The sequence below is a fragment of the Streptomyces sp. NBC_00775 genome, from assembly GCF_036347135.1.
GTDB lineage: Bacteria > Actinomycetota > Actinomycetes > Streptomycetales > Streptomycetaceae > Streptomyces > Streptomyces lutosisoli.
The window spans coordinates 111,499-167,873 of record NZ_CP108938.1 but is presented as its reverse complement, the minus strand read 5'-3'; the positions used below and the strand labels follow the sequence as shown (position 1 = coordinate 167,873).

52 protein-coding genes and 7 pseudogenes (2 of these 59 only partly in view) are annotated in these 56,375 nt (G+C 67.6%); 28 read left to right on the top strand and 31 right to left on the bottom strand.

Annotated elements, in window-relative coordinates; translation table 11 throughout:
• Positions 1-713, top strand: partial view of an NADP-dependent oxidoreductase gene (locus OIC96_RS00790; protein ID WP_330309816.1) — the 3' portion only. The gene continues 283 nt to the left of window position 1, outside the view; only the last 713 of its 996 coding nucleotides appear in the window; its start codon lies beyond the left edge, outside the window; it ends in the stop codon at positions 711-713.
• Positions 714-761: 48 nt separating this feature from the next.
• Positions 762-1,364: a TetR/AcrR family transcriptional regulator gene (locus OIC96_RS00785; RefSeq protein WP_330309817.1), complete on the top strand. Its 603-nt coding sequence runs from the start codon at positions 762-764 to the stop codon at positions 1,362-1,364.
• Positions 1,365-2,211: 847 nt separating this feature from the next.
• Here the strand turns inward: OIC96_RS00785 and OIC96_RS00780 are convergent.
• The 5 genes and pseudogenes from OIC96_RS00780 to OIC96_RS00760 form a co-directional block, all read right to left on the bottom strand.
• Positions 2,212-2,931, bottom strand: a pseudogene (locus tag OIC96_RS00780) (transposase); the annotation flags it as partial.
• 775 nt (positions 2,932-3,706) lie between these two features.
• The gene (locus tag OIC96_RS00775) at positions 3,707-4,171 is read right to left on the bottom strand and encodes an SLATT domain-containing protein (protein WP_330309818.1); all 465 of its coding nucleotides are present in this window, start codon (positions 4,169-4,171) and stop codon (positions 3,707-3,709) included.
• A gap of 6 nt (positions 4,172-4,177) precedes the next feature.
• A complete protein-coding gene (locus OIC96_RS00770) occupies positions 4,178-4,867 on the bottom strand; it encodes a hypothetical protein (protein ID WP_330309819.1) in 690 nt (229 codons plus the stop codon).
• Positions 4,864-5,304 (bottom strand): hypothetical protein, encoded by a 441-nt coding sequence (locus OIC96_RS00765; protein ID WP_330462114.1) that lies wholly within the window; start codon positions 5,302-5,304, stop codon positions 4,864-4,866. Before OIC96_RS00765 ends, OIC96_RS00770 begins: the two co-directional genes overlap by 4 nt.
• 530 nt (positions 5,305-5,834) lie before the next feature.
• Positions 5,835-6,413, bottom strand: coding sequence for a TetR/AcrR family transcriptional regulator (locus OIC96_RS00760; protein WP_330309821.1), 579 nt, complete (start codon positions 6,411-6,413; stop codon positions 5,835-5,837).
• A 91-nt stretch (positions 6,414-6,504) separates the two neighbouring features.
• Here OIC96_RS00760 and OIC96_RS00755 point away from each other — a divergent pair, with 91 nt between their 5' ends.
• The 5 genes from OIC96_RS00755 (at position 6,505) to OIC96_RS00735 (ending at position 8,973) form a co-directional block, all read left to right on the top strand.
• Entirely contained in the window at positions 6,505-6,951 is a 447-nt protein-coding gene (locus OIC96_RS00755; RefSeq protein ID WP_330309822.1) for a DUF1772 domain-containing protein, read from the top strand.
• A gap of 56 nt (positions 6,952-7,007) precedes the next feature.
• On the top strand, positions 7,008-7,364 hold the full coding sequence (locus tag OIC96_RS00750; RefSeq protein WP_330309823.1) for an antibiotic biosynthesis monooxygenase family protein: 357 nt from the start codon (positions 7,008-7,010) through the stop codon (positions 7,362-7,364).
• Positions 7,365-7,457: 93 nt separating this feature from the next.
• A complete protein-coding gene (locus OIC96_RS00745) occupies positions 7,458-7,658 on the top strand; it encodes a hypothetical protein (protein ID WP_330309824.1) in 201 nt (66 codons plus the stop codon).
• 62 nt (positions 7,659-7,720) lie between these two features.
• A complete protein-coding gene (locus tag OIC96_RS00740; RefSeq protein ID WP_330309825.1) occupies positions 7,721-8,146 on the top strand; it encodes a DUF4267 domain-containing protein in 426 nt (141 codons plus the stop codon).
• Between the two features lie 239 nt (positions 8,147-8,385).
• Complete coding sequence (locus tag OIC96_RS00735; protein WP_330309826.1) at positions 8,386-8,973, top strand: hypothetical protein; 588 nt, start codon at positions 8,386-8,388, stop codon at positions 8,971-8,973.
• Positions 8,974-9,716: 743 nt separating this feature from the next.
• Here OIC96_RS00735 and OIC96_RS00730 read toward each other — a convergent pair.
• The 6 genes from OIC96_RS00730 to OIC96_RS00710 all read right to left on the bottom strand — a co-directional run bounded on the left by OIC96_RS00730 (position 9,717) and on the right by OIC96_RS00710 (position 15,698).
• Positions 9,717-10,415, bottom strand: a complete 699-nt coding sequence (locus OIC96_RS00730) for an SDR family oxidoreductase (RefSeq protein WP_330309827.1) — start codon at positions 10,413-10,415, stop codon at positions 9,717-9,719.
• 279 nt (positions 10,416-10,694) lie between these two features.
• On the bottom strand, positions 10,695-11,675 hold the full coding sequence (locus OIC96_RS00725; RefSeq protein WP_330309828.1) for an aldo/keto reductase: 981 nt from the start codon (positions 11,673-11,675) through the stop codon (positions 10,695-10,697).
• 841 nt (positions 11,676-12,516) lie between these two features.
• Positions 12,517-12,750 (bottom strand): transposase, encoded by a 234-nt coding sequence (locus OIC96_RS49730; protein ID WP_406501204.1) that lies wholly within the window; start codon positions 12,748-12,750, stop codon positions 12,517-12,519.
• Between the two features lie 143 nt (positions 12,751-12,893).
• Positions 12,894-13,235: a helix-turn-helix domain-containing protein gene (locus tag OIC96_RS49725; RefSeq protein ID WP_406501203.1), complete on the bottom strand. Its 342-nt coding sequence runs from the start codon at positions 13,233-13,235 to the stop codon at positions 12,894-12,896.
• A gap of 102 nt (positions 13,236-13,337) precedes the next feature.
• Positions 13,338-14,603, bottom strand: coding sequence for an IS110 family transposase (locus tag OIC96_RS00715; RefSeq protein ID WP_330309829.1), 1,266 nt, complete (start codon positions 14,601-14,603; stop codon positions 13,338-13,340).
• Positions 14,604-15,062: 459 nt separating this feature from the next.
• Complete coding sequence (locus tag OIC96_RS00710; RefSeq protein ID WP_330309830.1) at positions 15,063-15,698, bottom strand: transposase family protein; 636 nt, start codon at positions 15,696-15,698, stop codon at positions 15,063-15,065.
• Positions 15,699-16,002: 304 nt separating this feature from the next.
• On the opposite strand from OIC96_RS00710, the gene OIC96_RS49720 reads away from it, so the two are divergent.
• Together OIC96_RS49720 and OIC96_RS00700 are read left to right on the top strand one after the other, a co-directional pair.
• Positions 16,003-16,212, top strand: coding sequence for a hypothetical protein (locus OIC96_RS49720; RefSeq protein WP_406501202.1), 210 nt, complete (start codon positions 16,003-16,005; stop codon positions 16,210-16,212).
• A gap of 103 nt (positions 16,213-16,315) precedes the next feature.
• Positions 16,316-16,705 (top strand): VOC family protein, encoded by a 390-nt coding sequence (locus OIC96_RS00700; protein ID WP_330309831.1) that lies wholly within the window; start codon positions 16,316-16,318, stop codon positions 16,703-16,705.
• 895 nt (positions 16,706-17,600) lie between these two features.
• Here OIC96_RS00700 and OIC96_RS00695 read toward each other — a convergent pair.
• The 4 genes and pseudogenes from OIC96_RS00695 to OIC96_RS00680 all read right to left on the bottom strand — a co-directional run.
• Positions 17,601-18,572: pseudogene (locus OIC96_RS00695) on the bottom strand (AAA family ATPase); the annotation flags it as partial.
• Positions 18,569-20,623, bottom strand: coding sequence for a Mu transposase C-terminal domain-containing protein (locus OIC96_RS00690; protein ID WP_330309832.1), 2,055 nt, complete (start codon positions 20,621-20,623; stop codon positions 18,569-18,571). The gene OIC96_RS00690 and the pseudogene OIC96_RS00695, both read right to left, overlap by 4 nt.
• The gene (locus tag OIC96_RS00685) at positions 20,620-21,372 is read right to left on the bottom strand and encodes a TnsA-like heteromeric transposase endonuclease subunit (RefSeq protein WP_330309833.1); all 753 of its coding nucleotides are present in this window, start codon (positions 21,370-21,372) and stop codon (positions 20,620-20,622) included. Before OIC96_RS00685 ends, OIC96_RS00690 begins: the two co-directional genes overlap by 4 nt.
• Positions 21,373-21,844: 472 nt before the next feature.
• A complete protein-coding gene (locus OIC96_RS00680; protein ID WP_330309834.1) occupies positions 21,845-23,254 on the bottom strand; it encodes an alpha/beta fold hydrolase in 1,410 nt (469 codons plus the stop codon).
• 418 nt (positions 23,255-23,672) lie between these two features.
• On the opposite strand from OIC96_RS00680, the gene OIC96_RS00675 reads away from it, so the two are divergent.
• The 3 genes and pseudogenes from OIC96_RS00675 to OIC96_RS00665 all read left to right on the top strand — a co-directional run bounded on the left by OIC96_RS00675 (position 23,673) and on the right by OIC96_RS00665 (position 25,767).
• Complete coding sequence (locus OIC96_RS00675; RefSeq protein ID WP_330309835.1) at positions 23,673-24,104, top strand: hypothetical protein; 432 nt, start codon at positions 23,673-23,675, stop codon at positions 24,102-24,104.
• A 45-nt stretch (positions 24,105-24,149) separates the two neighbouring features.
• A pseudogene (locus OIC96_RS00670) lies at positions 24,150-24,918 on the top strand (transposase).
• A 13-nt stretch (positions 24,919-24,931) separates the two neighbouring features.
• A protein-coding gene (locus OIC96_RS00665; RefSeq protein WP_406501201.1) for an IS5 family transposase occupies positions 24,932-25,767 on the top strand; the annotation gives its coding sequence in 2 pieces (ribosomal slippage) (positions 24,932-25,313 and positions 25,313-25,767; 837 coding nt in all).
• A 15-nt stretch (positions 25,768-25,782) separates the two neighbouring features.
• Here OIC96_RS00665 and OIC96_RS00660 read toward each other — a convergent pair.
• Positions 25,783-26,352, bottom strand: a complete 570-nt coding sequence (locus OIC96_RS00660) for an SMI1/KNR4 family protein (RefSeq protein ID WP_330309837.1) — start codon at positions 26,350-26,352, stop codon at positions 25,783-25,785.
• 367 nt (positions 26,353-26,719) lie between these two features.
• Here OIC96_RS00660 and OIC96_RS00655 point away from each other — a divergent pair, with 367 nt between their 5' ends.
• Positions 26,720-27,589: an IS5 family transposase gene (locus OIC96_RS00655; protein WP_330309838.1), complete on the top strand. Its 870-nt coding sequence runs from the start codon at positions 26,720-26,722 to the stop codon at positions 27,587-27,589.
• Between the two features lie 22 nt (positions 27,590-27,611).
• On the opposite strand, the gene OIC96_RS00650 is transcribed toward OIC96_RS00655, so the two are convergent.
• Complete coding sequence (locus OIC96_RS00650; RefSeq protein WP_330309839.1) at positions 27,612-28,478, bottom strand: hypothetical protein; 867 nt, start codon at positions 28,476-28,478, stop codon at positions 27,612-27,614.
• A gap of 119 nt (positions 28,479-28,597) precedes the next feature.
• On the opposite strand from OIC96_RS00650, the gene OIC96_RS00645 reads away from it, so the two are divergent.
• Positions 28,598-28,813: a hypothetical protein gene (locus OIC96_RS00645; protein WP_330309840.1), complete on the top strand. Its 216-nt coding sequence runs from the start codon at positions 28,598-28,600 to the stop codon at positions 28,811-28,813.
• 76 nt (positions 28,814-28,889) lie between these two features.
• Positions 28,890-29,267, top strand: a pseudogene (locus tag OIC96_RS00640) (nuclear transport factor 2 family protein); the annotation flags it as partial.
• 186 nt (positions 29,268-29,453) lie between these two features.
• Here the strand turns inward: OIC96_RS00640 and tnpA are convergent.
• Positions 29,454-29,869 (bottom strand): annotated as a pseudogene (tnpA, locus tag OIC96_RS49715) (IS200/IS605 family transposase).
• 25 nt (positions 29,870-29,894) lie between these two features.
• Here tnpA and OIC96_RS00625 point away from each other — a divergent pair.
• On the top strand, positions 29,895-31,118 hold the full coding sequence (locus OIC96_RS00625; protein WP_330309843.1) for an RNA-guided endonuclease InsQ/TnpB family protein: 1,224 nt from the start codon (positions 29,895-29,897) through the stop codon (positions 31,116-31,118).
• A gap of 258 nt (positions 31,119-31,376) precedes the next feature.
• On the opposite strand, the gene OIC96_RS00620 is transcribed toward OIC96_RS00625, so the two are convergent.
• Genes OIC96_RS00620 through OIC96_RS00600 form a run of 5 tightly spaced genes read right to left on the bottom strand, consistent with a single transcriptional unit; the run spans position 31,377 to position 36,904 of the window.
• On the bottom strand, positions 31,377-32,480 hold the full coding sequence (locus OIC96_RS00620) for a histidinol-phosphate transaminase (RefSeq protein WP_330309844.1): 1,104 nt from the start codon (positions 32,478-32,480) through the stop codon (positions 31,377-31,379).
• Between the two features lie 3 nt (positions 32,481-32,483).
• Positions 32,484-33,503 (bottom strand): 3-oxoacyl-ACP synthase III family protein, encoded by a 1,020-nt coding sequence (locus OIC96_RS00615; protein WP_330309845.1) that lies wholly within the window; start codon positions 33,501-33,503, stop codon positions 32,484-32,486.
• Complete coding sequence (locus OIC96_RS00610; RefSeq protein WP_330309846.1) at positions 33,500-34,153, bottom strand: SRPBCC family protein; 654 nt, start codon at positions 34,151-34,153, stop codon at positions 33,500-33,502. The genes OIC96_RS00615 and OIC96_RS00610 overlap by 4 nt, the downstream gene beginning before the upstream one ends.
• Positions 34,125-35,891: a thiamine pyrophosphate-binding protein gene (locus OIC96_RS00605; protein ID WP_330309847.1), complete on the bottom strand. Its 1,767-nt coding sequence runs from the start codon at positions 35,889-35,891 to the stop codon at positions 34,125-34,127. Before OIC96_RS00605 ends, OIC96_RS00610 begins: the two co-directional genes overlap by 29 nt.
• Positions 35,888-36,904, bottom strand: a complete 1,017-nt coding sequence (locus OIC96_RS00600) for a GlxA family transcriptional regulator (RefSeq protein ID WP_406502226.1) — start codon at positions 36,902-36,904, stop codon at positions 35,888-35,890. Before OIC96_RS00600 ends, OIC96_RS00605 begins: the two co-directional genes overlap by 4 nt.
• A 690-nt stretch (positions 36,905-37,594) precedes the next feature.
• Between OIC96_RS00600 and OIC96_RS00595 the strand changes: the two genes are divergently transcribed.
• Positions 37,595-37,783, top strand: coding sequence for a hypothetical protein (locus tag OIC96_RS00595; RefSeq protein WP_330309849.1), 189 nt, complete (start codon positions 37,595-37,597; stop codon positions 37,781-37,783).
• Between the two features lie 226 nt (positions 37,784-38,009).
• Here OIC96_RS00595 and OIC96_RS00590 read toward each other — a convergent pair whose 3' ends face one another.
• Positions 38,010-38,714, bottom strand: coding sequence for a hypothetical protein (locus tag OIC96_RS00590; RefSeq protein WP_330309850.1), 705 nt, complete (start codon positions 38,712-38,714; stop codon positions 38,010-38,012).
• Positions 38,715-39,231: 517 nt separating this feature from the next.
• Positions 39,232-39,849, bottom strand: coding sequence for a virginiamycin B lyase family protein (locus OIC96_RS00585; RefSeq protein ID WP_330309851.1), 618 nt, complete (start codon positions 39,847-39,849; stop codon positions 39,232-39,234).
• 336 nt (positions 39,850-40,185) lie between these two features.
• Here OIC96_RS00585 and OIC96_RS00580 point away from each other — a divergent pair, with 336 nt between their 5' ends.
• Positions 40,186-41,175 carry a hypothetical protein gene (locus tag OIC96_RS00580; protein WP_330309852.1) on the top strand — a complete coding sequence of 330 codons (990 nt, stop codon included), beginning with the start codon at positions 40,186-40,188 and terminating at the stop codon, positions 41,173-41,175.
• Positions 41,176-41,491: 316 nt separating this feature from the next.
• Here OIC96_RS00580 and OIC96_RS00575 read toward each other — a convergent pair whose 3' ends face one another.
• Positions 41,492-42,490 (bottom strand): C40 family peptidase, encoded by a 999-nt coding sequence (locus OIC96_RS00575; RefSeq protein WP_330309853.1) that lies wholly within the window; start codon positions 42,488-42,490, stop codon positions 41,492-41,494.
• 804 nt (positions 42,491-43,294) lie between these two features.
• On the opposite strand from OIC96_RS00575, the gene OIC96_RS00570 reads away from it, so the two are divergent.
• On the top strand, positions 43,295-43,918 hold the full coding sequence (locus OIC96_RS00570; RefSeq protein ID WP_330309854.1) for an SMI1/KNR4 family protein: 624 nt from the start codon (positions 43,295-43,297) through the stop codon (positions 43,916-43,918).
• A gap of 455 nt (positions 43,919-44,373) precedes the next feature.
• Here the strand turns inward: OIC96_RS00570 and OIC96_RS00565 are convergent, their stop codons facing one another.
• Both OIC96_RS00565 and OIC96_RS00560 read right to left on the bottom strand, forming a co-directional pair.
• Positions 44,374-45,684, bottom strand: coding sequence for a carotenoid oxygenase family protein (locus tag OIC96_RS00565; RefSeq protein WP_330309855.1), 1,311 nt, complete (start codon positions 45,682-45,684; stop codon positions 44,374-44,376).
• On the bottom strand, positions 45,681-46,235 hold the full coding sequence (locus tag OIC96_RS00560; RefSeq protein ID WP_330309856.1) for a hypothetical protein: 555 nt from the start codon (positions 46,233-46,235) through the stop codon (positions 45,681-45,683). Before OIC96_RS00560 ends, OIC96_RS00565 begins: the two co-directional genes overlap by 4 nt.
• Positions 46,236-46,326: 91 nt before the next feature.
• Here OIC96_RS00560 and OIC96_RS00555 point away from each other — a divergent pair, with 91 nt between their 5' ends.
• The 3 genes from OIC96_RS00555 to OIC96_RS00545 all read left to right on the top strand — a co-directional run bounded on the left by OIC96_RS00555 (position 46,327) and on the right by OIC96_RS00545 (position 49,371).
• Positions 46,327-46,839 (top strand): PadR family transcriptional regulator, encoded by a 513-nt coding sequence (locus tag OIC96_RS00555; protein ID WP_330301790.1) that lies wholly within the window; start codon positions 46,327-46,329, stop codon positions 46,837-46,839.
• A gap of 647 nt (positions 46,840-47,486) precedes the next feature.
• Positions 47,487-48,716, top strand: coding sequence for a sensor histidine kinase (locus OIC96_RS00550; RefSeq protein ID WP_330309857.1), 1,230 nt, complete (start codon positions 47,487-47,489; stop codon positions 48,714-48,716).
• Entirely contained in the window at positions 48,688-49,371 is a 684-nt protein-coding gene (locus tag OIC96_RS00545) for a response regulator transcription factor (protein ID WP_330310421.1), read from the top strand. Before OIC96_RS00550 ends, OIC96_RS00545 begins: the two co-directional genes overlap by 29 nt.
• 579 nt (positions 49,372-49,950) lie before the next feature.
• On the opposite strand, the gene OIC96_RS00540 is transcribed toward OIC96_RS00545, so the two are convergent.
• On the bottom strand, positions 49,951-50,133 hold the full coding sequence (locus OIC96_RS00540; protein WP_327434809.1) for a hypothetical protein: 183 nt from the start codon (positions 50,131-50,133) through the stop codon (positions 49,951-49,953).
• A complete protein-coding gene (locus OIC96_RS00535; RefSeq protein WP_330309858.1) occupies positions 50,130-50,309 on the bottom strand; it encodes a transposase in 180 nt (59 codons plus the stop codon). The genes OIC96_RS00540 and OIC96_RS00535 overlap by 4 nt, the downstream gene beginning before the upstream one ends.
• 51 nt (positions 50,310-50,360) lie before the next feature.
• Between OIC96_RS00535 and OIC96_RS00530 the strand changes: the two are divergent.
• The 3 genes and pseudogenes from OIC96_RS00530 to OIC96_RS00520 all read left to right on the top strand — a co-directional run.
• Positions 50,361-50,504: pseudogene (locus OIC96_RS00530) on the top strand (DDE-type integrase/transposase/recombinase); the annotation flags it as partial.
• A 124-nt stretch (positions 50,505-50,628) separates the two neighbouring features.
• The gene (locus OIC96_RS00525; RefSeq protein ID WP_443058527.1) at positions 50,629-51,990 is read left to right on the top strand and encodes an IS30 family transposase; all 1,362 of its coding nucleotides are present in this window, start codon (positions 50,629-50,631) and stop codon (positions 51,988-51,990) included.
• 4 nt (positions 51,991-51,994) lie between these two features.
• Positions 51,995-52,288 (top strand): annotated as a pseudogene (locus OIC96_RS00520) (integrase core domain-containing protein); the annotation flags it as partial.
• A gap of 47 nt (positions 52,289-52,335) precedes the next feature.
• Here the strand turns inward: OIC96_RS00520 and OIC96_RS00515 are convergent.
• On the bottom strand, positions 52,336-52,665 hold the full coding sequence (locus OIC96_RS00515; protein WP_330309860.1) for a hypothetical protein: 330 nt from the start codon (positions 52,663-52,665) through the stop codon (positions 52,336-52,338).
• A 248-nt stretch (positions 52,666-52,913) separates the two neighbouring features.
• On the opposite strand from OIC96_RS00515, the gene OIC96_RS00510 reads away from it, so the two are divergent.
• The 3 genes from OIC96_RS00510 to OIC96_RS00500 all read left to right on the top strand — a co-directional run.
• On the top strand, positions 52,914-53,294 hold the full coding sequence (locus tag OIC96_RS00510) for an effector-associated constant component EACC1 (RefSeq protein WP_330309861.1): 381 nt from the start codon (positions 52,914-52,916) through the stop codon (positions 53,292-53,294).
• 3 nt (positions 53,295-53,297) lie between these two features.
• The gene (locus OIC96_RS00505) at positions 53,298-55,739 is read left to right on the top strand and encodes a caspase family protein (RefSeq protein ID WP_330309862.1); all 2,442 of its coding nucleotides are present in this window, start codon (positions 53,298-53,300) and stop codon (positions 55,737-55,739) included.
• A 323-nt stretch (positions 55,740-56,062) separates the two neighbouring features.
• Positions 56,063-56,375, top strand: partial view of a hypothetical protein gene (locus tag OIC96_RS00500; RefSeq protein WP_330309863.1) — the 5' portion only. Its footprint extends 101 nt past the window's final position; 313 of the gene's 414 nt are visible here — the first part of the coding sequence; the start codon lies at positions 56,063-56,065; its stop codon lies off the right edge, out of view.

Sequence of the window (56,375 nt, the reverse complement as noted above, 5' to 3'; positions counted from 1 at the left end):
GCACGTTCGCCGAGCGCATCGCCGTCGCGGAGGGCGACCTGGCGCTCAAGCCCGCCTCGATCAGCATGAATGAGGCCGGCTCGCTGCCGCTGGTGGCGCTCACGGCGTGGCAGGCGCTGGTGGAGCGCGGGAAGGTGCGGCCCGGGCAGAAGGTTCTCATCCACGCCGGCGCCGGCGGGGTCGGTTCGATCGCGATCCAGCTCGCCGCGCACCTCGGTGCGCACGTCGCCACGACCGCCAGCGCTTCCAACGCGGACTTCGTGCGCGCGCTCGGCGCGGACACGGTGATCGATTACCGCACCCAGGACTTCGAGCAGCTCCTGACCGGCTACGACCTGGTGTTGGACAGCCTCGGTGGGGAGACTCTCGAGAAGTCCCTGCGGGTGCTCAAGCCCGGCGGCAAAGCCATCGAGATCGCTGGTCCCCCGGAGCCCACTTTCGCGCGCGAGGCCGGCCTCAACCCGCTGCTGCGCCTGGGGGTCGCCGCCCTGAGCCGCAAGATCCGCAAGCAGGCGAAGAAGCTCGGCGTGACGTACGAGTTCATGCTCATGCGCGCAAGCGGCGACCAGCTCCGCCAGATCACCACCCTCATCGACGAGGGCGTGGTGCGTCCGGTCGTGGGAAAGGTGGTCGGCTTCGATCAGACCCCGCAGGCGCTGCAGGCCCTGTCCCAGGGTGGCATCCGCGGCAAGGCCGTCATCGGCAGCAGCTGACCCGCCGCAACCGCGACGGGCGACACAGAACGCACGAGGACACCACCCATGTCTGTCGCCTCCCAGTCGGTCGGACGGCGCGAGCGGAACAAGCAGGAAGAACTCGACCGCATCGTCGCTGCCACCAGTGAACTGTTCGCCGAACACGGCGTCGATGAGGTCACGACCCAGCAGATCGCCGACAAGGCCGACATCGGCACCGGGACCCTGTTCCTTTATGCCAAGACCAAGGGCGAACTCCTCCTCCTTGTCCAGAACGCCAAGTACGTCGAAGCACTTGAGCAGGGCCGGGCGGACGCCGAGACCGTCCCCGGCGTGCTGGACGCGGTGCTGGCGATCGTCCGGCCGATCGTCGAGTGCAACCGCATCCAGATCGACAACGGACGCACCTACCTGCGAGAGATTATCTTCGGCGACCCCGAGGAGCCCCGGCACGGCGCGGCACTGGCCATCGTCGCGCAGACCGAGGAGGCCGTCGCCGCCGTGCTGCGCCGAGACGAGCGGGTCGCAGAGGGCGACGCCGCGACGCTGGCACATATCGTGTCCGCCGTGATGTTCCTCAGCATGGCGGCAGGCGTGAACATCGCCTTGAGCGTCGAGGAGATCGTGCAGGACATCCGCAGGCAGGTCGACGCCCTGCTGCCTCGCTGAAGCGCGGCCCCGGCCTCAGGCCCAGGCGACCATCCGGGCAGTCCTCGGCTGCGGCATGGCCCGCATCCCCAAAGGACAGGTCATCCGGCCGTTGCTGCCCATACCGGCATGACTGGACGGCTGGGGCGGCCGGCCGGAGGACTACCGCCACCGCGTGCTGCTGGGATTCCGGAGACTGCCTGCCTACGTGGCGTCGAGTCCCCGTCGCACAGTCCCTGTCCCCAGGATTCCGGGTCGAGGCCCGTGTGATGCGGTCAGGGCTTTGTGGGTCGATTCAGCAGTTCAAGGGCGCCTTCGACGCGATGATGCCGTCCTACCGCGTCGTGCGTGGCGCAGGCGGCCAGGTCGGGGCGCTCGTAGGGCTGCCGGCAGACATGGCAGTCGTAGGTGACCGCCCCACCACTCGAACGCCGCCCGGTCGTCCATGGGCGCATCACGCCAGTCCCGCCTGCCTCGCGCGAACCACAGGAAGTCGAAGTACGTGCGCAGGTCCAGGGCAGGGGCGGCCTGGGTGTTCCACGGCGAAGACGCCGGCCACACCGAGAAATACCGGTTCCGCGCCACGTCGTACACGCCCGCCGGACTGATCAGGAACGGCTGCCCCTCGGGCACCCCCAGATCATCCAACCCCTCACCGAGATCGGCCAACAGGGAGCTGAACTCCCGTGCTCGCCAACCGGTGATCGACATGACGCTGGACGATAGTCCGTGGACAGCTCAACAGCGCATAACAGAAGTGGGACGGTTGCCGCGCCCTGGCCGGCCGGTGGGCCGACGGCCGTGTCGCCCTACGGAGCCGCAACGGCAGCGATCTAGTGCTGTGACCGCGTAGGTTCGCCGGGTTGGATCAGGCTGCGGTTGTGAGGGGGCGTCCGCCCCATCGGGTGCCTTTCTCGCTGCGGATGCGGGCGCGTTCCTTGCGTTCGGCGGCCAGGACGTCGCAGTGGCGGGCATTGGCGTTGCGCCAGCGGAGGTAGGAGTGCAGGGCCCTGGTCTGGACGGTGTGGTTGGGGTGGTGGGAGTTGGCGATGGTGAACTGCCGCAGTGGTCCGAAGTGCGCCTCGATCGGGTTCGCCCAGGAGGCGTAGGTCGGGGTGAAGCACAGCTCGACCTTGTGCTTCTTTGCCCAGCGGCGGATGTCGGCGCCCTTGTGGGCGGACAGGTTGTCCAGGATCACGTAGATCGGTGCGCCGTCGGGCCGGGCGGCGCGGATCGATTTCAGCGCGGCCAGCGTGTTCCCGGCACCCTTCTTGCGGCGGTTCACGCCCCACAGACGGTCGTCGCCCACCGAGTAGCAGCCATGGAAGTACCGGACGCCGTGGGTGCGATGGTAGGTGGCCGGCAGCCGGTCGGGCCGGGTCTGTTCGGCCCAGCAGCTGCCGCCGATGGGCCGGATCCCGAGTGGGCCGAACTCATCGAAGGCGAATACCCGGTCCGGGAAGCGGTCCAGGACGTGCTCGATACGGTCCAGCTTCGTCTCCCGTTCGGGGTCCGGGGACTCCTTCCAGGTCTTGGTGCGCTGGAAGGTGACGCCGCGGCGGGCGAGCAGGCACCGTAACGCCTCTCGCCAACTGAAGCGCTCAGTCACAACACCTCTCAGGCCGGGCTGGGCGGTGCTCCTGATCGGGACGTCGACCTCGAAGTAGGGCAGCAGGGTCATGACGTCCAACTCCTCCCGTGTACTCGGTCGTGAGGGACTACCGCGACCGCCCCGGCCCCCGTTGTGTGGGGAGGCCGGGGCGGCACGGAGCGTCCGTCACGCCGTGAGACGACGGGTCAGAACTCCAGGGGGATCGTGATCGGGCGCCGGGGATTCCCGGCGTGGGTGTGGACGGTGCTGCGGTGCGCGGCCAGGCTGGCACTCCCGCCCTTGATTGGCAGATGGCAGTCGGGGCAGCCATATCTGGCACGGCCAGTGGCAGCTACCAGCGCCCGTAGAAGCCCGACACGCTGAACTTGACAGTGCTCTTCCCGGTCCCGGAGGACGCCACATGGGTGGGTGACCGTGAGGGAGGAATGGTTCGCCGGCCGCTCTGCGGGGTCCGGGGTGCGCCGAAGCGGGTGCGCTGAGGGGGCCGGGCAGGTGTGCCGGTCCCAGGGTGATCGTACGTTCGTCGGCTCAATGAACTCCGGGCTGCCGACGCAAAGGACATCAACCAGGCCAAGACCGACGTCGAAGCCCGGGTCGGCGCTCTGCACCAGGTGTCGTCCGAGCACCAACTGCAGCGCCGACGGGTTGCAGAGCGTACTGCGGTGCGAGCCCGCTACCCATGCAGTCGCAACCCCCGACCGCCCTGCAGAGCACTTCAGGTCGGCTCGGAAGCGTTACTGCAAAAGGAGAATTAGGACTGGCTCATTCTGTTCTGCTGCCACTGGCCGTTGACGTCATCGAGGATGCTCTGGCACTCGGTGTAATAGGCGCTCGCTCTCTCGACCCCGGTGGCTGCGTCGGGCTGCGTCGACTCGAAAGCGATGCGAGAACGCAGCGCGTAGAGACGGTTCAGCGCACCCTGGTACGTGACCCACGTTTCCCTCGCGCTGTACCAGCCGGTCCAGGCCGCGGAGACTGTCGCCAGGGCCGAGAAGGCCAGCGACAGAGCGCTCAGCCATGCGTGCTTGTAGATCTGTGCAAGGCCGATGAGGAATGTCGTTGCCGCGCCCAGCGTCGCGGTGCTCACGGTCTGTAGCAAGGACATGCGGCGAAAGAAGCGCTTAGCCGAGGAGAACGCTTTGATGTGCTGGGCGATCTGGTCCTGTACGAGCCGCAGCGGGTCGCTGTCTGTCTCCGATGAGGGTTCGTCACTCACTGTGGCTCATTCTTCCCATCGGTCGGTGCGCCGGAGTGCTGCCAGATACGTGTGGAACGCCCCCTGCAGGGAGACGTTCTGTCGGAGGAAGACGGTCCCACGGTCGATCGCGCTTGCCCAGTCGAGCACCAGGTCACGGCTCGGCGGACTGTCGTATCGTCCGACGACGTCGGCGACGGTCATGAGGTGAAGGAAGCGGGCGATGGTGAACTGACGATCAAGTGGTCCGCGGAGCATGAGGACGCCAAGCCAGGGCAGACAGCTGCGTTCCTGCAGGAACGCCATCAAAAAGCAGTTGAGCATCAACCGGTAGGCGGCTGCGTCCGCCATGGGGCCCAACGACTGGCTGTCGGCGCCGAAGTATTGCTCTGGCGCACTCAGGTACCTGCTCGGCAAGGTGCCAACGGTGTCCACATAGTCCGTGGGTGTGGCTAGCCCATACTCATCCGAGGATCCGCCAGGCGGCGGCTCCCACGCGAACCTCCATCGCCCGCGCTCTAGATAGTCCTCGAGAGCCCCGGGCAACTGTCCGGTCTCGATGAAGAATGAGCGTCGCACCACGTAGTCCAGCCCATCGAGACGGTCGTCGCTGTCGCGGGTGAGCGACTCGGCGATTCCCGACGTTGCAGGGAGGTTCTCGAAGGCCCAGGCGAAATATCCGAAGGCCTCGGGTAGGCCAACCGAGGACACCCTCATGGGAAGACCACCTCCGTCGGTCGGCCGAAGGGTTGGACGTAGTGCACCTGCACCACCGTGAAGTCGTTGCCCAGCACCCTCGGAACTCCGAACTCGAAGAGGTGGTCAACGGCGTCCCCGAACAGGCCGTGCCTCTCCCGTACTGCTGCGAAGTCGAACCCCGCTCCACTACCCACAATGCTCAGCACGTATCCCGGCGTGTCGTTGAAGAGAGCAAAGCCTTGGGCGACTGACCACCTGCGACTGCAGGAAACGAACGGATTTGCATGCTTGGCGCTTTGGATGTGCAGGAGCTGGGACTCCAGATGGCTTCGCGCCTTCTTGTCGCCGCTGTCCGAAGCCTCCAACAACGTGGTGAACAGGTCGATTTGTATCTCGGTCCAGATCGTCGGGTCGTTGAAGTATCCCGACCGCAGTGACGGCGCCGTGATCTGCATGTCCCGCCGCCACTCCTTTTGTCCCCTGTAGAGCTGCACAGCATCTGGTTATACCCAGCCCGGCATGCGGTGTCCTGCCGTTCGGGCGGGCGGCTTGCCTCATTGGCTCACGGAGACGTCGTTCGGCCAAGGTTGCGTGGCAAAGCGGATGGAGCAGGGCTGGGTGCCTGTGGCGTACGTACTGGCTGCCCAGGGACCGCCGAGTGGCGGGGAAGTCGCACCGCTCAAAAGGCGTGTCCATGGCCGGGAGTCCGCAGGGTTATTGAGCTCCTTCGGGGTGTTCTGGGGGACCGGGCTGTCCGGTCCTCCGCACCAGCCGGCGGCCAGCGCGTGAAGGCGGCGGCCGATGGCACCGGCGAATGGCGCGGCGTTGGGGCGCGCATCGGGTGGTGATCAATGAGCATCGCAGCTTGCGGGGTGGATGCCCGTCTGGGGTACGGGCCTGGCGGTCTGCGGCTGCGCCGTGTGGTCCGCAGGCAGGCAGCGGCGGGGCCCGAGGGCCCCGGCTGCGTGCCTGCCGGGATGGTGTGTCAGGCCATGGCGAGGCGGTCCACCAGCAGTTCCACTCTCGGCTCGGTGTGCTCCGGCGGCAGCCGTCCCGACCGGGTCAGGGTGGCCAGCCCGTGCAGGGACGCCCAGAACACCTCGGTGAACAGCCCTGGGGCAACGCCGTCCCCGGCGACCTCGCCGAGGCTTTCCAGCAGGGCGGCGAAGGCGTCCTTGAGAGGTTCCGGGGTGTCCTCCTGTGCGTACGCCAGACCGCCGTCGAGCTGGAAGATGGCGTCGTAGACCGCCGGGTTGCGTGCGGCGAAGTCGAGGTAGGCGTGGGCGAGGGCGGTGACCTGCTCGCGCGGGCCGTTCGCGGCGGCGGTCGCGGCCCGCACCGCCGCGGCCATCTCTGTGGCGCCCTGGAGGGCGACGGCGCCGATGATCTCCCGTTTGCCGCGGAAGTGGCTGTAGAGGACGGGCTGGCTGTACTCGATGCGCTCGGCGAGCCGGCGGGTGGTGACCGCGTCCCAGCCCTGCTGCTCGGCGAGTTCGCGGGCTGTCGCCACGATGAGGCGCTCGCGCTCCGCCCGTTGGCGTTCCTTGCGTTCCTGTACCGACATGATTCGATCCTAGCGCCGCTAGACAAGCAAGCGGCAGTAGTACTAGCGTTGCCTCATCACCTAGCGACACTAGATTTCAGGAGGGGTAGTCATGCTCAACGCACTTGAGGTCTTCACCACCGTGGTCGTCGGCCTGATGGTGGGGGTGGAATTCTGCGTCGCCTTCGTCATGAACCCGATCCTCAACGCCCTCCCCGAGGACAGTGGCCAACTCGGCCACGCCCACGGGGGCCGGATGCTCGGCGCCGTGATGCCGTTCTGGTACATCGGCTCGCTCGTCCTCGCCGCGGTCTGGGCCATCGCCGGATGGCATCACCACGGCACGGGCCTGGTCGTCATCGCCGCCGCGCTGCTGATCCTCAGCGTGATCATGTCGCTCCTGCTGCTCGTCCCGATCAACAACCGGAACAAGACGTGGACCCCCGACAGCCGGCCCGAGGACTGGAAGGAGCAGATGAACCGCTGGCTCCGCTTCCACTACGTCCGCGTCGCCGTCATCATCGCCGCCTTCACCCTGCTGGTCACCGCCCTCACCTGAGCCCGCGGACTCACCCGCCCGGTCGTCAGCGGCAACCGCTCGGCCGTGCGCCCGAAGTGCGGCACCGCCACCTCCCTCCACATCCAGGACCCGGACACCAACTCCCTCGAACTCAGCTGGTATCTGCAGGACGCGTCCTGGGCAACACCTTCTTCGTCCCGAAGGAGAGGACTGAAGCGTTCCTGGCCCTCTTTCGCAGGCAGGCCGAGTTCATGAAGGCTCAGCCGGGATTCGTCTCCCCGCAGATGCACATGGGAACGGCGGACAGTCAGCTTCTGATGAACGTCGCGGTCTGGGAGTCGACCGAGGCGCTCGCCACGGTGTTCGGCAGCCCGGAGTTCCAGCGCATGGCGGCCGAGTTCCCCGACGACATCGTGTCGTACCCGCACATCTTCGAGCAGATCGACGTATGACACGGCAGCTCTAGCCGGGGGAGGGCAGCCGGAGAAGCCCTGGCGCCCCTCGCCGATCACCGGGCAGTCCTGCTCGAACACCTCGACGACGAGGTGGCCACCCTCCTTCCGCTCGCGGCCGAGCACATCACCGAAAAGGAATGGGCCTCCCTGGGCGACCACCTGGTGGCCAACACGCCCAAGCTCGCCCTCTTCGGCCTCGTCCTGGAGGACGCGAACCCGGCCGAGCGCGCCACGCTTCTGTCCGCCCTCTCCGCGCCGGTACGCGACATCAGCCGCGTCCGCGCCGCCTGACCAGGCCCCATACGACTCACCGGGCTCCACCAAGCTCACGAAGACTCGCAAGGAGAAGAACAATGTCGCTGAAGAAGATCAACACCGTCCTGGCCACCGCCTTCATCCTCTTCATCCTCTGGTTCGGGACGGAGTTCATCCTGAGACCGGAGACGACGGCGCCGGGCTTCGGCCTGCCGAGCTGGCCGTCCGGCGACGGCGGCGGCTTCCTGATCATCAAGGGAATCCGCGACGTCGTCTTGGCCCTGGTCCTGGGCATCCTGCTGGTGACGGGCCACCGCCGGGCGCTGGGCTGGGTGCTGCTGGTGGAGGCCCTCGCCGCGTACGGCGACATGACCACCGTGCTGGCCCACCACGGCTCCGTGGCCACCGCACTCGGCGTCCACGGCCTGACCGCGACGCTGATGATGGTCAACGGCCTGCTGATGATGCGCGAGACCCGCAAGGTCGCGGCCGCTGCGGCGACGCCCGCCCCGCAGCCCGCCTGATCCCATCGGTCCAAGGTGGCCCGGACACCGGCCGGGCCACCTTGGTGCGTGCCGGTATTCGCGTGTCAGCGCCCGCCGGGAAAGGCCAGGCAGACGATCTTCTTCCAGTCAGCGACGACCTGACGGCTGAGGCGGCCTGCTGCACCGCAGCGGCCACGGCCACCTGGACTGGCCGGTATTGGGCATGTCCGCCGCGGTCATCACCATGCCGCTCCATCACCAACAAGCAGCAGAAGTCGATGGCGCTGAGTGACATCGCGGGGGTGGTGGCGGCTGTTGACGGCGGTGAGGCGCTGCGTATCGCCGCCGATGCCGAGCGCATCGCCCAGACCAGGACCAATAGAGGCTTGACGGCGCTGGCCGGCATCGACTCGAAGGGGCAGGTGCTGGTCATCGTCGCGGGGGCGATGGCGGCCCTCGACGCGGCCAAGGCTCTGCGCACTGCCCAGAGCATCACCGACACAGGCTCGAGGGCGATGGCGCTGGCTGCGGTTGCGGAGGTGGTGGCGGCTGTTGACGGCGGTGAGGCGCTGCGTATCGCCGCCGATGCCGAGCGCGTCGCCCAGACCATCAGCAGCAATGACCAGACCTTCGACGGAGTATGGAAGCAGATGACACTGGGTGCCCTCGTGGTGGCGGTCAGGGCTGTTGATGCCAACGAGGCGCTGCGCATCGCTCAAACCATGACAGATAAGGGCCTGAAGGTGGCGGCGCTGGCTGGCGTCGCCCGGCTGGGGCGGTTCACGTCGGCGCTAACGGGCGCCGATGTAACTGGGCCTGCTCGCTTGATCGTTCAAGATGGTTTGAATGTCGGTGAGGGGCGGTGAAGATCTCACTCATTGTCTCCCGCATGATCTCCAGCCGCGACACCACTCCTTCCTGCTCAAGCAGAAGGTCCGTCAACTCCTCGATTTATCCACGCAGTTCAGCGATCCGATCCCGTACAGCAGTCTCCCGCCGCTCCAGTTCCTCCACCCACGACACCATCGCCGCCTCCCCGCCCCGAACTCTGGACACGACGATCCGGCAAACGATCCCTGGCAGCAACAACCCACGCGGCGATCTCACTCAGGCAGAGCCACACCCGATGAGGTGTCCGTCGAGGTCGTGCGCGGCCGGCTGCTGGAAGTGATCCACCTGCCCGCTGTCCGCTGCCCGCGCGGAGCGCCTGGACCGGACATGGAAGAGGATCGCCCGGCAAGGGGGCGTGGTCGTGCTGGTCGACGGCGCCCTCATCCCCACCCGGCGCCCTCATCCCCACCCGGCGCCCTCATCCCCACCCGGCGCCCTCATCCCCGCCCGGTGCCCGCACCGGACGCGCCGGCCGCCCCGCCTTTCCGGGCGCGCGCTGGACGCACGGTCTGCTCCTGCTCGTCTTGACCGGCGGTCGGGGCGGCCTGATCCGGGTTTTGGCGGCCCGCTGCGGCCGCCCCTCATGGCGTGAGCGCTGCGTGCTGCGACCGTGTCACCGCGCGTCCATCCGGACGCCCGAAGGCGCCTTCGGCCCGCACCGCGTGGTATGCGGCGGGGGCCCAAGGCGCCTTATCGTACGGTCGTTGGGAGCGCGGCGTCAGCCGAGCTGCCCGGTCGGCCGCATGGTGATGTGGTTGATGTCCACGCCCGCGGACTGGTTGACGGCGAAGACGATCGTGTCCGCGATCTGCTCGGCGGTCATCGTCGGCGTCGCCTCGGGGGTGCCGCCGCGCTCGTCCCAGAACGGGGTGTCCACCACCCCGGGGGCGACGACGGTCACGCCGACTCCGTCCTTGCCGACCAGCAGCCGGGTGTTCTCGGCCAGCGCGTGCGCGGCCCACTTGGTGACCGAGTACAGGTTGCCAGGCGTGTTGCGCACCCCGGCGACCGAACCGATGATCACGATCCGGCCCTTGGACTCCCTGAGGTGCGGCAGGGTCTCCCGCACCAGCAGGGCCGGGCCCAGAACGTTGGTGAGGACCATGGCGCGCATGTCCTCGGGGGCGTGGCTCTCCAGGTTGCCGGGCAGTGAGAAACCGGCGTTGGCGATGACGTTGTCCAGCCGGCCCCACGCGTCCACCACGCGGCGCACGGCGGAGGCGACATCGTGCTCGTCGCTGGTGTCGCCGGTGATCGTCAGCAGCCGCTCGCCCGCTCCGGCCGAAGCGGCGAAGGCGGCCAGCTTGTCTGCGTCACGTCCGGTGACGGCCACGCGGTGGCCCTGCTTGAGCAGGGCGCGGGCGGTGGCGGCGCCGATTCCGGTCGAGCCACCGGTGATCAGCGTGACGGGTTCCATGGGACGGCCTCCTCAGCGATATGGGTCACCGGCGCTCCGCCAGGGTCCCGGATGCCGATGAACGCGAGGTGGCGCGTGAGGTCGGCCGACTCCGGGTCGCCGGTTCCCCGAAACGCCTGCACTATACCCAGCGATCTTCCCGCCGAGCCGGTACGCCATCGCTGACCGGCCACGATGCCGTACGAAGTGGCCGAACCCGCGCTGCCAGCCCCCATGTTGGGCCCTGCGTGGCTACGTACGCGATTGACTTGCTCCTCGGGCTTCAGCCCGAGGAGCAAGTCAATGGGGTCCTGCCACCGGGTGCGGTCGGTAGTCCGCTTCCAGGCGCTCCACCTGTTCTGGGGAGAGCGTGACATCGAGCGCTGCGACGGTGTCTTGGAGGTGGGTGAGCCTGGTCGCACCGACGATCGGGGCGCTGACACCTTCCTTGCCCAGCAGCCAGGCGAGGGCAGTCTGCGCGGGTGGCAGGCCGAGTTCGGAGGCGACGGTGCGGAGCGTGTCGATGACGTCGAAGTCGGCTTCCGTGTAGAGGGTGTCGGCGAGCGGGTCGGTGCCACTGCGCGTGGTGGTGTGCTCGCCGCCGCGTGCCCGGCTGCCCGCGAGGAGTCCGCGTGCGAGCGGGCTGTAGGGCAGGATGCCGACCCCTTGGTCGAGGCAGAGGGGGATCATCTCCCGTTCTTCTTCGCGGTAGATGAGGTTGTAGTGGTTCTGCATGGCCGCGAAGCGTGTGCCGCCGGCGAGTGCGGCGGTGTACTGCGCCTTGGCGAACTGCCATGCGTACATGCTCGATGCGCCGAGGTAACGGACCTTCCCGGCCCGTACGACGGCATCGAGCGCGTCCATGGTCTCCTCGATGGGCGTCTCGTCATCCCAGCGGTGGATCTGGTAGAGGTCGATGTGGTCGGTGCCGAGACGGCGCAGGGAGGTGTCCACGGAGGCGAGGATGTGCTTGCGCGACAGCCCGCGGGCGCCGGGCTTCTCGCTCATCGGGTAGTACACCTTGGTGGCCAGCACGTAGTCGTCGCGGTCGTCGAACAGCTTGGCGAGCAGCCGCCCGGTGACCTCCTCGCTGGCGCCGCGGTCGTACATGTCGGCGGTGTCGAACAGGGTCACGCCCGCCTCCACCGCGTGCCGCACGATCGGCTCGGCCTCCTCTTCGGCGAGATGCCAGGCACGGCGGCTGGTGTTGCCGTAACTCATCATGCCGAGGCCGATCCGGGACACGATGAGGCCGGAGCTGCCGAGACGGGTGTACTGCATCGCTTCACTCCTCAACTCGTGCTCTGTGACGCGCTGTCCGGCGGATCGCCGCGTACAGATCGGCCTTGGATTTCGACATGCACATCGGTGCCCCCAGCGGGAAAAGCACAGCCATCGTCCCACCACAAGGCCCCAAGTGCCGTTAAAGCTCAGCGACTTCGACTTCGCCGACACGACGTGGCATCCACGCTCAACGACAAACGACATCACGACTCGGTTCTGGCACAGATCTTGGGGAGCTGTCGCGGAGAGTGACGGTGTGTTCGATTGGAGGGAAGGTACACGAGCTCCAGGCACGTCAGCGTTCACACGTTCTGGTCCACCACCAGCCGAACGTCGCCAACTCGATGTAGTTGGGTTCAGGCAAAGTGCGGCGCTCGAATTCCTCATCGATGCGCGTGATCAGTCGGCCCAAGTCCCGCTTGGCTCCCAGAGGAAGGTGCCGCATCGCCCACTCCAGGTCATCACGGGCATCGTTTATCCCGGGCGAGCAGAACGCGGAGGCATCCAGATATCGGCCAGGTTGCTCGAAAGTCCACTCGATACGAGAGAGCGCGTGAGCGACCGCGTTGGGCCACATCTCTTGGTCTTCGACCCTGCGGATCGCTGCACGAGTCCGCGCGGAGACACCGTGGACCTTCAGGACCGGACACTGCCATCGTGGCCGGCACCGCTCTGCGCGGACGGCCTTGGGACGCCTACGCGGCATCGCCCTTTCGGATCAACATGACGCCATCCTGCCACGGCTGGGCACCTATCTGGGCCTCGATCCGCACGCCCGCCGCAGCAGGTGTTCCTGCATCTCGGTCCCGGCGTAGATCTTGGGTGGCGTCTCGGGTTGCTATTGGAGCAGGATCATCTTGCGGAGTAGTTCGAATCCGGCTCGTCCGTAGAGCTGCCTCTTGATCTTCTTGATGCGATTTACCGCCCCCTCGATGCTGCCGGAGCTCCAGTCGAGGGTGAGTCCTGCTGTCACTGCGTCGAGGTCTCGGAGCAGGTGGAGTGCGAAGCCGGTGAGGCCGGGTAGTTGGCTGGCGTCGACCGCGTCGATCCAGGCAGGGAGCCTGGCCCCCACACGGTCGCCACCACCCGAGTCATGGGACCGGCGCCCCTCTCAGTGGAGGCCTCGTTGGCCGGGGTCCAGGAAGGCGTCACAGTCCCGCGCTCGAACAGTCCGGCGGAGCTGTGAGAAGCTCCGCCGAGGCTGTTACAGAGGAATTAGGGCTTGTAGGGGTCCAGCCTGCTGGGTCGGGGACGGTTGTCGCGGAAGGTGTCCTGCCAGCGCGTGGCGCTCGCGTACCGGAGTACGGTGTTCAGGCCCCAGCCCAGGTGCCGGGCGATCGCCCGGCGTGAGTGGCCTTGGGCGAGCATCTCGTGGACCAGGGTGTGCGCGGCCTTCTTACGTTCGGCCCGCCGGCCGAGGGGTCCCGAACCGCTCAGCGGCCGGCCGGACTCCGGGCAGGTCGCCTCCGGCAGTGTGCCGCTGGTCGACGGGCTGCGCGGACAGTCTCGGTGGGCGGCGACACAGGTCTCCACGGCCCGGCCGAGGCCCTGCCACAAGTGAAACCGGTCAGCGACCTGCAGAGCGTCGGGGGCGCCGCGCCGGGCCCCCTCGGCGTAGGCGCCTGCCCGGTCCCGGCAGACATCCCAAGTCTTTGAGTGTCAAGCGGTGGCCGGAGTGGTCTTCGTGGGCTGCTGATTGGGGAAGGCCCTCGACTCGGCGTAGGGCTCTTCATGCTGAAGGCAGTGGAAGAGCATGCCCACGAACCGGTTGAACAGGTGGCGTTGGGCAGATACATGGCGGTCTCCGGCTTCACGCCGACGGTCGTAATGGGCTCTGGCGCCCGGTGAGTTACGGAGGGAGGAGAAGGCCCACAGATAGCCGACTGCAGCCAGTCTCTTATTCATCACCTTCCGGTGCATGACGAAGTGACTCTTCCCGCTGGCTCGGGTCACGGGGGCACTGCCGGCATACGCCTTGAGCCCTTGAGCGGTAGTGAAGCGTGAACGGTCGTCACCTATCTCTGCGAGAACACGGGCGCCAGTCAGGGACCCGAGTCCTGGAAAGCTGACGATTATTTCTGCATCAGGATGTTGTTGGAAGGCTTCGGTGCAGGAAGATTCGAGATTCTCTGCATTAGCGCAGGCAGATTCCAGCTGTCGAAGCAGGGCTGTGGTCTGCTGTCCGAGGGCCTCCTCGACCAGTGGGAGATGGTGCAGGTACTCGCGGTGGAAGACTTCGTGGAGTCGATCGGCCTCGGCGTCAATTCCTCGGAGGCGACCGGCACGTTTGAGGAGATCCCGCAGTTGACGGCGTGTGAGCTGGGCAGCCTGAGCCGGGGTGGGAGCGACGGCAAGAATTGTGCGGGCCTCGTGAGAGGCCAATCCGTGCTTGTGGTTCACGAAGGCGTCCAGGATCGCTGGATAGAACTCACGCAGTTGGGAACGGAGCTTGTTCTGGGCCTGGTTGCGATCCCAGACCGCGTCCTGCTGGGCCCGCGCGAGCACGGCGATCGCCTGCGCAAGCTCTGAGTCTTGAGGGAGCGGCCGATGCATGGCCATGTCAGTTCGCAGGATGTTCGCCAGAGCTGTCGCATCGACGGCGTCGGACTTCTTCCGCGCAACCGAGTGTCGGTCGCGGTAGCGGGCCACTGCGAGCGGGTTGATAGCGAACACCGGACGCCCCGTGGCTCGCAGGCAAGATACGAGCAGTCCGCGGGAAGTCTCAATCGCTACTGGAATCGGGCTCTCCTCGGTGTCCCCGTGCTCAGCCAGTAATGTCACAAGCTGGGCAATCCCTGAGGCATCGTCGCCGATTCGCTGCCTGGCGAGCTGTTTTCCATCCAAATCAACTAACGCGATATCGTGATGCTCCTCCGCCCAGTCCACGCCGCAGAAAAATTTCGGCAGTAACCCCGCACTCTCCATACTGGCCTCCCTTGCACCTCGGTCTTCTTCACGGGCCAGAGCCTGGGGAGGGGTGCGCGTACTCTCTAATGGCAGTGCTCAAGGCACGACATCCCACCAGTCGTTCGCAACCCCAGCGGGTCGCGTGGGCCTCGGTCCTCTTCGGAGCTGAATCGCTCGTGATGTAGTGGGAGGTAGTCCACGCGATCGGCTCAGGCCACGAATAGAGAACATCATCGCTGTGGTGATCGGGGAAGCTGATCCCAAAATGTATGTTCCAGACCGTATCCGCGTACTCGTGATAGACCGCTATCTGTCCATCCCTCATTACATGAACTGCATTTGGCGGATTCTGGACGCAGGGCCGGCCCCGTCTGCCGACTAGGACTCGAAGGTCCAGATGATCTCTAGGACTCGGCCCTGCACCAATGAGGCCCGAGCCACCTTGACAGGAGGCTCGTGAACCGCCTTCAGGACCCATTAGATGATCTCCACTCCTGGGTGACGGACCAGCCACGCGGCCAGCGGCCCGGCTTCACGTGTCGGGAGGACATCGACCACGCGATGGTCTTCGACGCTGGTCAAGACGGTGGAGTAGGTTTGGCCGCGCCGGATCGCGAAGTCGTCCACGCCCAGCACACACGGCGTGCTGAACTGCGGATCGGGCAGTGCCATGACCCTGCGTAACAAGGTCATCCGTCCCGCGCCGAAGCCCAGCTGGGCGGCCAGCCGGGCGCCGGCCCGCCCGGCCAGCGCGAGCCCCACTCGCTCCAGGACGTGGTTGAGCCGGGTGGTGAACCGTGCGTACGGGACTGTCAACCTGGAGAACGGCTCGGCGAACGTCCGACGCGGACAGTCCCCCGCCCCACACATAAAACGCCGGACCGTCAGCCGAATCACGAAGCCCTGTTCAGCGAGCGGAAGGTCCTTCAACCTGCGGTGATAGCGGTCGTGCACCCGGTCCGAGAAGCGGCCGCAGTCCGGACACGGCGCCCCAGCCGCCCGACCTCTTGCTGCCACCTCGACCGTGCCGAACGTGGCCGTCACCGCCTCGACATCCACGTCGTCGATTCCGTCAAACACGAGCGAGTCCCAGAATGATGCGTTGGTCAGCATGACCAGCACCATCACCGTCCACTGCCGACCACGGCAGCGACGACGAGAGACCTGACGGAGCGTGACTTTCGGATGCCATACGGCAAGGCGCACGCGGTCTCACACACTGCCGCCTCTCACAATCGAACAGCGAGGTGACTTTCCGCGACGCCCCCCAAGATCTGTGCCAGAACCTCCTTGTCATCGACAAAGCCAGATCTGCGAGCTGCGTCGCCGGCATTCCCGGTGGGGTGCCCGCCGGATCTGTCACGAACTCGCCAGTCACGGGCTGGAGTCGGCCCCGTCACGGGCCACCGTCCACCGGGTGCTGTCCCGCAACGGCCTGGTCCGCGCCCAGGAACAGCAGCATCCGCGCAAGTACCGTCGGTGGCAGCGCGAGGCGCCGATGCACCTGTGGCAGATGGACCTGGTCGGAGGGGTTCCGCTGGCCGACGGGCGGGTGACCTGTCTCAGCGAAGTTCGACCGGTCTCACTGAAGATTGACCACCGGCGGGTTCGTCTCGCCGAAGTTTGACCGCTGCTGTTCTGTGCCACCGATCAGATTGGTTCGCCGGCCGCGCACCGCTCGGGTGGCGACCGGCGCTGAGCGGCCCTGTGAGCCCTGAGAGGATCAAGGGATGGCGGACTCACCTATGCAGATCAATGCCTTCATCGTCGATGCCACTGACCCGGAACGGCTTGCCGCGTTCTGGTCCGAGTTGCTTGGCCGGCCAGTCGTGGGCCGCATGGGACCCTATGTATGGCTGCAGCGCGAGAACGGCCTGGGCCTGGGCTTCCAGCGAAGCGACAAGCCCAAGTCTGTGAAGAACCGCATGCACTTCGATGTCACCTCACCCAACCCGTCCGCAGAGCAGCAGCGTGTCGAGGCGCTCGGCGGGCGCCGGCTGGAGGAGTACGACGCCGGCGGGTTCCTGGTGATGGCGGATCCCGAGGGCAATGAGTTCTGCATCATCCCCGAAGGCCCCTTCGAACTCGATGACGAGGGACGCGCGGACTACCTCATCTGACCGGCCTGCCCGTCTGAGCCGGAAGGCCGTCGACTCCCCCGCCGTCACCAGGGTTCGACCGGCGGTGGCGATACGCCTTCTGCCTGCAGCGTTGTGAGCACGTCCGGCGTTGTTTCTGGCAAGGCCCTGGTGGCAACGGTCCTTCGCAGACTTCGCAGGGTCGTGATGACGGTGTGGGTGCCGGTTCAGGTAGCTTCGGCGGTGCTGCGGGCCGCGCTGTCTGCAGCGGTGGAGGAGATGGGTTCGCAGGAGGCAGCCGGAGTTGCTGACGGTGTGCTCGTTGGCGGCATCGGTCCGAGCATGTCCGGCGTGGTTTGGGCATCTGGTCGCCACAGACGGGGCAGAGGGGTGGTTCGGATAAATCTGCCGGGTCTGCTTCGGCGTTCCATTTCTGCTGGTGTTTGAGGTAGTTGGCGCGTCGGCAGGCGGAGGAACAGAGGCGGTAGCGCTGTCCGGGCTGGATCTTCATGCTCTTGCCGCACTCTCGGCAGGGGGCTTTCAGCGGAGCAGCGCGAGGGTGCCGTTTCCGGTGTGCCTTCTCGCGGCAGGCCTGGGAACAGCGCAAGGCCCTGCGTCCGAAAACGTCCGAGGGCGGCATCTCGGCGTCGCACTCCAGGCAGCGTCTCGTCTCCAGGGTGGCGAGGAGGGTTTCGGGATGGCGGCCGGTTGCAGCGGCCAGCCGTGTCCAGCTGGGAAGGCCGAGGTGTTCGGGTGGTTCGCAGAGGTAGGTCCGCAGGTAGCTGGGCGGGAGATGGTTGGCGTGGGCCAGGCGGACGATGAAGGACCGGACGCCTTCGCCGCCCTGGGGACGGACCTGGAAGGGCAGGACGCGGATGTTCTCCTGGGTCATCGAGAGATCCCGGACCTGCGGAGCTGAGCTGATTCGGCGGCGACGGTCCAGGGAGACGGCCTTCAGCCCGGCCTTGGTGATCTTCTCAGTGCCGTTGAAGATCGCGTCGATCGCGGCTCCGCGGATCTGGTGGGAGAGGGCGCCGATCATGCCGCCGGTGCGGTCGTGGAGGTAGCGGTCGAGTTTCGCCAGGGTGCCGGGCTCGTGGCGCCGCAGGGCGAGGGTCTTCTCCATGGTCGCGACCAGACCTCGCCATTCACTGTTGTAGGGGAACGGCTGGGTGGGGATCAGAGTGAAACGGCCGGCGATCTGGGCTCCGCGAGTGCCGGTCAGCAGGCTGCCGTGCTCGATGTCGATGCCGGCATAGATGAACGTGGCGGGGATCCGCTCGGAGAAGTACTTGAGGGTGTCGGCGACTTCGGCGCCGTGCTGGGTGGTGAGCGAGATGTTGTGAAGCTCGTCGACCAAGATCATGCCGGTGCGGGCGTCGGTGCAGACACCGACGACGGACTCGATGAGGTCGGTGATGTTCATGCGGGCCATCACCGGAAGTCCGAGGAAGCGGGCGAACTCGGCCGCGATCATGCGGGGTGTCGCGGCGGGCGGGACTGTGATGTAGATGACCGGCTTGCGGTCGGTGGCGGTGGGGTGCCGGGCCCGGTCCAGCAGCTCGTGAGACAGGCCGAGTTGGGTGATCGCGATGGTCTTCCCGGTGCCGGCGGGTCCGGAGACGATCAGGCCCCGGCGGGCACTGATCGCGTGCCGGTTCAGCACGACCAGGCGGCGGCCGGTGGCGACGGTGTGGCGGACGACGGAGGTGGCGACCACCAGCAGACGGCCGTGATGGTCGAGGCGGGCTTCGTCGAAGGCGGCCTGGCCCGCCTCGCCGAGCGCGTCGTACTGAGCGTCGTCGAGCCGGGGCGGTGGCCCCGGCGGCCCGTCGACGAAGCGGCGCCAGCCGTCGATCGTGGTCAGGTGCCGCTGGGAGTCCTGGGACAAGGCGGGCGGTGGCGTCATGAGCGCTTCCAGGGGTCTTCCAGCGGGTCGAACAGTCCGAGCGGGATCACCTCGGCGAGCGAGTCCTCGCTCTCTTCCTGCTCGGGTTCCGCCTGAGTGCTGGGAACGGATGCCGGAGTGAGGGGACCTGCGGCTTTCGTGCGGGCGACCACCCGCCGGTCGCGCTTGCCGGGCTTGGAACCCTGCTTGGGCTCAGGACCGGCATGGGCCGGGGTGAGCAAGGCGGCGACCGCGTCGGCGATCTCCGTCTCGGTGGCGCGAGGAAGTTTGCCGCTGGCGTGGTCCCAGGCCAGGTCCCCGAAGGGGACCGGGACGCGGTCGAGGTGTTTCCAGGTGGCCTGGACCCATGAGTTGTCGCCGCGGTGGTCACGTACCCAGATCCGGGACACGTCGTAGGGGTCGTGGTGGACCTCCCAGAGGCCGCGTTTGACCACGATCCCGGAGTCCTGGCGGCGCATGCGTCCGAGCTCGGGGCTGTCGTAGGTGCGGTTCTTGATCCGGATGCCGTATTCGTTGACCGCCCGCCATTCCGCGGGCAGGAGTTCGACATAGTCGTCGCCGCTGAGCGCGACCGGGACGTAGCCGCATGCCTCGATCAAGGTGGCGTACTTCTCGTTCGGTGTGAACAGCCGACCCGGGTGGGAGGGGTCGCGCAGTCCGTCGTGCGGACGGTTCTGCCACTTTGCGACGATCCATTCGTCCAGGAGTTCCTGCAACTCCAGCAGAGACCAGAGCCGTTCACGTTCCAAGTGACGGCCGCGGCGGTCGCTGTTGCGTCCGGTGTAGCCGGGCAGGAACTGGGCGAACAGCGTGGCCACCGAGCCCAGCATCTTCTCGATGTGGCCCTTCTCGAACCCCGAACCCTTGTGTGTCGGCTGGAAGTCGATCTCCAGGAAGCGGCAGGACGAGCGGAAGTTCCGCGAGATGAAAACGCTTCCGTGGTCGCAGACGATCACCTCCGGGACGATCACCGGCCGGGCCGCGGCATGGGCCAGACGCTCGTCGAGGGCCAGAAGCCGACGGTGCGGCAGCACCGAACGGGACATCTTCAACGCATCTGTCCAGCCCGGCCGCATCGGCTCGGGAGTGACGCTGCGGGCCAGCAGCACGCTGGCGTCCACCGACTTCGTCGTCGGCCGCAACACCGCCGCAGTCATGGTCCTGGTCGCGACGTCGATCATGGCGGTGAGCTCGACCTTGCCGGTGACCCCGTTGTCGAGAAGGACCAGCACGTCCAGCGGGGTGGAGTCGATCTGCATTACCTCGCCCGGCGCGAAGACGTGAAGCTGCCCGTGCGGTGTCGTAGCTCCGTTGGCCTTGGATCGGCGGGTTTCCGCCGATCCGAGGGCGTGTGTGCCCGCGGTCAGCTTCGTCAGCAGCCGATAGAGCGTGGCGCGGGAGGGGAGCTTCACCTCCTGCCCCTCGGTGTCCTCTTTGAGGATCTCTTCGGCCCTCCACAAAATGTATGAACCGGTGCGGGTGGACCCATTGCCGCCTTCGTCGATTGCCCGCCGCACCGCGTCGACCACCGTTTCGTCGACCTCGCCGAACTGCGGCGTCCTGCGGACGGGCCGGCGGTCGGCCAGGCCGATCACCCCGAGTTGCTGGTAGCGGCGGCGCCGGTGGGCGACCGTGCTGGCGGTCACCTTGTGCCCGGCGGCTGCCAGTTCAGCGGCTTTGGCCCGCTGGCGTGCGCTCAGGGAGCGATCCGGGCCGTACTCGTCTCGCGGCAGCGTGCCGGAATCGGCCCCAGGTGGCAGGCCGTGCAGCACCTCCAGGATGTGCCCCTCCCACCACAGAGCCCGCTCGACCACCGGTTCGGGAAAGGCCTCCAGCAACGAGGCAGCCGGCAGCGGCATCCGAGCCGGGGTGTCCACGACCTCGAAGTCGTCGGCCTCGAACAACTCGAGCAACGACACGACCAGGTGCGGCTGTCCGTCATCGGTCAGCGTCGCGGTCAGGGCCGAGACGGCGAGCACCGCCCGCAACTGCCCGGCGAACCGGACCCGGTCTCCGACCGTCAGCCTTCCCGGCCGCCTCAGCCGGCTCATGCCGACCCTCCCGCGGCCCAGACCAGGCTCTCCGAGTCCAGCAGGTCCGATTCAAGGTCCGCATCGAGCCGGCCCGACCACATCAGGTGGAACAGCACCGGAAGCACCTGCAGCCGGTCACCCACGAGCTCGGCCCCGGCCCACATGCCCATCGGCTCGTTGCAGACATCGATCAGCGCGGCCGCGACCGATGCCGGGCGTCCCGAGCGGGCCCTGCGGTAGCGGGCCAACCAGCGAACGTTCGCCATGAACACCGGATCCGGCGTGCCCACCCACTCGAACTGCCAGCCCACCGCCTCGCAAGCCCGCCGCGTCGCCTCGAACGACTCCTCGGTCCGTTCGTCCATGCGGTCCGCAGACCTGACGTCGACCACCCGAGCCCGACCGTCGACAAGGCGTACGAAGTAGTCCGGAGCGTGACGACGCCCCTTGTGCCCGTCGTCCCAGCGCAACCAGAAGGGCTGAGCGGCGATACCGACGACCTCCCGATCCCGGTCCATCAAGATCAGACGGTCTCGCTCCAGCCACGACTCGTAGCCCACGTGGCCGACCGTCGTCACCGCGTAGTACCAGCCCGGGAAGCTCTTGCCTCCCTTAGCCCAACGGAATTCGCGTACCGGATCGGCCACCTCGAACGGGACACTCCAGGCCTTCCCGAGCGGAAGCCGACGCCGACCATCAGGGTGGCAAAACTCCAGCTCAAACGCCGAAAGTGCCTCGTCGCCAAACGCCCGTACAGCTGTCGCCACCGCCGCCCCCTCGCAGACTCCGACAGCCGGGAACGTAAAGCAGATACCGGTCAAACTTCAGTGAGAACGGTCAAAGTTCACTGAGACGAGTCAGCGGGAGTGCAAGATGGTCACCGGCATCGATGACCACTCCCGGTTCGTCGTGATCGCATCCGTCGCTTGCGGCTCGTCCACGGTCCGTGCCGTAGCTCTGGTGCATGGGTCTGCCGTGACGCCGACGGGTGAGGGGCTGTGTCAGCGCCCCTCACCCAATTCTGGGCTTGTCACAGGCTTCTACGCGTGTGAGAAGTGGTTGCTGATAGCGAGGGTGGACCCGTTGTGGCGGCAGGGGGATAGGGCCCTGTGTATGGGGGGCCAGCAGTGTCGTATTAGCCGGCGGCCTTGGCGTGGCGAGTTTCCAGCCGGGCGCGAGTGCAGCGCGGGTGGACGGCTTGTCAGGGGCGGGCTTGGTCTGGGGGCACAGTGAGATGGGTCAGACGAGGTCCAGGAGCAGGAACAGCACGGCAAACGCCCCGGCTTCGGTAACGACGTTGAGGAGTGGGCCCCAAGGGCCGTACATCCCGAAGGCGACTGCTGCGGCAAGGACGGCGAGGAGCAGGAGGACGAACAGGGGGCCGGCTGCCCTGGAAAGCAACCCGAAGGCGGCGGAGGTGCCGCGGAGCAGGCCGCCGGACGGCGGTACGACGGTGCCGTGGAGCACGTAGCGGGCGAGATGGGAGAGGTTGGCTGCCGTGAGTGCGGCGCTGTGGCCGCCGGGATAGTAGAAGACCTCGGTCTTGGCATTGCCGTTGTACTCGTAGAAACCGTCGACGCCGCCGGTGCCCACGTCCCGCATACGCAGTCCGCGCAGCCCCGCGCAGAGAATGCCGACGGGGACGTCGCTGGCTGCCCGGTCGTTGCGGATGTGCCTCACCTGCCCGCTGTTCAGCCGCTCGTGCCACGGATAATCCGCTGGCAGCACGCTGCCGGCCAGGAACACCCTGTCAAAGCGCATGCCGGGAATCCGGCTGAGGCTGTTGCCGAGCAGGTAGGTGCCGTTGCTGTGCCCGACGAAGTGGAAGGTCGCCTTGGGGTTCTTGGCGAGGCGTTCGGCGTACACGTCCTCCAGCCAGCCGAGGAACTTGCGACGGGTGACGGGAAGAATGAACTTGCGCACGGAAAAACGCCCATAGCTTGCCGTCACCACATCCGCGTCGGGGTCTGCTGCCTGCAACAGGCCCTCGAGGTCTTTCACCCAGGTGGTGTTGGACGCCCGGATGCCGTGCAGCAGCATGATCACCCGCTTCTTCGGCGTGCCGATCTGTGGGACGGCCGCAGGGGCGCGGAGGGCGGTGAAAGCCTCGGCGATGAGTCGGAAGCGGGCCTCGGGGTCACGGGCGATGTCCAGACACACGAGGTTGGCGTGGGTGGCGTCAGGGATGAACTCCTGTCTGCCGGTGGGGAATTCCTCGACGTCACTGCTGTCGTCGGCCGTCACGAGGGCATCCTCGGTTCCCAGGAACTGGGTCACGAGGGGTGGATGGTCCCGGGCGTTGAGCTCGCGGATCCAAGAGATCCGCAGATTGGTGACGAAATCGGATCCGCGCAGCACGTCCTGCACCAGCCAGTGCCGCAGGCCCGGAACGACCCGGCTGAACCATGCCAGGGGCGGCAGCCACCACCGTCGGGCGAACGAGACTTCGATGCCCCGGTTCAGACTGGCAAACAGCACGATGCGGGAGACCTTCTCTGCCCAGGGCCTGGGACTGCGGCCCTCGCCGTCCGTGTCGAGGCCGAGCAAGTACGCCTGACGCGCAAGCAGACCGCCAAGACTGTGCCCAGTCAGGACGACGTCGTCGTAGCCGCCGCCACGCAGCCACTGCTCGTGGATCAGCGCGCTCACCTTCAACGAACTCCGCAACGCGGAGCCAGGCCGGTACCACCGGGCACCGTGCCGCGCCACGTACCAGTCACAGTCGGCTTCCTCGTACCCGTCGAGTTGCTTGAGCCGTTCTATGAGGGGCTCCCACGGCGCGATCTTGCCCGTGATGGACGGGATGACGATGACGAGACGCCGGGGCACGGCCCCTCCCTCCTCGGTCGCTGCTGCCATCGACCGACATGTTGACCAGCGTGGCAGCCCAGCGACGACGGCGACAATAGGTTGGGGTCTGCTGCAGGTTTGGGTGACAGGTTCGATCACGCGGTTTGGAGGGCCGGTGTGGTCATGATGGTCTCGAATTCGACGGGGGTCAGCCGGCCTAAGGGCTGTCCCGTTTAAGCGTGTGAGCTGGGGCGTTGGCTAGCGGTACGGTCGTTGGGTGGAGTCCGAGAAGGTAGATGAGTGCCCGTTGCATGGGTCTGGCGCACGTCCTGAGGTTCTGGTCGGGCGGCGGCTGCAGGAGGTCCTCGCCGCGTGGCATCGGAGCGGAGATGAGGAAGCGGAAGATCCGCTGGATGTGTGGTTGATCGACAGCCAAGGCAGTTCCACGCACGTCACGACCGGCTCGGACTGGTGCCTGATCGTGGAGTCCTCGAGCCCGCACGAGGGCTACGACATGGACGGCTGGGGGCGCGTCGAGGTCGCTCCGGTTGGTGATCGAACGCCGTTCGCCGCCCACCTCGGAGAGGACGTCCTGACGGTGAGGGAAGAGTTCGAGCCGAAGACCGGCCGCATCGCACTTGAGGTCACCTTCGCGTCCGGCCGGGTTCGTTGCACGAGCTGGGCTGGGGATCTCCGTCTTTCCGAGTGATGTTTCGCGCGCAGTCCCACGTGGTCACGATGTGATGATCTTGGTGTGGCTGGTGTGATCACGGCGTCCGAGCCGTCCTGGATAACCCCGTTCACCGGGCTGAGCCCGCGTTGCTTCGGCAGGTTGGTAACCGCGCTGCGGCGCGAGGGTGCGGAAGCGGTACGACAGGGACGGCCGTGGGGCCTGACACTGGAGAACCGGGTGCTGCTCGTGGCGGCATACTGGCGCACGAACTTGACGATGCGCCAACTCGCTCCGTTGTTCGGCGTCTCGAAGTCCGCAGTCGACCGGATCATCGGTCATCTTGGCCCGCTGCTCGCGCTTCAGCCCAGACAGCGTTTCGCCAAGGACGCCGTCCTTATCGTGGACGGCACTCTGGTGCCCACCCGCGACCACCAGGTCGCAGAGCAGTCCAAGAATTACCGGTACTCCACCAACCACCAAGTTGTCATCGACGCCGACACCCGTCGCGTCGTCGTGGTCGGCCGACCGCTGCCAGGCAACCGCAACGACTGCAGAGCCTGGGAGCAATCGGGGGGCGAAGGCCGCTGTCGGCAAGACCATGACGATCGCCGACGGCGGCTATCCAGGCACCGGACTCGTGATGCCCCACCGCCGCCGGGCCGGCGAGGAGCTGCCCGACTGGAAACGGCAACACAACCGCTCCCACAAGCAGGTTCGTGCTCGCGTAGAGCACACCTTCGCCCGCATGAAGACCTGGAAGATCCTGCGCGACTGCCGACTCAAAGGCGACGGCGTCCATCACGCAATGCTCGGCATCGCGCGCCTACACAACCTCGCCCTCGCCGGATAAGGCGTCGTTTCTTATGGCGTCGGTGGTCGTTGAGCCGCCCACGACGGATCTGCTTGAGCGGCTCGTGCCGGATGAGTTGTGGGTGTTGTTCCGGATGGTGGTTCCGCCGACGAAGGTCATACGTCCGCAGGGTGGTGGCTGGCAGCGGGCGGGTGATCGCGAGGTGCTGGCGGCGATCATCTTCGTGGCCACGTCCGGCTGCACGTGGCGGCAGCTCCCGCCCGTGTTCGGACCGTGCTGGCAGACGGTCTACCGGCGCTTCGCCCAGTGGAGCCGGGACCGGGTCTGGGCCAGGTTCCACCGCGTCATCCTCGACGAGCTCGGCGCCTGCGGAGAGCTGGACTGGTCGCGGTGCGCGATCGACTCCGTCAGTATCCGAGCGGCAAAAGGGGGCCCCTGACCGGACCGAATCCGACCGATCGCGGCAAGATGGGATCGAAGATCCACTTGATCACCGACCGGAATGGTCTTCCGCTGTCACTGGGCATCTCCGGCGCCAACCTGCACGATAGCCAAGCCCTGGAGCCGCTCGTGCGCGGCATTCCGCCAATCCGTTCGCGACGTGGACGACGCAGGCGACGGCCCGGCAAGCTCCATGCCGACAAGGGATACGACTACGCCCACCTGCGCCGATGGCTCCGGAGCCGCGGTATCCGCCCCCGCATCGCGCGCAAGGGCGTCGAGTCCTCACAACGCCTGGGACGTCACCGTTGGGTGGTTGAGCGAACGGTGTCCTGGCTCGTCGGCTGCCGACGCCTCCACCGCCGCTACGAACGCAAGGCAGAACACTTCCTCGCCTTCGTTGGCATATCCGTAGCCCTCATCGGCTACCGCCGACTGGCCAAGTGACGACGCTCTTTGTCCTCAGCAGGGGGTGACTTCGGCCTCGATCGGTGGGAGCGCCCAGGGTTCCAGCGTCCCGTCGCAGTACTCCGCGAGGAACTGTACTGAGCCTCCGCTGTAGTGCCACCACCCTCCGCTACGGGAAGCCACGGTGACGATCCAGTCCTGCGGCGTGGCTCCGGTCGTGCTCCACATGAACTTGTCGCTCTCGTTCGACTCCGCCCAGGGCAGCAGACCGCCAGGGGCAGGATGGGCGAGCAGACCGAGAGCGGGTTCCAGCCAGGCTTCGGCGAGTACTTGAAGGGTGGTACAGATGCCCTGAAGAATGTGGTGCTCTTCGCCCGGCTCGGGAAGACCGACGAGAAGGAAGTCTCCGATGGCGAAGGTCGGGTACCACTCGGCTAGGTGCTTGTAATCGGATGGAAGAGCGGTGCCCAGGCTCTCCTCGATCACGGCCCAGTCGAGCACGGCAGGCTCCGACCGCCGATGCTCGGTCAATCCGGGAACAGCGCGCTCCAGCGTCGCAAGAGCCTCTCCCGGATCGGTGATGCGGCGCTTCGGCGTCTGCGTGCCGATCAGATCGTCCTTCATGGACAGCAGCGTGTCAGACGCGTCCGAGACCCCCAGCAAGCGGGGCACCTCGACGCCTCCCCGGTGCCTGTCGCGGCTCTGGGACTACCAGGCGTGTCCCTTCTGACGACGAACAAGCCATCAGAAACGATGTCTAAGAGGTCGTTTTCATCTCTAACGCCCCGCTATCTCCAGGTTCTTGCGGTGCGGGGCTGCGGTGTTGGTGTGGCTGCTGATGCGAGCGCGTTTCGATGGTCAGGCGGGGTGACGGCTGGGATGGAACGCGGCTTGCGCCTGTCTCATCCCAGGACGCCCTGTTCTGCGCTGTGCTTCCGCGGTCGGCACTTCACGCCTGGGCGCACTCGCCTCCTGGCAGTACGTCCAGAGCATGAGTGAGCGACGCCCGTATCCGAGTGACCTGTCCGATGCCCGCTGGGAGTTGATCGAGCCGGTCCTGGCGGCCTGGCGCTTCGAACGTCGCGGCCGGGCCCTGGACTTCGGCCGCCCGCCCGAGCACGACCTGCGGGAGATCCTGGACGCGATCTTGTACGTGGACCGCACCGGGGTGCAGTGGCGCTACCTGCCGCACGACTTCCCGCCCTGGGAGACGGTCTACCACTACTTCGCGAAGTGGGAGAAGGAAGGTGTGTTCGCCCAGCTCAACGGCCTGCTCAGGGAGTTGGTGCGGCGGAAGGAGGGACGGAACGCAGAGCCGTCGGCCTGCGTGATCGACGCACAGAGCGTCAAGACCTCCACCAGCGTGCCGGCTTCCGGCCAGGGCACGGATGCCGCGAAGAAGATTGTGGGCCGCAAGCGGAGCATCGTGATCGACACGATCGGTCTCCTGCTGGCCGTCCTGGTCACCGCGGCCAGCGTGCAGGGCTCGATGGCCGGCACCCGCCTGCTCGACCAGGTCGCCGCCGACCATCCGACCATCCGCAAAGCGTGGGTCGACGGCGGTTACCGCCAGCACTTCGTCGAGCACGCCGCCACCCTCGGCGTCGACATGGAAATCGTCTCCCGCACCCCCGGGGCCAGGGGATTCACCCCGATACCGAAGCGGTGGGCAGTCGAGCGGACCTACGGCTGGCTGATGCTCCACCGCCGCCTGGCCCGCGACTACGAGACCCTCCCGGCCCGCTCCGAAGCCATGATCCACCTGGCCATGACCGACCTGATGGCCCGCCGCCTCACCGGCGAGGCCACCATCTCCTGGCGCGACCCGGCAAAGCCGCATCAACTGCGGATTCCGGGATGAAACACTGGGCGAAAACGACCTCTCAGTCGGACGAGGGCTGACGTCGGTTTCCTGCTCGGCATGTCCGGCCGCGATAGTCGGGGTCAGGACGGGCCTCCGTGCTGGGGCCGAGAGCGTCGATGAATTCTTCGAAGCTGGGCGACTTCACAAGGTCCGTGACGACCGCTTGCACCAGGTAGTCGTTGGCCTGGCGGGCCGTGGAAAGACCCCGGTAACCGAGAAATCCCATGGGGACCCACAGCAGCACCCACAGCCCGTGCACTTGGGCGGTCATCACACTGCCCAGCACGATGCCTGCCAGGCCTACGTTCGCCTTGAGATCGGCTTCGGCCGCCAGGCGGTCGTAGTCCCCGTACATGTCCTTGCTGGCGGTATACAGCCGCGTGCGCAGCTGTGGCAGGTCCCGAAGCAAGTGATCCATGGCCTGGTTCACAAGGTGGAATAGGGCTTCTTCTGAGGGCCGGGGCCGCAGCTTGCGGTTGATTCTGTCCCCGCTGTACTTCCAGAGGTTCTTGATGGCCCCGGAGGTCAGCTCGCCCATGGCCTTGCTGGTGTCCAACGCGTCCTCGTCATCTGTGGACGCTTCGAACGTGTCCCGGCGAAACCGGTCAAAGACCTTGAGGAACGCGGTGATGATGCCACGGCTGAGGGTTGTGGCACGGACCACCAGCACGCTTCCGATGAGGTAGGCGAGGAAGGCGCCGGCCGCCAGAACGGCCGGCTTCCCCAGCCAGTGCGCCACGTCGTAGAGCGGCTTCAGGTTGCCCTCGTCTTTGACCTTGGTCGGAATGCTGTCGAGCAGCAGCAGATAGAGGGACAGGGCGTAGAGGTATCCGACGGCCAGCGGGGTGCGGAGTTCACGGAGGCCGGGCAGTAGCGAGGCGAGCACACGGTCATGGTCGTCGCGGGACGGTGCCGGGGATTGCGGACACGCGGTAGTCCGTTATTCCTAACGGACGGCGGCCGCGACCCCACCTCCGCGTCCGGGGCCTGCCCCGGACGCGGCCGGTGCTGACAGGGCGCAGCGCCGCACGGTCCCGCCGCCGTCCAGGCGGTGCGGTCCGCTCCGCGGCCCTCACCGGGTTCAGCGCGACCGACCTCAATGGCCACCAGGGCACCCAGAGCGTCGAGGAAGGCGCGGCGGTGATCGCTGCAGCCGCCACGGCCGGCCCCGACGCGCCCAGCGCCGCCTTCGTCGGCACCACCGGCACCGTGCCCTGGTGACCCCACCGACCTTCCGTCCGGCCGTATCCCGCGGCCGGACCGCACGACCAAGAAGGAATGAAACCGCGACACGTCCGCTGTGGCGGCCCTGCTGTCGGATGAGGCGATCTTCGTCATCCCGCTGTCGATCGCGGGCACTCCCGAGCCCTGGTACGTCTTCGACAGCCCCGCCGGCGTGCTCGCCTACATCGAGTCGGTCGCGGCGAAGTTCGACCACGTCGCCTTCCTGGACAAGGCCTGGACGGTCAGCCAGGACGCCCGCTCGGTGTTCCTGCAGGCCAACGGCGACATCCTGTCCAGCGCGGAGAAGCTCGTCTACAACAACGTCTACATCTTCCGCATCGACGTCGCCGACGGTCAGATCGTCAAGGTGTGGGAGTACGCCAACCCGGTCGCCTACGCCAACCTCGGCATCGCCGACTCCGAGGCGGAAGCAGCCGCCCAGGCTCGCTGACACTCCAGGTCACCGAGCTACCGGGATTCATTCGCAGTGCTCCGGCCTTCAGGCCGGGGGTGAAGCGAATCTGATGGTGGCGACGCGGAGCGTCGCGGATTCCGGTCCGGCGGAGCCGGATGCCGCGTATTCACCACCGTGGCGCGGAGCGCCGCGATGGCTCGTCGCGGCGGACCCGGGCGATGCTCACACCGGCCGGTTCTGCTGTTCGATGTACTGCTTGACCACCGAGAGCCGGGGCGCCGCCGACAGTGCCGGCGAAGTAGGAACCGGACCAGAGCTTGTTGGCCCGCCAGTAGTGGCGTACCAGGTCGGGGAATTCCTGGCGCAGTCGGCGGGAGGAGCGCCCTTGAGGGAGGTGACGAGTTTGGTGACAGTGACCTTGGGCGGGAGGTTCACCGGAGGTGGACGTGGTGGTCCTCTCCGTTGAACTCCGCCAGTTCGCACTCGAAGTCCGCGCACACCGGCGGCTCGATCTCCTCCATGGGGGTCAGATGAGCATGGGTGAGCACCTTGTGCCGGAGCTTGGTCACGAAGATCAAGTGCGCATGCGTCACGAAAACACAGTGCCGACCAGTTCTGATCTTCTGCATCTCACCCATAACCCACATATGTATCGTGGCCGTCATGCAGCTCCGGTACGCCTTCAGGTTGTACCCGGACTCCGGCCAACGCGCCGCGCTGGCGCGGGCGTTCGGGTGCGCCCGCGTCGTGTTCAACGACGCCGTGCGCGCCCGCGAACACGCCCGCACAGCGGGCGAGGCCTTCCCGGCGGTCGGCGAGTTGTCCAAGAAGTTGATCACCGCTGCGAAGCAGACCGCTTCACGGGCCTGGCTGGGTGAGGTCTCCTCGGTGGTGCTCCAGCAGGCGCTGCGCGACGCGGAGGCCGCTTACCGGAACTTCTTCACCTCCCTCAAGGGCCAGCGGCAGGGCGCGAAGACGGGTGCGCCCCGCTTCAAGTCCCGCAAGAACAACCGGCAGTCGATCCGCTTCACGGCCAACGCCCGCTGGTCGATCACCGACAACGGGCGGCTGAACCTGCCGAAGATCGGGGCGGTGAAGGTGAAGTGGTCACGGACTCTGCCCACCCAGCCCTCCTCGGTCACCGTGATCAAGGACGCGGCCGGGCGGTACTTCGCCTCCTTCGTCATCGACACCGACCCGCACACCGACGCCACCCGGATGCCCGACACCGACCAGACCATCGGCATCGACCTGGGACTCACCCACTTCGCCGTCCTCTCCGACGGCACGAAGATCGACTCCCCCAGGTTCCTGCGCCGCGCGGAGAAGAAACTCAAGAAGGCCCAGCGGGAGTTGTCCCGCAAACAGAAAGGCAGCAAGAACCGCGAGAAGGCCCGCCTGAAGGTCGCCCGCGCCCACGCGAAGGTGACCGACGCGCGCAAAGAATTCCACCACCAGCTCTCCACGAAGCTGATCCGCGACAACCAAGCGATCGGCGTGGAAGACCTGGCGGTCAAAGGACTCGCGCGCACCAGACTGGCCAAGAGTGTCCACGACGCAGGATGGTCGGCGTTCGTGACCATGCTGGAGTACAAGGCGGCCCGGTACGGACGGACCCTGGTCAAGATCGGCAGGTTCACACCGACCTCCCAGACCTGCTCGGCCTGCGGTATCAAAGACGGACCCAAGCCCCTGCACATCCGGACCTGGACCTGCACCGCCTGCGGCACGGTCCATGACCGCGACCACAACGCCGCGATCAACGTCAAAACGGCCGCCGGACTGGCGGTTGCAGCCTGCGGAGCACCGGTAAGACCAGGACTCGTCCCGGCACAGCGCGAAGAAACAGGAAGCCACGGATTCTCCACCGAACCCCGTGCCGCGTAGCGGCACAGCAACGGACGAGAAGGCCAGAATCCTCGGGCTTCAGCCCGAGGAGCAAGTCAAAGAAAGCAGCAGCCGCAGAGGGCGCCCCCAGGGACCGCAAGGGTCTCCGGGGCGCCCCCGGATGCCGTCCGAGCCGGCCACGTCACAGCCGCTGTCGCGCGCAGGTGACCGCCGGTCACCGTCCGCAGGATTCGGCGGGGCCGTCACGCCCTTGCCACACCCCGCAATGTTGGTGCTCCGGCCGGGCCCAGGAAGCCGTCAGGACTGGCGCATCTGTGTTCTCCACCCGCTCACCGGCAGACGGCGATCCGCGGCGACCGCCTCGTCCGCCGGTGCGTTCGGCGCACGCCTGCCTGACGCGTTGGGGTGTCCCACTCCCGCCAGTGCGCCGACCACGGCGTCGTTGGCCTCCGGGCTGCCGATGGTGATCCGGAGTCCCTCGCCGGGGTAGTGGCGTGCCTGCACGCCGGCCGCGGTGAGTGCCATGGCGCCCTCGTCGACCGGATCGGGCGCGGGGAGCCAGAGGGAGTTGGCGTGGCTCGGGTGTACGTGCCAGCCGAGGTCGACCAGCCCGTGCCGCAGCCGTTCGCGTTCGGCGACGACCGTGTCCACGCGCCGGCGCAGCTCGCTGCCGGCCTGTAGTGAGGCCTTGACCGCCGCCGTTGCCACCGCGTTGATCCCGAAGGGCAGCTGTTGTTGGCGGACCCGCGCCACCAGGTCGGGGACGCCGAGTCCGTAGCCGACCCGCAGGGCTGCGAGGCCGTAAGCCTTGGAGAAGGTGCGCAGGACGAGCAGGTTGGGGTGCGAGTCCAAGAGCGCGGGCGTGTCCGGCAGGGCGGTGTGGCGGGCGAACTCCACGTATGCCTCGTCGAGCAGCACAGTGACGTGTCGGGGCACCTGCCGCAGGAATGCCGACAGCGCGTCCGCGGTGATGAGGCTTCCGGTGGGGTTGTGGGGATTGCACAGCACCACGACGCGGGTGCGGTGGTCGAGCGCCGCGAGCAGGGCGCCCAGGTCCTGGTGTCCGTCCGGCGACAGGGGCACGGGGACGGGGTGCGCGCCGACCATCGTGGCCAAGAGGGGATAGGCGTCGAATGCGCGCCAGCCGTAGGCCACATTGTCGCCGGGTTGGACCACTGCCTGGAGCAACTGCAGGGCCACGCCCACCGATCCGCTGCCGACCGCGACGCGGTCGGAGGTTACCTGGCACCATGCGGCGATCCGCTCGGTGAGGTCGTCGGGATGGAACTGCGGGTAGCGGTGGGCCTGTGCGACGGCCCGTTGCATCGCCTCGCGCACCGAGGGCAGTGGGGGATACGGGCTCTCGTTCAGGGCAAGTCGGTGCAGTACGGGGATGTCCATCCCTCAGCCCCGTCCGCCGTGCCAGCGGACGGCGGCGGCACCGGCGAAGTCGCCCGCGTGGGCGAATCCTCCGAGCACCACCAGGTTGCCGTCCTCGACCTGCCCGGAGCCGATCGCGCGGTCCAGAGTGATCGGGATCGCCGCGCCGAAGAGATTCCCGTACTCGTCGAAGGTGTTCAGGTGCCGCTCCGCCGGCAGCTGCAGCGCCTCGCGCCAGTTCCGTAGAAAGGTGCGGTTGGGCTGGTTGGTGATGAGGACGTCGATGTCGGTGGTCGCCACGCCGAGCCGCCGGCACAGGTCCGCGACCACCTCGGGGACGAGGCGGTTCCCGCGTGCGAGGACCTTGGCGACGCTGGCGTCGGTGAAGCCGATTCGCAGTTGGGACTCTCCCGGTTCCCAGTACTTACGGCCGTCGTCGACCGCCACAGTCATGTCCCCGGCGTACTCGCCGATGTGCCGGGTCTCCACGTCGAGGACCGGTGCGTCGGACGACGTCGTCACATACCCCACACCGCAGCCGTCGCCCGGGATCGCGGCCTGAGCCAGCCTACGCACCTGGGACTGGGTGAAACACTGGCCCGCGGCGCTTTGGGCATTGCAGATCAGGGCGGTCTTCGCATCGGTGGTGGTGAGGATCTGCCGGGCCAGCTTCAGCATGTACACGAAAGAGGCGCAGCCCGCGTTGGCCACGTCGACGAGCCACTCCGGGTTCAGGCCCAGTCGGCGCGCCACCTCGGTACCGGCGCCCACGAACGGCAGGTCCGGCAGCTGGCTGTGCACCAACAGCACGTCGACGCCTCGGATCTCTTGCCTGCCGTGCCGTTCGATCAGAGGCTGTACGGCGCGTTCGACCATGTCCGCGTTGGTCTCGTCCGCGGCCACGTGGTGCCGTAACGGCGGGACCTTGAACATGGGGTGGTTGCGGAGCTTGTCCTCGGCTCCGGGGTACTCGGTGTAGAACTCCGCGGGGACCGGCTCGCCGGGAAGGTAGCTCGCGACGTCGGTGAGGCTGACCGTCGTCACTGCGCCACCGCCCGTGCCGGAGCCACGCTGACCGGCAGGCCGTTGCGGTGGCGGTGTTCCAGGATCGCCTTGAGGTTGTTCATCTCCACGGTGTGCCCTGCGTAGAAGAGGTCCCAGTAGTCGCCGACCCAGGGCCGGTCCGGGCGGGGCGCGTTCTGGGGATGCGGGTTGGCGTCGTAGTAGGGGTGACGGCAGTTGGTCCAGGTGATCACCGAACCCGGCTTGTCGAGCACCAGTCGGGCCGGGACGACGCGCATCAGGTAGATCATCCACAGCTTCTCGCCCTGGTCCCAGGAGCAGTGGTAGTCCACGGTCATGGCCTCGGGGTTTGCGACCACCTTGCAGTAGATCCTGGTGTCGTCCTCGAGCCGGTCGTGGCCGATCCACAGCCCCGGTGTGCCGGAGGGCGCGAAGTCCCGCAGGCTGCAGGTCCACTCCTCCAGGTGGTGCCCCTGGCGCAGGTATTCGTAGGCCGACTCCGGGGGGCAGTCGACGTACTCGTGGATGGTGCAGTACTGCCCGTAGACCTGATGGTGGGGGTAGACGGCGTGGGTGAGCTCCATGCAGTGGGCGGTCAGTTCCTCCTTGCCTGGGTTCTCGATCCGCATCAGACCGGGGATGTCAGCCAGCGTGGACGACTCCTCGCTCATCTGAACTCTCCTTGCTCTCGGCGCCGTTGGTGCTCTCGGTGTTTTCGGCGAAGGACTGGAAGGGAAGAAACGGCGGGATCTCCCGCGGGTCGCAGTTCACAGCGACGAACGCCGGGCCGCCGCCCGTATTGCCGCGCAGCAGCGCCGTGCGCAGCTGCGCCGCGTCGCCGGCCCCTGTGGCATCGAGGGACGGGAAGGCGGCGGCCACTCCGGCGGCGAGGTCGGTCCGGGCGAACAGGTCGTCGTTGCGGACCCCGCCCTGGAAGAACTCCTCACGCAGCGCGCACATGGCGTGGGCGTTGTTGTTGAAGATCACGAAGGTCACCGGTGCGGCGTACTCCACGGCGGTGTGCACTTCCATCCCGTGCATGAAGAAGGCCCCGTCTCCGGCGAGGACGTAGGTACGCCGACCGGTGGCGAGCGCGGCGCCGATGCCGGCACCGAAGGTGTAGCCCATCCCGCCCATGCCGACCGCCACCACGAAGCGGCCGTGGCGCGATGCCGGGAGCAGATGAACGGCGCTGGCCCCCGCGTTGCCGGCGTCCACGAAGACGTGCGCGTCCTGGGGGAGTGCCGCCTCCACCGCGGCGACCGCCTGGACATAGGGGATGGCTTGCCCACGGGCCTGAGGAAGCGGGCTCGGCACGGGGGTGGGAAGCGGACCGGCGTGCGGCGGACAGGGACGTGGGCCGGGCGGCAGGCGGGCGGTCACCGCGCGCAGCGCGTCCCGCAGGTTCCCGCCCAGCGCGGTGCCTGCCACGAACGGCGGTTCGGGGCCGAGGCAGACGACGTCGGTGGTGGCCAGGGCCCGCTCGAGGCCGCCGCGTGCCATCATCGGCAGTCGGGTACCGACCAGCAGGCATACGTCGGCTCGCCGCAGACAGTCTTCGACGTTGGCGTGGCCCATCACTCCGGCCACGCCTGCGAATCGGGGATCACGGTTGTCGAAGACGTCCTTGGCGTCCGGAGTGACCGCCACCCATGCCCCGAGGCGCCGAGCCAGTTCGGCGAGGTCCGTACGCGCGTCGGCGGCGGCGAGATCTTCACCGGCGATGACGAGAACGCGGCCGGCCTTGCGAAGAGTGTCCGACACAGTGGTGAGGGCGGCTCCGTCGAGCCGCGCCGCCGGTGCCGTCGGCACGCACGGTGTCGAGCCCGCGCCCCGGCCGGGCACCCGGATCTGTGCCTGCTGCACGTCCTTGGGCAGCAACAACACGGCCGGCCCGCGTGGATCGGCCTGGGCCGCCGCCACTGCCCGGGGCAGCAACTCCGTGAGCGAGTCCGCGTCCTCCACCCGGGCGCAGAACCGGGAGACAGGTGCGAAAACCTCCCGAGCATCGAAGGAGCCCGCCTTGCCGCTGGAGTCCTGGAACGCCCCGTGGCCTTCCTGGCCGGTCGGTGGCTGGCCCACCAGGGCCAGCACGGGCACCCGCGAGGCATGGGCTTCCGCCAGACCCGGAACGAGATTCATCGCCCCACCGCCCGACGTGGCGGCAACAACGCCGATGCGCCTGGTGGTACGTGCGTATCCGTCGGCCATGGTGACGGCGGAGAACTCGTGTTTGGCGACGATGCCGCGGACGGCGCCGCAGCGGTGCACGGCGTCATACAGGTCCTCGATGTTCGCGCCGCCGACGCCGAACACGTGGGTGACGCCGGCCCTGGCGAGTTCCGCGACCAGATAGTCGACCAGGCGTACCGTTTCCGCCTCGCGCAAGTTCGAGGTCGTGCTGGTCATGCGGGGCTCCTCTCTCCCTCGTGGTGCCGGTCGATGAGGCCGGATGGCGAGATGACCTGAAAGCGGTGCCGGTATTCCTTGGGAGTGAGTCCCAGGGTTCGTCCGAAGGAACGGAAGAACGTCTCGGTCGCGGCGAATCCGCAACGGCCGGCTATCTGGCTGATCGCCAGATCGGTGGTTTCCAGCAGCTCGCGTGCGCGGGCGATACGCGTCCGCTCGACGTACTGGCCGGGTGTCGTGCCCACCTCGCGCCGGAAAACCCGGGCAAAGTTGCGCTGACTCATGTTGGCCTGCCGCGCGATCTCGGCCACAGGCAGCGGGTGGTCCAGGTTGCCCAGAATCCACTCCTGTGCTGCCCGGATCGGCGGATGGTCGGCCAACTGGGCGTCGAGGACGGCGCTGAACTGGGACTGTCCCCCGTGCCGCTTGAGGAACAGCACCAGAAACCGTGCCGTCTCCAGCGCGAGCGCCGCACCGTGATCGGCCTCCACCAGAGCAAGCGCCATGTCGATGCCCGTCGACACGCCCGCGGAGGTCACGAAGGGGCCGTCCCACACGAAGATCGGCTCGGCCTCCACCGTCACCTCCGGATAGCGGTACGCCATCGCCTCGCTGTACGCCCAGTGGGTGGTGGCGCGTCTGCCGTCGAGAAGGCCCGCCTCTGCCACCAGAAAGGATCCGCCGCATACGGAGGCGATTCTGCGCGACCGGGCTGCCGCCCCGCCGATCCAGGAGATCAGCCCCCGGTCCCGAAGCGCGTTGTGCAGACTCCAGCCGCCGGGCACGAGGAGCGTGTCGATCGGCCCCTGCCCCGCCTCCAGGGGTGAGGCTTCCACCACCACTCCTGAACTCGTGCGCACCAGTGGTGCGTCGGCGGAGACGAAGTCGATGCGATAAGGGGCGCCCGAGGGGTCGAGGAGCCGGTTCGCGGTATCGAACACTTCAATCGGTCCGGTGATGTCCAGGGCCATCGCGCCCGCGAACACCACCACAACAACACGTCGCTCCTTCACGGTCACAGCCTGTATCGACCGCCGCACTGGCTGCAATGACAGATTACTGACGGATCCTGCCAACAAGCGGCCGGTGGACGGGGAAGAGGGGCGCTCGCCAGGCAGTTTGTGTGTCCGAGCGGACAGTGCTGCGTGAGACAGCTCACAGGGTGTCGGTGTGGTGCTGCGGCGCACCAACGCCTTCGCCTTCGATTCACGTCCGGCTTCGAGGCCTGCCCTCGCCGTGGGTCATTCGACCGCGGCTGGCAGTCGTGCCTTCGCGGTTCCGTCAACTGCATTGGAGGGCCAGGTAGTTGGATCGCGGCTTAGCTGGTGGCGTGTCGTGTTCGCGGAGCCGCATTGTGATGGGTGCCGGCGCAGGGGGCTGCCGAGGCCGCCCGCCGCCGCGCCGAACAGGCCCGCCGCAACCCCCGCCCGACGTCTCCGCCTCCGCCCCCACCTCCGCCTTCGGCGAGCGAGCGGCGTAGACGCCAGGAAGAGGAGGAGGAGCGCCGCCAACGGGCCCTACGCCGCCGTCGCTCACAACGCCGCCGCAGGGGCGGTGGCAGCAGCGGCGACGGCGGGGGCTGGGCCTGCGGCGGGGGGCATGGCTGCGGCGGGGGGTGTGGCGGCGGCGACTGACCTACCACTCCTGGGTGCCGGCCCGCCCCGCGCCAGGCTGCCCGGGGTGTCAGTCCTGGTGGGCGGGCTGTGGGCGAAGATGACCTGCTCCTGGACAGGGCCGCCCTTGGTCTGGAGCGCGGGAGGCTGGGCGGTGTGGGTGGCGAGTGCCTGGCCGTCGGCATCCTGGACGGTCAGCTGCCGGGGGATGAGGGTGCCGCCGGGGGCGGTCAGAACGGGCTGGTCGTTGCGGTAGTGGACGGAGAGGGTTCCGACTAGCGTTGGGCTCTGGTCGAGCCCGTGATCTCGGCCCGGAAGACCCAACACCCCTCCGTCTTCCGGCACTCTGCACCCCAGCCCACCAGCGGAAGCCTCGCGATCACCACGTCCCGTCTCTGCCGATCTGGTCCTTGTCTCAGTTGATCGGGTCCGATTCGCTCGTCGTCTCAGACGATCTGGTCCGCAAGATCGTCTGAGACGAACTGTCATGGGGGACCGGCAGAAGTCACCGAAGATTGTTTCCTGAGAGGAACCGATGGGCTGCCCGCAGACCTGCCTCGTCCCTAGCCCACAGCCCCCACTTGGCCTGCCTCTCCTGCTGAAACAGTTCCGCGAACGTCCGCCACAGGTGTACTCGAAACCCGTCGGACTCCCACCACCACTCCGTGTTCCCGGAACCTTCTCGGATCAAGGACAGCTGTGAAGCCGCTTCCCTGACCCCCGCAGCGGACTGCCCTACCTTCGGCTCCACCACTGGGATCCAGCTCTCGCACTCCCAGTACAGTGCGTCCGCCTCGATCAAGGCGTCGGCATCCGCGAACACGGCCACGTCTATCGCGAAGCGGTACACCACCGCGCCGTCGCTCCGCAGCATCACGGAGTAGGGGTGCGCCACCTCGTGGTCGATGAACTCCGCCAGCGGCCCGTGGTCCACGCTCTCCGCGTAGTACGGCCACGGCTGGAAACGAATCTCCTCCTGGAACGACCAGGCCGAGGTGGGATAGACCAGCCCGCCGTAGCGGTCTTGGGCCTGCCGGAGCCTGGCGAGCGTCATCGTGGCGTCCACCTCGGGAAACGGCGCGAGCCGGGCGATGACCTCGGTGTCGTCCGGGTTGTCCTGCGCGGGAAAAGGAACGGTGCGGGCCCGCGTAGCGAGGAAGCGCCGCCCCCTGTCCGTCAGCCGTCCGGGTGCGTTGAGGATGTGCTGCATCAGGCCATCATCTTCCCGCCCTTGGGGTCATCCATTTGAGCGACCCCTCCTCTGTGGGGCATGGGCCCCACGACCGTTCCACGCTCGCAGTACAGAGGCGGAACGCGGCTATTCGAAACCGTGGAGCCGGACCACATCAGCTGAGATTCCCGGCACCCGCATGTCTCAACTGAACTGGTCGCCGCACGTCAGGGGTCCAACTCGGAACCAGATCAATTGAGACGGGACAGGGCGACAGGCGCCCCCGCCAACAAGTCGCCGCTCTCTTCCCTGGGTGCCAGTTGGCCTCATTGCCGCCGCGCAGCGGGGCGTCCGTAAGCCGCCGGTGCGCGGTAGCACGAGGAACTGGACGATGGTGCGAGGGAGCCGGTGGTTCCTCGCGGGGTGACACGCGGCGGATATGGCCGAGGCTCAGCGCGGGGGCGAGGGCGGTGCCTGCATGGCGGCCACCACGGCGAGGGCGGAACCGAATGCGTTGCCGGCGAGGGCCGTCCGGTCGGGCGGCGGGTGGGCGGGATCAGCGCACGTTGACCCGGGTACTGGCCGTGGCGGTGTTGTTCGCCGGGTGGGGATCGGGGGTGGCGGAGGCGACGTGGGCCGTAGCCATGACGGTGGGTGGGCGGGTGGCCCGTACGGTCACGTGGAAGACGCGCTGCTGACCAGCACCGAGCGCGGCGGCACGCCATCTCACTTGGGTGGGAGCCTGCCGGTCGGTGCCGGGAGAGGCGTTCGAGATTGGCACGCCGAGTGGCCGGTCCAGCGTGACGACCAGGTCGCGGGCGCTGGACGGCCCGGAGTTGGTCACGGTGATCGTGTAGGTGTACTCGCTGCCGATCCGGGCGGTGGCCGGGGCGCTCAGCCTGACCGCCAGGTCTGCGCTGGGTGTGCCCGCGTCGACCTCGACTCGCCCGATCCGGTCGCCGAAGATCTCGGTGAACCACATGTGTCCGTCCGGCCCGGCGGTGATGTAGACGGGGGTGGCGCCCGCTGTGGGCACCGGATACTCCGTCAGCACTCCAGCCGTGGTGAACCGCCCGATCCTGTCGGACTGTTCGGCGATCCAGAGGTTCCCGTCCGGGCCGGCCGAGATGCCGGTCGGGCCGTGGATCGGTGCTTTGCGAAGGCGTTCGCACAACGGTCACGGGTCACTGTTCATGGACCGAGCCCGGAATCGATGCATCGTCAGGCGAGGTGCACGTCAAACGCCCAGGGCTGGTGGACACCAAAGGCCTCTTTTCACCCCCGTCCGGAACGCTACGGTCCGGTCCCGGATGGGGCGGGAGTTGCCGCCTGGGTGCGTGTCGATACCCTGGTGCGTTGATCGTCTCGTGCGCGCTGCGCAGGGCGGTCGCTGAAACCACTCGAGAAAACGGGGATACTTGCCATGGCCCACTCGGCCCGCTCTGCTCACATAACCCGTGCCACGCGCATCGGCGTGTTCGCCGCGGCCGTATTTTCAGTCGCAACTTCCTTGACCGGATGTTCCACCGCCGACACCGCCTCCGAGGGCTCGGGCGCTGCGACGGCCGAGAGGCCGTTGCTCACCAAGGCCGAGGCGAACACGACGGTGGACGCCTACCAGAAGGCCAACAACCAGGCCAACGCCAAGCGTTCCGTTTCACTCATGGCGAGGGCGGAAGACGGCGCTGTCCTCGCGATGGACCAGGCGTACTTCACGCAGATCCCCGCCCTCGACAAGAGCGACGTCGCGGACAATCTCGCTCCGTTCGTGTACGTCAACCGCACCTTCTACATCCCGCCCGCTTCCTCGAAGGCCGACTGGTTCCTGGTGCGCACCCAAGGCGCGCACCTCACCCACGGCAAGCCGGGCAAGCTGTGGTCAAAGGACGTCAGGTTCCTCGTTTTCCAGCGCTCCGGTGACGGCTGGCGGATGGTCGTTGCCCGCGACTTCGAAGGGACTGAGGTGGCCAAGGTGCCGCACATCGCCCTCGACAAGGGCGGGCTGATGAAGGCCGTCGCCCCCGACACCAAGATCGGTAAGACGGCGCCCGCGCAGCTGCCGGAACTGGTCACCGATCTGTGGGTGACAGGCGGCCGCAACACCCCGCTCGCCGACACCCCAGCCCGACGCACCGGCAGGTCCTGGTACACCGAGCGGGAAAACAACCTGGGCGGCCACGCATGGGTCGACTTCAAAAAGACCGCCCCCCACGCCGGGGACGTCTTCGCCGCGAAGACCGCTGACGGTGGCGCCCTTGTGCTGTCCGACAGCGCCGTCGATGAGACCTTCCTCGCCAAGGACCTGCACTCCTATATCAACCTCGGCGAATCGGACAAGCCGTTCGTCAAGCACAACCCGGACGCGCAGATGTACAAGGTTGTCCGCCACTACGCACAGACCGAGCTCGGCGTCATCTCCGCCAACGGCAAGCCTGCCGTCTACTCCATCGGCACCCAGCTGACCAAGGTGGACGCCACACCAACATCCGACATCAACTGAACATTTTGGCCCGGTGGCTGGGTTTTGGTCCCGGGGCAGGTTTCGTGCCTGGCGGGGAGAGCGGCACCACCTTCACGGTGCCGACACCGCGCACGGGGCCCGTCCGCGCACTGCGCGGACGGGCCCCGCAAACGCGCGCCGGGCAGGCCTTGCACCTGCCGGTCGGCGGGCCGGAAGCCGGGGATCGTGTCCGACCGGATGCCGCGACGGACACGTTGATGAGAAGTGGACAGATCAAATGAGTCCCTACACCTCGCAAAACTCGGTGAATTGACCAGTCGTACTTGGTCCAGTAGCCGCTGGTGACGACCACGGTCTACACCGTCTTCCCGGTCCGCGGGGCATTCACCATCTTCCCGTCCCCTATATAGAGGCCGACGTGTCCCCAGGCGCCGTCGTTGTTGAAGACGATCAGGTCGCCGGGCTGCATATCGGCGCGGGCCACCTTGATTCCCACGCTGCGCATGGCCTGTGACGTGCGCGGGAGTGTGACGTGGGCGCCCTTGTAGAAGGCGTACACCATCAGGCCGCTGCAGTCGTATCCGCCGTTGGTCGGTCCGTGGATGTCGCCGCCGCCCCATACGTACGGGGTGCCCTGCTGGGCGAGCGCGGCCGCGATGACGGCGCCGGCCTTCCCGCCGACGGACGTGTCGCCGGTTGTGACGGCGGGGGCGAGCTGGTCGTACTGGTGGATGAAGCCGAGGACCTTGTCCGCGTATGAGCTGGCGTGGTTGTAGCGCAGGATCGCCTTGCGCAGCTGCGCGTCGTCGCTCAGGTCGCTCTTGCCGGTGCCGCACAGGTACAGGGCGGTGCCAAGCGCTGCGTCGAACGCGTTGTTGGGGTCCTTGGTGCCGTCGCCGTTGCCGTCTGCGCCGGATGGGCCTTCCCAGGTGGAGGGGATGAACTGTATCGGGCCGACCGCCCGGTCGTACGCGGTGTCGCCGTCCCAGCGGCCGTTGTCGGTGTTGCCGCCAACTCCGCTGCCGTCGAGGCGGGGGCCGAGGATCCGCGGCGTGATGTCGCCGCTCGCTGCGATCGTCCGGCCGCCGGCGTGGTTGCTTTCGACCTTGCCGATCCCGGCGATCACCGACCAGCGCATCCCGGAGCACTTGGGGCGCAGCGTGGTGATGCGTTCGGCCGCGCTGCCGTACGCGGCGAGCATCACCGCGTCCACGCCGTCCACCTTCGCGGGCACCCCCTGCGCGGTCAGGGCGGTGCTGTTGCCGGTCTCGTCCTCGTGCTCGGCCGCGCCTCCCGCTACGGCGGCGACGAACAGGATGCAGATTCCGAGGACGAACCCGATCGGCGTGAGCACAGCAGCGGAGGCGAGCAACACCTTCTTCGTACCCGTCACGGCCGGCCACCGCCGCGGCGACGGGGAGCGGGCCGCGCTGCACGGGCGGGTGCCCGACGTGTAGCCGGAGCGGCACTGGCCGGGGGAGTGGCCGGCGGGGTGGCCTGGCGGTTGCGGATGCGGTGCAGTCGCATCTGCAGTGCGGACTGTGCCTGGCTGGCCGGGGGCTGGGGCACACGGGGCGGCACCGGACGCCGTGGCGGAGCGGCGGGCGCCACCACAGGCGTGGGACGTACGGGGCGCGCGGCAGTGGGAACAGGCCGGCGTCCGGGGGCAGGGCGTCTGCCAACGGGGGGGGGGGTGGGTGCGGGGCTCCGGGGAGGCGTGTACGGGCCGAGCGGGCGGCGGCCTGTGATCATCCGGCCGACGGAGCGCAGGTTGTGGACGTACTCGCCGGTGAAGTCCTGGACGGGTGGGGCGTATTGCTGACAGGTCGATCCGCTGCTGCAGACCTTCCACGCCGCCGGTGACCCGCCCGGGTACAGCGGCGACAGCGGCAGTCGTGCGGCGGGCCGCGCGCGGCCCGTACACGGGCAGGCCAAGCGTTGACTTGAGGCCGAACTTTCCCAGCTTCAAGCTGCCCTTCGCGGCCGCCTTCGTAGTGTCGGCCGCCAACTTGGCGGTGCCGCCGATCATCCGGCCGGTCCCGCGGACGAGACGGGCGGTGAGCGCGGTGCTGCCCCGGGCGTACCCGTAGGCGCCGCCGCTGGCGGCGAGCGCGCCGAGCATCATCCCGACAGATCGCTCGCGTCTACCCTCACCTGCATGACGACCGATTGGATAGCGGAAGACCATCGCATCGCTCGAGGGCGGCGCTTTGACGAGCTCAGCAGTCCGCCCGCAATTCAGGTCGCCTCCCCGCCGCCGCTGTCCGAAGCGGAGATCTGCGAAGCGGAGGCAGAGCTGGGCATCGCGTTCCCGGACCAGTACCGAGAGTACTTGCTCCGGCAGAGCGCCGGCGGCGCGGTGAACCGGCTATGCCGCTCCGCGGCAGGCTGGGGCTGGCATGGAGACTCAAGCACCAACTACGACTTGCTCACTACTGACTTCCCGCATCCCGACTCCTACCGTGCTTACGAGGATGAGCTGGACGCGCGCGAGCCGCTGACGCAGGACTTCCCGGACCACAACGCCTACCAAGCGGCATGGGAGCAGTGGGACGCCGAGTACGGGGTGTTCCAGGAGCGCAAGACGTCCGGCGCTGTATTCATCCAGGACAACGGCTGTGGCTTCTCGACCCTGCTCGTTGTCACCGGTCCGCACCGGGGCTCACTGTGGTTCGACGGCCGGGCTACCTGCGACCAGATCCTTCCTCTGAACCTGTGCGGTCAGCCAGTGTCGTTCATGGACTGGCTCGCTCGCAGGTCCATGGATCTGGTCGGCTGGTGAACGCGGCCGGGCCGACACCGGGCGGAGTCGGCCTGGCCGCCCGGTCGCAGAATTCTTAACTCAACCACCGATGAGAACTCGGTCAGGCTAATCGCGGGTCGGGTCGGGTCGTTAGCGAGCGAGGACCGTACGCCAGCACCTGCGACACCTGCGATAGTTCCGACACCTTCGTCTCCGGGGCCGGGGGGCTCGGACCAGCCAACATCCACTCGCTGCCGCACACATCTCCACGACGGCAAATGGTGCCCCCCTGCCGGTGCCAAGCAACGGGATCGTTCCACCCCCCGAGCCGTGCCGGACAGAGCGCGTGGAGGCATACCGGCGCCTGCGGAAAGCCTCGTACGCTCGTTACGCAGTGCACCCATCGGCGCCGGGCTTGCCGTCACCCATGCTTCTGGCAGGTCGGGCAGGAGCCACTCCACGTGAGCCCGCTTGGTCCGTCCGGGCCTGGTCGCTCAGTCCGCAAGCCAGTTGCCGTGGAAGCCGTACGGCACGCGGGTCGGCAGATGAATGGTGGCGACCGGGTCGGCGGCGAGGTGGCCCGCGTCCAGGATGACCAGGTCGCTGCGGTCGGTGCCGGCGTCGTAGACGTAGGTCATGAGCCAGCCGGGGCCGTCCGCCGTGTCGTCGGCGGGGGCGAAGGCGGCCTCGCCGGGTGTGCGACGGGGCCCGAAGTCGTGCGCCGTCGCCGCGCCACTGCCCAGCTCGTATCGGACCAGTGAGCTGCCGCAGGTCACGTGCCCGTATGCGGCGTCCAGTCCGGTCAGCCGGTCGTCGACCCGGGGGAACTCGCCGGGGCGGTCGTCGCACTGCTCCTCACAGACCGTCCCGGTGGCCGGGTCGATCGTCCACTTCCAGAGCACGGCCTCCTGCCTGCGGTCGATGACGTCGCCGGTGCGCCGCCACAGCTCCGGGTAGCGCATGACGTGCAGCACGATGGTGCCGTCCGGCGCGTCGTAGGCGTTGAGCGGGTGGAAGACGTAGCACGGGTCGATGCCGAACCAGCGCACGTCGCCGTACGGGTCGTTGCGGCGCAGCACCCCCAGCCGGGCGCCGTAGCCGTCGTCCCAGCGGTAGGGCATGGTCCCGGCCATGGCCAGGTCCAGGTCGAAGACGACGGGCAGGTCCATGAAGACGACGTGCTCCGCGGTGAGGTTGAAGTCATGCATCATCGTCGGACCGGGCACCTCGACCGGCCTGCTGATCACCAGCTCGCCCGAGGCATCCGCCCGGTGGTAGGTGAGATACGGGGCCTCCAGCATCCCGTAGCCGAAGAAGTGCAGCTCCCCGGTGACCGGGCACGCCTTCGGGTGCGCGGTCATCGCGGTGCCCAGCTTCCCGCCGAAGTCGTATGCGCCGACCGTGTCCAGGTCGCGGGTGAGCTCGTAGGGCAGGGCCGTCTCGACCAGGGCGAGGGTCCGGCCCGCGTGCCGGACGACATGGGTGTTGGCCGGGCCCGCGGTGAGGTCGCGGTGGCCCTGGTCGTCGTAGGTCCGGGCCCCGTCGGTGTAACTGCGGGTGCGTACCCAGCGGTTGCGGTACGAGACGGCCCGGCCGCCCTCCAGCCGGACGCCGTGGATCATGCCGTCGCCGAAGAACCAGTGTCCGGAGGCGGCGTCGGCCGGGTTCGGCCCGTTGCGGAGGTACCAGCCGGCCAGCTCGGCGGGGATCCGCCCGGTCACCGGCAGGTCGTACGCGGTGAGTTCTTCGCCGACCGGGGCGTAGTTGCCCGCCTGGTGGGGCCGGGCCTGTTGTGCGGAGGTCATCGGGCACCGGCCTTGGCCTGGACGTGGGCGACGTAGCGGACGGTGAAAATCATCGGGAGGGCGAAGCCGGCGACCTGGATGAGCGTGGCGGGGGTCGAGTGGGCGTTTCCGGCGTGCGCCAGGACGGCGAGCACGACAGCGGTCAGGGCGAAGGCCGCGGTCCAGACGGCGGTGATGATGACGTTGGTCTGGATGAACGGCTTGAGCCCCCAGACCTCGCGCGGGGTGGTGCGCTTGGCGATGCCCAGCGTGAACGGCTTGCCGATGGCCAGTGAGACCCCGGCGATGACCGCCAGTGTGCCCGCCGACAGCGCCGCCGAGTAGTCGTGCACACCCGAGTCCGGGTTGGTGAAGGCGATGAAGGCCAGCACGGCGAAGAAGACCGCGGAGCCGGTCTCGATGATCAGCGCGTCGAATCCGGCACCTGCCCGTATCTGCTGGACGATCACGGCCACTGCGACCACCAGGGCGGCCAGCGCCGCCCACTGCCAGTCCCCCGAGGGCAGCGCGGCGAAGACGATCCAGGGGAGGAAGGTGCGCAGGTAGGACATGTGGGTCTCCGCTTCAGCGTTTCCATTTCGACATGTGAAAACTAGAAGGTCCAATGCTGACATGTCAATAGTGGAATGTAGACTGAGGGGCATGAGTCTTCGACACGCGCTGCTCGGGCTGCTCTCCGAGCGTCCCGCCAGCGGCTACGACCTGCTGAAACTCTTCGAGACGTCGCTGGCCACCGCCTGGCCGGCGACCCAGAGTCAGATCTACACCGAGCTGACCAAGCTGGCGGGCACAGGGCTGATCAACGTGGCGGCCGAGGGTCCGCGAGGCCGCAAGGAGTACGCCCTCACCGACGAGGGGCTGGCCGAACTGCGGCACTGGCTGACCGAGACCAAGCCGCAGCGGAACACCCGCAGCGACATTCTCCTGCGGGTGTTCTTTCTCGGGGTACTGACGCCCGAGCAGGCACGCGGCTACCTCACCGAGCTCATCGAGCTGTCCGATCAGGGGTACCAGGGTCTGCGCCGGCTGGAGGAGTCCGTCGACTGGGACGACGACAGTCTTTCGGTCTACGGCCGGATCGCCCTGGAGTACGGCCTGCGGTTCAACGCCATGCGCCGCGAGTGGGCCGAGTGGGCGGCCGGCCAGATCACCTGACGGCCGGCCGGCCGACGGGAGCGCTGCGGGGACCGGACTTCCCCTTGGAACCGCCCCTCGACCGCGTGTGAGTCACGGGCTTCGCAGACGTGGACACGAGCGGTGGAGCCCAGGAAATCGCGTACGGGCCGAGTGATCGCCATCGTTCAGCGATCACTCCCGCTTCTTCGCGGAGTTCACGGCATGCGGGAGCAGGGGTACGGAGACCCCGGTGACGGCCGCTGCGCTGCCCGGGTGTCCACCGCGCCTGAACCCGCAGTCGCCCCCCGGGGGGCTCAACGATCATCTTCCTCGGCCAGACAGTGCTGCTCGTCCACCGCACTACGCAGGGCATGGACGACTGAGTCCTGCGGGAGGGACGTGAGGAAACCGGACTCGCGGTGGAGCGATGGACCGCAGAGCGGGCAGCGAACGGACTGCCCTGCGCAACCGGTCTGGTCCGGCGGGCCGGCGGATCGGCAAACGCATCCATGCCCCGTACTGGGCGCTTGTCGCCATCACCGCACGCTCAGCCTCGGCCCGCCCCGAGCCTGGCCACGTCCCGCGGGGACACAGCCCGAATCTGCGGATCAGGCAATGGCGCCCTGGGGCGCCCCCTGCCGTGGTGAGATGATGCCAGCCCCGGCCACCGACCCTACGGTGATGGCATGACGGTGCTCAACAATTGGAGGCGCCAAGGGCGATCCGGGAACCGCGCGGTCGACGCCTTGGGCGTGGCTGTGCTGTGCGTGCTGTCGGTCGTGGCTGCCTCGGTCGACCCGCACCAGCACCAGTTCGTGTTGCGCTGGCCCGCCGTGGTGCTGGCTGCCGTCGGCTGCTCCGCGTTGGTCTGGCGGCGTCGCCACCCGTTCGGCGTACTGGCCGTCACCATTGGCTGCGGGGTGGTTTTTCAGATGCTCGGGTTTCGAGAGAGCCCGCTGGTGACAAGTCCGGTTCTGGTGTCCGTCTACAACGTGGCCGTGCGGACCGACCGGCGTACCGCCTGGACCGCGGCAGCTGTCTCGGCTGCCGTCCTGATAAGCGCCAACGCGGTGTGGACCTCGAATTCGTGGCTGGACCCGGACAAGGCTGCGATGCTGGCCTGGACGACCCTGCCGGCCGCCGTCGGGGACGGGCTGCGCTTACGGCGCGCCTACGTGGCGGCCGTCGAGGAACGGGCGGAGCACGCCGAGCGCACCCGCGAGCAGGAAGCACAGCAGCGAGTGGCGGCCGAACGCGTTCGGATCGCACGCGAGCTGCACGACATCGTCGCGCACCACATCGCCTTGATCAACGCTCAGGCAGGCGTCGCCGTTCATCTAGTGGACCAGCGCCCGGAACAAATCCTGACGGCTCTGGAGAACATCCGGGACACCAGCCGCTCCGCGCTGGACGAACTACGGGTGACCGTAGGCCTGCTGCGGCAGTCCGACGAGCCGGTGGCGCCCCGCGACCCGATGCCGGGCCTTGCGCAAGTACCAGCACTTCTGGCGTCGTTCGAACGCGCCGGGCTGGCGGTGAGCCACATGCGGCGGGGCACCACCGAACCGCTGGAGCCGGCGGTCGAATTGGCCGCGTACCGCATCGTGCAGGAGTCCTTGACCAATGTGCGCAAGCACGCCGGGGCCGACCATGCCCGGCTGTTCCTGCACTACGACCGTGAACGGCTGACGATCACCGTCGAGGACGACGGGTGCGCCGGACCGCACCATCCTCGCCCGGGGGCCGGTCACGGACTGATCGGGATGCGTGAACGGGCTACCACGATCGGGGGCACGCTGCATGCGGGACCGCGCCCCGAGGGCGGTTTCACCGTGACCGCCGAACTGCCGCTGCGCCCCAGCCCGGCACCGGATCGGAGACATGAGCATGATGATTCGCGTACTGCTTGCCGATGACCAGGCCCTGCTGCGGGCCACCTTCCGCATGCTGTTCGATGCGACGGAAGACATGGAGACCGTGGCCGAGGCGTCCAACGGCCGCGAGGCAGTCGAGTTGGCCGGCGCACAGCGCCCGGATGTGGTCCTGATGGACATCCGCATGCCGGAGATGGACGGCCTCGAGGCGACACGGCTCATCACTGAGTCTGAGGACCTTGCAGGTGTGAAAGTGCTCATCCTGACCACCTTCGAAGATGACGAGCACGTCGCCGACGCACTGCGTGCGGGTGCGAGCGGCTTTCTCGGCAAGGGTGCGAGACCCGAGGAGCTCCTCGATGCCGTCCGCACGGTCGCAGACGGCGAGGCGCTGCTGTCCCCGTCAGCGACACGAGCGTTGATCACTCGTTTTCTGGCCCAGCCGGATCCATGCCCGGCGGCCGTACACGAGCGGCTGGAGAGCTTGACGCCGAGGGAACGCGACGTCACGAGCCTGGTCGCGCTGGGCCTGTCCAACGACGAGATCGCCGAGCGCCTGTGCGTCAGCCCGCTGACCGCCAAGACCCACGTCAACCGGGCCATGACCAAGTTGGCAGCTCGTGACCGCGCCCAGCTCGTGGTCATCGCCTACCAGTGCGGGCTGGTCAGTCCGGCTACGGAACCAGAACCCGCATAGTCGCCAGCACCGTGCGTCCATCTTCTGTCCCAGCCGTAGGCCGACGTACCGCATACCGCAGCCGTGGTAGCTGGAAGTCGCTGCGTGGGGACGACGCGCTGAGGGCCGCTCCTGGGCGAAGGTGAAACCCTGAACGGAGGTTTCACCATGACCGAAGCCCACTGCCTGACCAAGAAGTCCCACGAGAAGACGGCCGTCGAGGAATGCCGCACGATCCGTGAACTTCTTGCCGGAAACGAACGCAAGTCCCGCGCACCCGATGAGGCAAGCGCGGTGCGGGCTCACCTGGCAACCTGCAACACATGCTGGGGCGAGTGCGATCGCCTCGCAGGCGTGCCCGCACACCTGTCTCTTCTGCGCGACGCTCTGGCCTGCGGCAAGGGCCGAAACACGCGGACGCACGCGGCCACCCGGCCTGACTGCAGCCACGCGTCACCCTGTCACCGCAGGCCACACCGAGCGGCCCTGACCAGGCAGCTCACGCTGTCTCAATGGGTCAACAGGACCACGTCGCACATCAGGTGAGCAGACCTCGCGGAAGCGACGACGTGCCTGGGGCGGAACGGCAAGGAGGCCCCTTTACGGGCGTCTCACTGGCGACCGGCGAAGAGCACTCGTACGGTTGATGAAGACACGGACGGTGGAGGGATCCACCGCCCGCAGCAGCAGCACCCCGCCGAACCCGGCGACCGCCGAGAGCGCGGCGGTGCCGAACGCGGCCGCGACCACCACCAGAACGGTCAGCACCGACTCCGCGCTCACCGGGTCGTGGTGGCGGGCAGGCCGGCGAGGCGGGCGCGGGAGACCCAGCTCGCCAGGGTGGTCTCGTTGATCCCCAGGTCTTCGGCGACCTCGGCGATCGTCTTGCCGGTCTCCGTGACGATCCGTACGGCCCCCTCACGGAACTCCGGATCGAACTTCCGTCGCTTCTCCGCCATGACTCCCAACTTCCCCTGCAGTCACGGTCTTCACGCTACGAGGGGAGGGACATCGACATCGCCTCCCGCCGCGTGGTCGGCTGGGCGACGGCCGATCACCTGCGGACCGAACTGGTCGCCGACGCCCTGACGGACGCCTGCCGCCGGCGTCGTCCCGCCCGTCCGGTGATCTTCCACTCCGATCGCGGCTGTCAGGGCGGATTCAACCGGTCGTCGCAACACCTCGAGAATCCGGAGGTGCGCGATGGGACGAGGTAAGCAGCAGAAGGTGCCGGAGGCGCCTGCGGATGCGCGACGCCAGTGGGCCGCCGATCGGGCGATGCGACCGCCGATGCGTTCACCGGGTCGGCCGGAGCCGTCTCGTGCGGTGCAGCGGGACTTCTGGCGGCGGATCGCGTCAGGAGTGACGACGGCAGAGGCCGCGGCGGCTGTTGGCGTTTCATGGCCGGTCGGATCCCGGTGGTTCCGTCACGCTGGCGGCATGCCGCCCATCAGCCTGGACGAGCCCACCGGCCGCTACCTGTCGTTCGCCGAGCGCGAGGAGATCGCGCTGCTGCGCGCCCAGGAGCTCGGCGTGCGCGAGATCGCCCGCAGGATCGGCCGCGACGCGGGCACGATCTCACGCGAGTTGCGCCGCAACGCGGCGACCCGCGGCGGCAAGCCGGTCTACCGGGCTCTGGTCGCGCAGTGGAAGGCGCAGCAGGCCGCGAAGCGCCCGAAGACTGCGAAGCTCGCAGGCAACGACAGGTTGCGTGAGTACGTGCAGGATCGGCTCGCCGGCAGTGTCCGTCGTCCCGACGGCACGATCGTCACCGGCCCCAAGACGCCCGCGTGGAAGGGGCTGAACAAGCCGCATCGGCAGGACAGACGATGGGCGACGGCATGGAGCCCGGAGCAGATCTCACGCCGTCTCCATGCCGACTTCCCCGATGATGAGTCCATGCGCATCAGCCACGAAGCCATCTACCAGGCGCTGTTCATCGAGGGCCGTGGCGCGCTCAAGCGGGAGCTGGTCACGTGTCTGCGTACCGGCCGGGCGCTGCGGACTCCCCGTGCACGGTCACAGAACAAGCCGCAGGGGCATGTCATCGCGGACGTCGTCCTCAGCGAACGCCCCGCCGAGGCTGGGGACCGTGCGGTCCCCGGACACTGGGAAGGCGATTTGATCATCGGAACGGGCCGATCCGCAATCGGCACGCTCGTCGAGCGCAGCAGCCGCTCCACGCTCCTCGTGCACCTGCCTCGGCTCGAGGGCTGGGGCGAGATTCCGCCCGTGAAGAACGGCACCTCACTCGGGGGCTATGGCGCGATCGCGATGAACGCGGCACTCACGACGTCAATGACGCGGCTGCCCGAGCAGCTACGCAAGACCCTCACCTGGGACCGTGGGAAGGAACTCTCCGGCCATGCCCAGTTCGCTCTCGACACCGGGACGAAGGTGTTCTTCGCCGATCCGCATTCGCCCTGGCAACGACCGACGAACGAGAACACGAACGGGCTGCTGCGTCAGTACTTCCCGAAGGGCACCGATCTTTCCCGGTGGTCGTCCACGGACCTCGAAGCCGTCGCGATGGCGATCAACAACCGGCCCCGCAAGAACCTCGGTTGGCGGACGCCGGCCGAGGTCTTCGAAGAGCAGCTACGCTCGCTGCAACAGCCCGGTGTTGCAACGACCAATTGAACTCGCCCAGTTCCGGTCACGAAAATTCGTCCGGGCGCTCGGCGGCCACCAGATGGCCGGTTCGATAGGAAGGGTCGGGGCGGCAGGCGACAACGCGGCCATGGAGTCCTTCTTCAGCCTGCTGCAGAAGAACGTCCTCGACCGTCGGGCGTGGGCCACCCGCGAGAAACTGCGGATCGCGATCGTGACCTGGATCGAGAGGACCTACCACCGGCGCCGCAGACAAGCCTCGCTCGGCCGGCTGACCCCCATCGAATTCGAGACCGTCATGACCACACCGGCCCTCCAGGTCGCGTGACCGAACCTGTCACCCAATCGTGCAGCAGACCCCACCGACTATCTCGCTCAGGTGTTGCCGGTGCTGCGCAGCGAACTGGACGCCTGGTTCTGCGACCATCTCGCGGCCGAGCCAGAGCAGTTGCTGGCCCTGCTGGATGCGCCGACCGTGACCTGCTGGCCGACCACCCCACCCCCCCCGTGCTGTACCACGCCGGCCGCGACATCGTCGTCGATCTCGATGCCGCCACCCGCCACCTGGTCGCCCTGTGTACGATCGCCCCCGAGGGACAGGGCCCGCTGGTCAACATCCGGGCCGAGCACTTCGAGCAGACCGTGCAGGACCTCATCGACCGTTCGCCCCACCATTCCCGCAACAAGCCCGGACGTGATTCCCATGCGCAGAGGCTGACTCGCTCCAGGGAAACCCGCGCGACATGACGGGGAAAACTCGAGATTGGCATCACCCAACCCGGCCCCGTGCAGCGGCCCAAACAAGCTCGAGTTCCATGCCTGCACCCCTCCGCAACAGGGCAGGGCGAAGCGAGACGTATTTTCACCGTGGGTGTGTACGAACCGGCTGACGTCCGGGGGAGAGGTGGGCACACTGATACAGCTATGCGTTGACTCAGGCCTCGGGGAACGTGATGAAACTGGTCGACATACGCCTGCGGTTCATCGCAGAGGAGATGACAGCCAAGGAACTCGTCCAGTTCCAGCGCCAGTTGGACAGCGAGCCAGAACTCCGCAGCCGGGTTAGGCGCATCGCGGCCGACGACGCGTCCGCCGGACCTGAAGGACGCATGGGCAGCAGCATGGCGCAGTTGCTTGCTGTATCACTGGGTAGCGGTGGAGCAGTCAGCGCCCTCGTCGCCGTACTGCCATCGCTGTTGCGAGCCCGTCGCTCGGATACCACCGTCGAGGTCACTCTCCCAGACGGCCGCAGCGCGAAGATCACGGCCGGTTCGGCAGAAGACGCACGGGCACTGCTGGAGTCAGCGCTACGCGATCACAGTAGCCAGGGGTAAGACATGCGGCTGCCAGAGCCGCGCGGATCACGGGCGATCCTCATCGGCACATCGGAGTACGACAGCGAAGACCTGCGCCCGCTGCTCGCCGTACGCAACAACCTCGACGTCCTGCAAGACATCCTCACCGCCGAGCAAACCGGCGGATTCCTTCCAGGACGCTGCAAGATCATCCAGGACGCCTCCGACCCACGTGAGATATGCCGCAGCCTGCATGAAGCCGCCACCGACGCACCGGACACGCTGCTGGTCTACTTCGCCGGACACGGCATCCTCAACAACGACCTCACACAGCTCCACCTCGCGCTGACCGGAACGGACCAAAACGACCTGCGCTGGACGTCCATTCCCTTCCAGGCCGTACGGGAGATCTTCGAGAACGCGGACTGCCGCAACAAGATCCTCATCCTCGACTGTTGCCACAGCGGCTGGGCCCTGGACGAGTTGATGGGCCCAGGCCCGGACGCCCGCATCGACCTCGACATCCGCGGTGTCCACGTGCTCGCGTCCGCCTCCCGCGACGAGGCCTCCATCGCTCCACCGGGCGAGCGCTACACCGCATTCACCGGCGAACTGATCCGCCTGCTGCGCGACGGCGTGCCAGCTGCGGCCGACCCCCTGCCGCTGACGGCCCTGTACACGCCGCTGACCCAAGCCCTCAAGGAACGAGGCTACCCCCGGCCCAAGCAGCAAGGCTCGGACCATTACGGCGAGTTGGGCCTCGTACGCAACCGCGCCGCCACCACCGCGCCGACGAGCGCGCCGCACGCACCGGCGCAGGGTGAGACGCCGCACAGGAAAGAGATCCGCTTCACGGCCAACCGCCAGTTCGCCAGACGACGCCTCTGGGCACTGCTGCTGCCCACCGAAGCACTGCTGGTCACGCTCGTACTGGTCACCCTGCCAGAAGGGGACGAATCCCTTTTCGCCGAGTCACCACGCGGCGCTGAACTCGCAGCGGGCATCGCCGGCGCACTCTTCCTGGTGTGGTGGACGAGCACTCTCTACCCCACCGGCTACTGCCTGGTCGTCAGATCCGACGGCATCGACCTGCGCTGCAACTCCTCGCGCCACTTCTACTACCCCTGGCACGCGGTCGCCCGCGTATGGATCCGCCCGCGCAGGCGCCGGCTACGCCGACGCCCCCGCTACGAAGTGATGGTGCGGCTGAAACCCGGAGTCCTCGTCTCCGAAGCCGCCTTCGCCACTGCCGGCCCGCGCAATGACCGGCGCGCCGGGGCACTGCGCTTCGCAGACCTGCGCAGGATCGAAGCCCGCCCCGAAGAAATCGACCTGGCACTGTCCCAGTGCGCCGACCTGGCCTGGACGCCGTGCCCCGAACTTGCGCCGCTGCCGCGCCGACAGGCCCCCACCTCCATCACTTTCACCAGCCGCCGCATCACCCTGGCCGCCATCGCACTCGTCTGCGGAGCCTCAGCGCTCAGCCAACTCACACGAGGCCTGCTACTGACCGAGGCGTGGACACACCTGACCGGCCTGACGATGTGCGCCGCGCAGCTCGTAGTCTGTGGCTTCGCCGTGACGCGCGTGCGGCACCCCGCACGCCTCACCGTCGACGGAGCGGGCATCGAATTCACCCGCGGAGAAACGACCCTTGCTTACGCCTGGTCCGAGATCAGCCACATCGGCGTGGTCCCCTGGCCTCCCAGAAGCGACAGAAACGGCGTGCTGGCCATACGCCCGGCCACACAAGCCGAGAAACCCGTAGACCGAACAAACCCCCTACTGCCCCGACTGACAGCCGGGACAATCACCATCTGCCCGCTGTACGAGATCACAGCACACACGAACGCCGTGGAGGAAGCCCTCGCGGACTTCGGCACCGATGAACAGCTCGCTTCCAACGCGAGCACCTGGATGCACACCTCTCTGGGCGAAGAAGGACAACTCTTCCGGGGACGACTGCCGAGGACCTGGGTAAGCGCAGCCTTTGTCCTAGTCGCGCTGCCAACCCTTGCCATGGGAAGCACCTACAACCCGATCGCCTGGGTGCTCTTGCTCAGAAACACGATTTTTCTGCCCCTGCTCTTCATCGGAGGACCGCTATACGCGTTCAAAGACGCGGACCAAGTGCTCTTCCGCGTCACCGCCGCAGGCTTCGACCTACAGTTCCTGCAGCACCGCGTGCACGTCCCATGGCGAGACATCGAACGCATCGGACTGGTCGTCAGACGCGATCCGCTGGACGAATCGGTCATGGTCTGGCTGCGCCCCGGAGCAAAAATCCCGAAACCCCGCTGGTCGTGCCTGACCCGCAAACACGGCGGACTGCGTGTCCTGTCCCTCCAAAAGTGCCGCGTCGACGCCGAAACCACGGACATCGACCAGGCCATCGCCCGCTACGCCGGCCGCAAGCACTCGCGCATCATGTACATCCACGACGAGTCCGCAACAGGCCCAGACACAGAGCCCAACTTGCCGTAACACCCGCCCCGCCTCTTTGACTGCTCTGCAGCCTCCGCCCGTACCGCCGCAACATCATGCGGGGTGCATTGGCATCACCGGGAGACCACCGCGCCCGAAGTGGACGCCGACCTGGTCGATCACGGCACGATCGTGCGCCGCTTCATCTGGTCATCTGGATCAACCACGACCACACGGATCTTCGTGTGGCACCGAGGAAATCTTCGGCCCACCTGGGATTCTCAAAAGATCATAAGAGGTTCTGTGCATCACCATCCCGGACAAACTCCCACTCTGGAATGCTGAGCTTGAATCAACTGCGAGCATTGCCCAGGGGGACGGTCATGCAGTGGACGACGTCCATCACTTGTGGCGCACTGGGTGGCCTAGTAGTGGAGATCGTGGTGTTCTACGGACGTATCGCGACGTGGCAAGCCGCCCGCCATCGAGCCCTGTCGAAGGACAAGACGAGGGATCAGCTACCACCGCTCGGCAAGTACATCGACGCACCTTCCGACGCGCTGGCGGCCTTCACCCGGCTCTCCCTCGGCGCCGGTGCCGGATGGATCTTCTCCCCGCAACTGACCGGAGTATTCGCAGCAGTCGCGGTGGGAGCCTCGGCTCCGGCGCTACTGCGCCAACTCGGTAGCGCAAAGA

What these genes read in the sequence shown, in the direction of transcription:
- OIC96_RS00765 (WP_330462114.1), bottom strand. Translation starts at nt 5,304, where the DNA reads ATGCAGATCACGGCGCCGTCACTGCGGTCGGGATACTTCAACGACCCG.
- OIC96_RS00545 (WP_330310421.1), top strand. Translation starts at nt 48,688, where the DNA reads ATGATGATTCGCGTACTGCTTGCCGATGACCAGGCCCTGCTGCGGGCC.
- OIC96_RS00525 (WP_443058527.1), top strand. Translation starts at nt 50,629, where the DNA reads ATGCGACCGCCGATGCGTTCACCGGGTCGGCCGGAGCCGTCTCGTGCG.
- OIC96_RS00620 (WP_330309844.1), bottom strand. Translation starts at nt 32,480, where the DNA reads ATGGACATCCCCGTACTGCACCGACTTGCCCTGAACGAGAGCCCGTAT.
- OIC96_RS00605 (WP_330309847.1), bottom strand. Translation starts at nt 35,891, where the DNA reads ATGACCAGCACGACCTCGAACTTGCGCGAGGCGGAAACGGTACGCCTG.
- OIC96_RS00590 (WP_330309850.1), bottom strand. Translation starts at nt 38,714, where the DNA reads ATGCAGCACATCCTCAACGCACCCGGACGGCTGACGGACAGGGGGCGG.
- OIC96_RS00610 (WP_330309846.1), bottom strand. Translation starts at nt 34,153, where the DNA reads ATGAGCGAGGAGTCGTCCACGCTGGCTGACATCCCCGGTCTGATGCGG.
- OIC96_RS00735 (WP_330309826.1), top strand. Translation starts at nt 8,386, where the DNA reads ATGGCGCTGAGTGACATCGCGGGGGTGGTGGCGGCTGTTGACGGCGGT.
- OIC96_RS00690 (WP_330309832.1), bottom strand. Translation starts at nt 20,623, where the DNA reads ATGAGCCGGCTGAGGCGGCCGGGAAGGCTGACGGTCGGAGACCGGGTC.
- OIC96_RS00660 (WP_330309837.1), bottom strand. Translation starts at nt 26,352, where the DNA reads ATGAAGGACGATCTGATCGGCACGCAGACGCCGAAGCGCCGCATCACC.
- OIC96_RS00715 (WP_330309829.1), bottom strand. Translation starts at nt 14,603, where the DNA reads ATGGAGAGTGCGGGGTTACTGCCGAAATTTTTCTGCGGCGTGGACTGG.
- OIC96_RS00570 (WP_330309854.1), top strand. Translation starts at nt 43,295, where the DNA reads ATGACGACCGATTGGATAGCGGAAGACCATCGCATCGCTCGAGGGCGG.
- OIC96_RS00550 (WP_330309857.1), top strand. Translation starts at nt 47,487, where the DNA reads ATGACGGTGCTCAACAATTGGAGGCGCCAAGGGCGATCCGGGAACCGC.
- OIC96_RS00755 (WP_330309822.1), top strand. Translation starts at nt 6,505, where the DNA reads ATGCTCAACGCACTTGAGGTCTTCACCACCGTGGTCGTCGGCCTGATG.
- OIC96_RS00505 (WP_330309862.1), top strand. Translation starts at nt 53,298, where the DNA reads ATGCGGCTGCCAGAGCCGCGCGGATCACGGGCGATCCTCATCGGCACA.
- OIC96_RS00770 (WP_330309819.1), bottom strand. Translation starts at nt 4,867, where the DNA reads ATGAGGGTGTCCTCGGTTGGCCTACCCGAGGCCTTCGGATATTTCGCC.
- OIC96_RS00700 (WP_330309831.1), top strand. Translation starts at nt 16,316, where the DNA reads ATGGCGGACTCACCTATGCAGATCAATGCCTTCATCGTCGATGCCACT.
- OIC96_RS00710 (WP_330309830.1), bottom strand. Translation starts at nt 15,698, where the DNA reads ATGCTGACCAACGCATCATTCTGGGACTCGCTCGTGTTTGACGGAATC.
- OIC96_RS00760 (WP_330309821.1), bottom strand. Translation starts at nt 6,413, where the DNA reads ATGTCGGTACAGGAACGCAAGGAACGCCAACGGGCGGAGCGCGAGCGC.
- OIC96_RS00725 (WP_330309828.1), bottom strand. Translation starts at nt 11,675, where the DNA reads ATGCAGTACACCCGTCTCGGCAGCTCCGGCCTCATCGTGTCCCGGATC.
- OIC96_RS00625 (WP_330309843.1), top strand. Translation starts at nt 29,895, where the DNA reads ATGCAGCTCCGGTACGCCTTCAGGTTGTACCCGGACTCCGGCCAACGC.
- OIC96_RS00535 (WP_330309858.1), bottom strand. Translation starts at nt 50,309, where the DNA reads ATGGCGGAGAAGCGACGGAAGTTCGATCCGGAGTTCCGTGAGGGGGCC.
- OIC96_RS00740 (WP_330309825.1), top strand. Translation starts at nt 7,721, where the DNA reads ATGTCGCTGAAGAAGATCAACACCGTCCTGGCCACCGCCTTCATCCTC.
- OIC96_RS00730 (WP_330309827.1), bottom strand. Translation starts at nt 10,415, where the DNA reads ATGGAACCCGTCACGCTGATCACCGGTGGCTCGACCGGAATCGGCGCC.
- OIC96_RS00560 (WP_330309856.1), bottom strand. Translation starts at nt 46,235, where the DNA reads ATGTCCTACCTGCGCACCTTCCTCCCCTGGATCGTCTTCGCCGCGCTG.
- OIC96_RS00555 (WP_330301790.1), top strand. Translation starts at nt 46,327, where the DNA reads ATGAGTCTTCGACACGCGCTGCTCGGGCTGCTCTCCGAGCGTCCCGCC.
- OIC96_RS00565 (WP_330309855.1), bottom strand. Translation starts at nt 45,684, where the DNA reads ATGACCTCCGCACAACAGGCCCGGCCCCACCAGGCGGGCAACTACGCC.
- OIC96_RS00655 (WP_330309838.1), top strand. Translation starts at nt 26,720, where the DNA reads ATGAGTGAGCGACGCCCGTATCCGAGTGACCTGTCCGATGCCCGCTGG.
- OIC96_RS00515 (WP_330309860.1), bottom strand. Translation starts at nt 52,665, where the DNA reads ATGGGAATCACGTCCGGGCTTGTTGCGGGAATGGTGGGGCGAACGGTC.
- OIC96_RS00510 (WP_330309861.1), top strand. Translation starts at nt 52,914, where the DNA reads ATGAAACTGGTCGACATACGCCTGCGGTTCATCGCAGAGGAGATGACA.
- OIC96_RS00785 (WP_330309817.1), top strand. Translation starts at nt 762, where the DNA reads ATGTCTGTCGCCTCCCAGTCGGTCGGACGGCGCGAGCGGAACAAGCAG.